The sequence below is a fragment of the Flavobacterium swingsii genome (assembly GCF_900111965.1).
GTDB classification, from domain to species: Bacteria; Bacteroidota; Bacteroidia; order Flavobacteriales; family Flavobacteriaceae; genus Flavobacterium; species Flavobacterium swingsii.
In genome coordinates this window covers 57,672-115,342 of the sequence record NZ_FOJT01000002.1, presented here as the reverse complement: position 1 = coordinate 115,342, position 57,671 = coordinate 57,672, and the positions used below count along the sequence as shown (strand labels likewise).

59 protein-coding genes and 1 tRNA gene (1 of these 60 only partly in view) are annotated in these 57,671 nt (G+C 32.1%); 22 read left to right on the top strand and 38 right to left on the bottom strand.

Going from position 1 to position 57,671, the window contains the following annotated elements; translation table 11 throughout:
* Nucleotides 1–406 carry the beginning of a 2-succinyl-5-enolpyruvyl-6-hydroxy-3-cyclohexene-1-carboxylic-acid synthase gene (gene menD / locus BM053_RS03290; RefSeq protein WP_091473992.1) on the bottom strand. 1,247 nt of this gene lie to the left of the window's left edge, so the window shows 406 of its 1,653 coding nt (coding positions 1–406); the start codon lies at nt 404–406; the stop codon falls past the left edge of the window.
* A 39-nt stretch (nt 407–445) separates the two neighbouring features.
* Nucleotides 446–1,120, bottom strand: coding sequence for a hypothetical protein (locus BM053_RS03285; protein ID WP_091473991.1), 675 nt, complete (start codon nt 1,118–1,120; stop codon nt 446–448).
* Nucleotides 1,121–1,195: 75 nt separating this feature from the next.
* Here BM053_RS03285 and BM053_RS03280 point away from each other — a divergent pair, with 75 nt between their 5' ends.
* The 4 genes from BM053_RS03280 to BM053_RS03265 all read left to right on the top strand — a co-directional run bounded on the left by BM053_RS03280 (nt 1,196) and on the right by BM053_RS03265 (nt 5,300).
* Nucleotides 1,196–1,693, top strand: coding sequence for a GNAT family N-acetyltransferase (locus BM053_RS03280; RefSeq protein ID WP_091473989.1), 498 nt, complete (start codon nt 1,196–1,198; stop codon nt 1,691–1,693).
* Between the two features lie 123 nt (nt 1,694–1,816).
* Nucleotides 1,817–3,979 carry a choice-of-anchor I family protein gene (locus BM053_RS03275; RefSeq protein ID WP_091473988.1) on the top strand — a complete coding sequence of 721 codons (2,163 nt, stop codon included), beginning with the start codon at nt 1,817–1,819 and terminating at the stop codon, nt 3,977–3,979.
* 130 nt (nt 3,980–4,109) lie between these two features.
* Nucleotides 4,110–4,943, top strand: a complete 834-nt coding sequence (gene prmA, locus BM053_RS03270; protein WP_091473986.1) for a 50S ribosomal protein L11 methyltransferase — start codon at nt 4,110–4,112, stop codon at nt 4,941–4,943.
* An 81-nt stretch (nt 4,944–5,024) separates the two neighbouring features.
* Nucleotides 5,025–5,300, top strand: coding sequence for an ATP-dependent Clp protease adaptor ClpS (locus BM053_RS03265; RefSeq protein ID WP_091473985.1), 276 nt, complete (start codon nt 5,025–5,027; stop codon nt 5,298–5,300).
* A gap of 84 nt (nt 5,301–5,384) precedes the next feature.
* Here BM053_RS03265 and BM053_RS03260 read toward each other — a convergent pair whose 3' ends face one another.
* On the bottom strand, nt 5,385–6,026 hold the full coding sequence (locus tag BM053_RS03260; RefSeq protein ID WP_143076459.1) for a lipocalin family protein: 642 nt from the start codon (nt 6,024–6,026) through the stop codon (nt 5,385–5,387).
* 213 nt (nt 6,027–6,239) lie between these two features.
* Between BM053_RS03260 and BM053_RS03255 the strand changes: the two genes are divergently transcribed.
* Nucleotides 6,240–7,511: a sterol desaturase family protein gene (locus tag BM053_RS03255; protein ID WP_091473979.1), complete on the top strand. Its 1,272-nt coding sequence runs from the start codon at nt 6,240–6,242 to the stop codon at nt 7,509–7,511.
* A gap of 2 nt (nt 7,512–7,513) precedes the next feature.
* On the top strand, nt 7,514–8,179 hold the full coding sequence (locus BM053_RS03250) for a lysoplasmalogenase (RefSeq protein WP_091473977.1): 666 nt from the start codon (nt 7,514–7,516) through the stop codon (nt 8,177–8,179).
* On the opposite strand, the gene BM053_RS03245 is transcribed toward BM053_RS03250, so the two are convergent.
* Both BM053_RS03245 and BM053_RS03240 read right to left on the bottom strand, forming a co-directional pair.
* Nucleotides 8,176–8,589: a DUF6691 family protein gene (locus BM053_RS03245; protein WP_091473975.1), complete on the bottom strand. Its 414-nt coding sequence runs from the start codon at nt 8,587–8,589 to the stop codon at nt 8,176–8,178. The genes BM053_RS03250 and BM053_RS03245 overlap by 4 nt on opposite strands.
* Nucleotides 8,590–8,593: 4 nt before the next feature.
* On the bottom strand, nt 8,594–9,151 hold the full coding sequence (locus BM053_RS03240; RefSeq protein ID WP_091473973.1) for a YeeE/YedE family protein: 558 nt from the start codon (nt 9,149–9,151) through the stop codon (nt 8,594–8,596).
* A gap of 69 nt (nt 9,152–9,220) precedes the next feature.
* Between BM053_RS03240 and BM053_RS03235 the strand changes: the two genes are divergently transcribed.
* Together BM053_RS03235 and BM053_RS03230 are read left to right on the top strand one after the other, a co-directional pair.
* Nucleotides 9,221–9,673 carry a 2-dehydro-3-deoxyphosphooctonate aldolase gene (locus BM053_RS03235; RefSeq protein ID WP_091473971.1) on the top strand — a complete coding sequence of 151 codons (453 nt, stop codon included), beginning with the start codon at nt 9,221–9,223 and terminating at the stop codon, nt 9,671–9,673.
* Nucleotides 9,674–9,698: 25 nt separating this feature from the next.
* Entirely contained in the window at nt 9,699–10,676 is a 978-nt protein-coding gene (locus tag BM053_RS03230) for a YitT family protein (protein WP_091474736.1), read from the top strand.
* Between the two features lie 80 nt (nt 10,677–10,756).
* On the opposite strand, the gene BM053_RS03225 is transcribed toward BM053_RS03230, so the two are convergent.
* Nucleotides 10,757–11,044 carry a c-type cytochrome gene (locus BM053_RS03225; protein WP_091473969.1) on the bottom strand — a complete coding sequence of 96 codons (288 nt, stop codon included), beginning with the start codon at nt 11,042–11,044 and terminating at the stop codon, nt 10,757–10,759.
* A gap of 54 nt (nt 11,045–11,098) precedes the next feature.
* On the bottom strand, nt 11,099–12,289 hold the full coding sequence (locus BM053_RS03220) for a pyridoxal phosphate-dependent aminotransferase (RefSeq protein WP_091473968.1): 1,191 nt from the start codon (nt 12,287–12,289) through the stop codon (nt 11,099–11,101).
* Between the two features lie 127 nt (nt 12,290–12,416).
* Between BM053_RS03220 and BM053_RS03215 the strand changes: the two genes are divergently transcribed.
* The gene (locus BM053_RS03215) at nt 12,417–13,733 is read left to right on the top strand and encodes a retropepsin-like aspartic protease (protein WP_091473966.1); all 1,317 of its coding nucleotides are present in this window, start codon (nt 12,417–12,419) and stop codon (nt 13,731–13,733) included.
* A 30-nt stretch (nt 13,734–13,763) separates the two neighbouring features.
* Here the strand turns inward: BM053_RS03215 and BM053_RS03210 are convergent, their stop codons facing one another.
* A complete protein-coding gene (locus tag BM053_RS03210; RefSeq protein WP_091473964.1) occupies nt 13,764–14,198 on the bottom strand; it encodes a DUF1573 domain-containing protein in 435 nt (144 codons plus the stop codon).
* Between the two features lie 304 nt (nt 14,199–14,502).
* On the opposite strand from BM053_RS03210, the gene BM053_RS03205 reads away from it, so the two are divergent.
* Nucleotides 14,503–17,136: a valine--tRNA ligase gene (locus BM053_RS03205; RefSeq protein WP_167357280.1), complete on the top strand. Its 2,634-nt coding sequence runs from the start codon at nt 14,503–14,505 to the stop codon at nt 17,134–17,136.
* Between the two features lie 61 nt (nt 17,137–17,197).
* Here the strand turns inward: BM053_RS03205 and BM053_RS03200 are convergent, their stop codons facing one another.
* The 10 genes from BM053_RS03200 to BM053_RS03155 all read right to left on the bottom strand — a co-directional run bounded on the left by BM053_RS03200 (nt 17,198) and on the right by BM053_RS03155 (nt 26,830).
* Nucleotides 17,198–17,470, bottom strand: a complete 273-nt coding sequence (locus tag BM053_RS03200; RefSeq protein ID WP_091473961.1) for a DUF4242 domain-containing protein — start codon at nt 17,468–17,470, stop codon at nt 17,198–17,200.
* A gap of 94 nt (nt 17,471–17,564) precedes the next feature.
* A complete protein-coding gene (gene ygiD / locus BM053_RS03195) occupies nt 17,565–18,392 on the bottom strand; it encodes a 4,5-DOPA-extradiol-dioxygenase (protein WP_091473959.1) in 828 nt (275 codons plus the stop codon).
* Between the two features lie 4 nt (nt 18,393–18,396).
* Nucleotides 18,397–18,969, bottom strand: coding sequence for a pentapeptide repeat-containing protein (locus BM053_RS03190; protein ID WP_091473957.1), 573 nt, complete (start codon nt 18,967–18,969; stop codon nt 18,397–18,399).
* A gap of 27 nt (nt 18,970–18,996) precedes the next feature.
* On the bottom strand, nt 18,997–19,380 hold the full coding sequence (locus BM053_RS03185) for a response regulator (protein WP_091473955.1): 384 nt from the start codon (nt 19,378–19,380) through the stop codon (nt 18,997–18,999).
* The gene (locus BM053_RS03180) at nt 19,352–21,733 is read right to left on the bottom strand and encodes a sensor histidine kinase (RefSeq protein WP_091473952.1); all 2,382 of its coding nucleotides are present in this window, start codon (nt 21,731–21,733) and stop codon (nt 19,352–19,354) included. The genes BM053_RS03185 and BM053_RS03180 overlap by 29 nt, the downstream gene beginning before the upstream one ends.
* 103 nt (nt 21,734–21,836) lie before the next feature.
* A tRNA-Arg gene (locus BM053_RS03175) sits at nt 21,837–21,910 on the bottom strand.
* A 115-nt stretch (nt 21,911–22,025) separates the two neighbouring features.
* Nucleotides 22,026–22,169: an SsrA-binding protein gene (locus BM053_RS03170; RefSeq protein ID WP_091473949.1), complete on the bottom strand. Its 144-nt coding sequence runs from the start codon at nt 22,167–22,169 to the stop codon at nt 22,026–22,028.
* Between the two features lie 90 nt (nt 22,170–22,259).
* Nucleotides 22,260–23,087 (bottom strand): DUF4249 family protein, encoded by an 828-nt coding sequence (locus tag BM053_RS03165; protein ID WP_091473947.1) that lies wholly within the window; start codon nt 23,085–23,087, stop codon nt 22,260–22,262.
* 4 nt (nt 23,088–23,091) lie between these two features.
* Entirely contained in the window at nt 23,092–25,464 is a 2,373-nt protein-coding gene (locus BM053_RS03160) for a TonB-dependent receptor (RefSeq protein ID WP_091473945.1), read from the bottom strand.
* 139 nt (nt 25,465–25,603) lie between these two features.
* A complete protein-coding gene (locus tag BM053_RS03155; RefSeq protein ID WP_091473942.1) occupies nt 25,604–26,830 on the bottom strand; it encodes an isocitrate dehydrogenase (NADP(+)) in 1,227 nt (408 codons plus the stop codon).
* A 135-nt stretch (nt 26,831–26,965) separates the two neighbouring features.
* On the opposite strand from BM053_RS03155, the gene BM053_RS03150 reads away from it, so the two are divergent.
* Nucleotides 26,966–27,457, top strand: coding sequence for a carboxypeptidase-like regulatory domain-containing protein (locus BM053_RS03150; protein WP_091473940.1), 492 nt, complete (start codon nt 26,966–26,968; stop codon nt 27,455–27,457).
* Nucleotides 27,458–27,539: 82 nt separating this feature from the next.
* Here the strand turns inward: BM053_RS03150 and rplS are convergent, their stop codons facing one another.
* The 7 genes from rplS to BM053_RS03115 form a co-directional block, all read right to left on the bottom strand.
* A complete protein-coding gene (gene rplS / locus BM053_RS03145; RefSeq protein ID WP_091473938.1) occupies nt 27,540–27,890 on the bottom strand; it encodes a 50S ribosomal protein L19 in 351 nt (116 codons plus the stop codon).
* A 170-nt stretch (nt 27,891–28,060) separates the two neighbouring features.
* Nucleotides 28,061–29,479 carry an agmatine deiminase family protein gene (locus tag BM053_RS03140; RefSeq protein WP_167357279.1) on the bottom strand — a complete coding sequence of 473 codons (1,419 nt, stop codon included), beginning with the start codon at nt 29,477–29,479 and terminating at the stop codon, nt 28,061–28,063.
* Between the two features lie 75 nt (nt 29,480–29,554).
* On the bottom strand, nt 29,555–30,379 hold the full coding sequence (locus BM053_RS03135) for an AraC family transcriptional regulator (protein ID WP_091473936.1): 825 nt from the start codon (nt 30,377–30,379) through the stop codon (nt 29,555–29,557).
* Nucleotides 30,380–30,399: 20 nt separating this feature from the next.
* The gene (gene trmD / locus BM053_RS03130; protein WP_091473934.1) at nt 30,400–31,077 is read right to left on the bottom strand and encodes a tRNA (guanosine(37)-N1)-methyltransferase TrmD; all 678 of its coding nucleotides are present in this window, start codon (nt 31,075–31,077) and stop codon (nt 30,400–30,402) included.
* Nucleotides 31,078–31,224: 147 nt separating this feature from the next.
* Nucleotides 31,225–31,674: a DUF1569 domain-containing protein gene (locus tag BM053_RS03125; protein WP_143076458.1), complete on the bottom strand. Its 450-nt coding sequence runs from the start codon at nt 31,672–31,674 to the stop codon at nt 31,225–31,227.
* Nucleotides 31,675–31,678: 4 nt separating this feature from the next.
* Nucleotides 31,679–32,479, bottom strand: a complete 801-nt coding sequence (locus BM053_RS03120; protein WP_091473930.1) for a class I SAM-dependent methyltransferase — start codon at nt 32,477–32,479, stop codon at nt 31,679–31,681.
* Between the two features lie 3 nt (nt 32,480–32,482).
* On the bottom strand, nt 32,483–32,941 hold the full coding sequence (locus BM053_RS03115; protein WP_091473927.1) for a GNAT family N-acetyltransferase: 459 nt from the start codon (nt 32,939–32,941) through the stop codon (nt 32,483–32,485).
* A gap of 61 nt (nt 32,942–33,002) precedes the next feature.
* Here BM053_RS03115 and BM053_RS03110 point away from each other — a divergent pair, with 61 nt between their 5' ends.
* On the top strand, nt 33,003–33,935 hold the full coding sequence (locus tag BM053_RS03110; protein WP_091473925.1) for a peptidylprolyl isomerase: 933 nt from the start codon (nt 33,003–33,005) through the stop codon (nt 33,933–33,935).
* A 157-nt stretch (nt 33,936–34,092) separates the two neighbouring features.
* Here BM053_RS03110 and BM053_RS03105 read toward each other — a convergent pair whose 3' ends face one another.
* The gene (locus BM053_RS03105; protein ID WP_091473923.1) at nt 34,093–38,964 is read right to left on the bottom strand and encodes an Ig-like domain-containing protein; all 4,872 of its coding nucleotides are present in this window, start codon (nt 38,962–38,964) and stop codon (nt 34,093–34,095) included.
* A gap of 1 nt (nt 38,965) precedes the next feature.
* The gene (locus BM053_RS03100; protein WP_091473920.1) at nt 38,966–39,406 is read right to left on the bottom strand and encodes a hypothetical protein; all 441 of its coding nucleotides are present in this window, start codon (nt 39,404–39,406) and stop codon (nt 38,966–38,968) included.
* 162 nt (nt 39,407–39,568) lie between these two features.
* Between BM053_RS03100 and folE the strand changes: the two genes are divergently transcribed.
* The 4 genes from folE to lgt all read left to right on the top strand — a co-directional run bounded on the left by folE (nt 39,569) and on the right by lgt (nt 43,150).
* Nucleotides 39,569–40,240 carry a GTP cyclohydrolase I FolE gene (folE, locus tag BM053_RS03095; RefSeq protein WP_091473918.1) on the top strand — a complete coding sequence of 224 codons (672 nt, stop codon included), beginning with the start codon at nt 39,569–39,571 and terminating at the stop codon, nt 40,238–40,240.
* Nucleotides 40,241–40,390: 150 nt separating this feature from the next.
* Complete coding sequence (gene cysS, locus BM053_RS03090) at nt 40,391–41,878, top strand: cysteine--tRNA ligase (protein WP_091474732.1); 1,488 nt, start codon at nt 40,391–40,393, stop codon at nt 41,876–41,878.
* A 4-nt stretch (nt 41,879–41,882) separates the two neighbouring features.
* Nucleotides 41,883–42,110: a membrane protein insertion efficiency factor YidD gene (gene yidD, locus BM053_RS03085; RefSeq protein WP_091473915.1), complete on the top strand. Its 228-nt coding sequence runs from the start codon at nt 41,883–41,885 to the stop codon at nt 42,108–42,110.
* Nucleotides 42,111–42,184: 74 nt separating this feature from the next.
* A complete protein-coding gene (lgt, locus tag BM053_RS03080) occupies nt 42,185–43,150 on the top strand; it encodes a prolipoprotein diacylglyceryl transferase (RefSeq protein ID WP_091473913.1) in 966 nt (321 codons plus the stop codon).
* A 117-nt stretch (nt 43,151–43,267) separates the two neighbouring features.
* Here the strand turns inward: lgt and BM053_RS03075 are convergent, their stop codons facing one another.
* From BM053_RS03075 to rsfS, 8 genes are all read right to left on the bottom strand, one after another.
* Complete coding sequence (locus tag BM053_RS03075) at nt 43,268–43,753, bottom strand: hypothetical protein (RefSeq protein ID WP_091473911.1); 486 nt, start codon at nt 43,751–43,753, stop codon at nt 43,268–43,270.
* Between the two features lie 136 nt (nt 43,754–43,889).
* Nucleotides 43,890–44,750 carry a superoxide dismutase gene (locus BM053_RS03070; RefSeq protein WP_091473907.1) on the bottom strand — a complete coding sequence of 287 codons (861 nt, stop codon included), beginning with the start codon at nt 44,748–44,750 and terminating at the stop codon, nt 43,890–43,892.
* Nucleotides 44,747–45,022: an acyl-CoA-binding protein gene (locus BM053_RS03065; RefSeq protein WP_091473904.1), complete on the bottom strand. Its 276-nt coding sequence runs from the start codon at nt 45,020–45,022 to the stop codon at nt 44,747–44,749. The genes BM053_RS03070 and BM053_RS03065 overlap by 4 nt, the downstream gene beginning before the upstream one ends.
* Nucleotides 45,023–45,673, bottom strand: coding sequence for a phosphatidylserine decarboxylase family protein (locus BM053_RS03060; protein ID WP_091473902.1), 651 nt, complete (start codon nt 45,671–45,673; stop codon nt 45,023–45,025).
* Entirely contained in the window at nt 45,663–46,469 is an 807-nt protein-coding gene (locus BM053_RS03055; protein ID WP_091473900.1) for a phosphatidate cytidylyltransferase, read from the bottom strand. Before BM053_RS03055 ends, BM053_RS03060 begins: the two co-directional genes overlap by 11 nt.
* Nucleotide 46,470: 1 nt before the next feature.
* Nucleotides 46,471–47,076: an LUD domain-containing protein gene (locus tag BM053_RS03050; protein WP_091473898.1), complete on the bottom strand. Its 606-nt coding sequence runs from the start codon at nt 47,074–47,076 to the stop codon at nt 46,471–46,473.
* Between the two features lie 110 nt (nt 47,077–47,186).
* Nucleotides 47,187–49,121: an ATP-dependent zinc metalloprotease FtsH gene (ftsH, locus tag BM053_RS03045; protein ID WP_091473896.1), complete on the bottom strand. Its 1,935-nt coding sequence runs from the start codon at nt 49,119–49,121 to the stop codon at nt 47,187–47,189.
* An 11-nt stretch (nt 49,122–49,132) separates the two neighbouring features.
* Nucleotides 49,133–49,504, bottom strand: a complete 372-nt coding sequence (gene rsfS, locus BM053_RS03040; protein WP_091473894.1) for a ribosome silencing factor — start codon at nt 49,502–49,504, stop codon at nt 49,133–49,135.
* Between the two features lie 94 nt (nt 49,505–49,598).
* Here rsfS and BM053_RS03035 point away from each other — a divergent pair, with 94 nt between their 5' ends.
* Nucleotides 49,599–50,330 carry a biotin--[acetyl-CoA-carboxylase] ligase gene (locus BM053_RS03035; RefSeq protein WP_091474730.1) on the top strand — a complete coding sequence of 244 codons (732 nt, stop codon included), beginning with the start codon at nt 49,599–49,601 and terminating at the stop codon, nt 50,328–50,330.
* Nucleotides 50,331–50,414: 84 nt separating this feature from the next.
* On the opposite strand, the gene BM053_RS03030 is transcribed toward BM053_RS03035, so the two are convergent.
* A complete protein-coding gene (locus BM053_RS03030) occupies nt 50,415–50,807 on the bottom strand; it encodes an orotate phosphoribosyltransferase (protein WP_091473892.1) in 393 nt (130 codons plus the stop codon).
* Between the two features lie 85 nt (nt 50,808–50,892).
* On the bottom strand, nt 50,893–51,540 hold the full coding sequence (gene pyrE, locus BM053_RS03025) for an orotate phosphoribosyltransferase (RefSeq protein WP_091473890.1): 648 nt from the start codon (nt 51,538–51,540) through the stop codon (nt 50,893–50,895).
* Between the two features lie 7 nt (nt 51,541–51,547).
* Between pyrE and BM053_RS03020 the strand changes: the two genes are divergently transcribed.
* The 3 genes from BM053_RS03020 to BM053_RS03010 all read left to right on the top strand — a co-directional run bounded on the left by BM053_RS03020 (nt 51,548) and on the right by BM053_RS03010 (nt 54,282).
* Nucleotides 51,548–52,147, top strand: coding sequence for an NUDIX hydrolase (locus tag BM053_RS03020; protein WP_167357278.1), 600 nt, complete (start codon nt 51,548–51,550; stop codon nt 52,145–52,147).
* Between the two features lie 129 nt (nt 52,148–52,276).
* On the top strand, nt 52,277–53,626 hold the full coding sequence (locus BM053_RS03015) for a DEAD/DEAH box helicase (protein WP_091473888.1): 1,350 nt from the start codon (nt 52,277–52,279) through the stop codon (nt 53,624–53,626).
* 56 nt (nt 53,627–53,682) lie between these two features.
* The gene (locus BM053_RS03010; protein ID WP_091473886.1) at nt 53,683–54,282 is read left to right on the top strand and encodes a hypothetical protein; all 600 of its coding nucleotides are present in this window, start codon (nt 53,683–53,685) and stop codon (nt 54,280–54,282) included.
* Between the two features lie 45 nt (nt 54,283–54,327).
* Here BM053_RS03010 and BM053_RS03005 read toward each other — a convergent pair whose 3' ends face one another.
* Nucleotides 54,328–55,860, bottom strand: coding sequence for a hypothetical protein (locus tag BM053_RS03005; RefSeq protein WP_091473884.1), 1,533 nt, complete (start codon nt 55,858–55,860; stop codon nt 54,328–54,330).
* Nucleotides 55,861–56,170: 310 nt separating this feature from the next.
* On the opposite strand from BM053_RS03005, the gene BM053_RS03000 reads away from it, so the two are divergent.
* Nucleotides 56,171–56,599, top strand: a complete 429-nt coding sequence (locus BM053_RS03000) for a PaaI family thioesterase (RefSeq protein ID WP_091473882.1) — start codon at nt 56,171–56,173, stop codon at nt 56,597–56,599.
* A gap of 7 nt (nt 56,600–56,606) precedes the next feature.
* Complete coding sequence (locus BM053_RS02995) at nt 56,607–57,668, top strand: chorismate-binding protein (RefSeq protein WP_091473879.1); 1,062 nt, start codon at nt 56,607–56,609, stop codon at nt 57,666–57,668.
* Nucleotides 57,669–57,671 lie beyond the last annotated feature (3 nt).

The following is a 57,671-nucleotide window of genomic DNA, read 5'->3' as shown; positions in this document are numbered from 1 at the left end:
CGACTAAATTAGCATTGTACAAACTGTGATTGGCAAACACATTCTCTTGGCGAATCGTTTGTCCGTCGCCAATATCTATCTTATTTTGTGGTCTGTCGGCAGAAATTACTACTAGCGGAATCTGACTATAAAAAGCTTCTGCAACTGCAGGATAATAATTAAGCAATGCAGATCCTGAGGTACAAACTACAGCCACTGGTTTTTGTAATTGTTGTGCCATTCCTAGTGCAAAAAATGCTGCACAACGCTCATCAGCAATGCTATAACAAGTAAATTTCGTATTGTTTGTAAAACCAATAGTGAGCGGCGCATTGCGTGAACCTGGAGAAATTACAATATGGTGTAGTCCTTTAGCTTTACAAATTTCGATAATACTTTGTGCTAAAGGTATTTTTGGGTAAATCATTTTTTTAGTTTCAAAGTACCAAAGTTACAAATATGAAACCTAATTAACATATTTTTCTTCCTCTTTTAAAATTAAGAATTTATAAAAAGTGAAATGTGAAATTGCATATGATAATATCACAATTTGGTATATTGATTCGGTTTTAAGATAAAATTTATTGATAAAAAAGGCTCCTATTTGAATTACAAACAAAATGCCACTTATAAGAAGCCAAAAGCTTTTTTTGTCTGAATTATTAATATAATTAATGATTCCAACGCCTCCTATAAATGAGGTTAAAAATGCATTTATAATCCATACAAAATAAAACTCTCCTAATGATGAAATTACAATTTCGATGATATATAAATAAAAAACAAAAAAAGGAATCGAAGCAATCGCAAAAGCGAATCTGTTGTTTTTGGTTACCAAATCTAGAATTAAGATGACTAAACAAATTTTGAAAGAAGCAGAACAAAATGTTCCAAAAATGAAGCCTGATGGTGTATCAAAATAAAAATAAACCGAAGCTAATTGATATAATAACAAGGCGGCAATATAAAGTATTTGTCTCTTTTTTGAAGTTACCAAATATAAAACAACTAAAATAGGAATTCTTATGGCCCAAGAAAATATCTTTACTTCCTCTATTCCTATTAAAGAAGAAATACTATACAAAAAAAGATTTATAAAGTATAAAATTATTAATATTTTAGGTAGGTTGGTTAATTTCATAACCCTAAATTTACTGTTTTTATTTTCAATAAAAAATAAAAACAGTAAATTTTAAACACACAACAGTACAAAAAGATGTCAGTAACAATCCGCATTGCAACTATCGAAGATATGTCTTCAGTATTAGAAATTGTAAATCATGAAATTTTACATTCAACTTCCATTTGGGATTATGATACTAGAACATTAGAACAACAAATTACTATTTTAAAAGAGAAAAACGAACATCATTTTCCTTTTATTGTGGCCGAAAAAGAAAACAAAATTGTTGGTTTTGCAACTTATGGTGCTTTCCGATTTAAAGTTGGTTACCGATTTACGGTCGAACATTCGGTATATGTGCATAAAGATTTTCATGGAAATGGTATAGGCAAATTGTTATTACTAGAATTAATTTCTTTGGCAAAAGCTCAAAAACTACACACAATAATTGGCGTGATTGATTCCGAAAACCAAAGCAGTATTACTTTTCATGAAAAATTTGGTTTCAAAACCGTTGGAATAATTAAAGAAACAGGTTTCAAATTTAACCGATGGTTAGATTCGGTTTTTATGCAATTGATTTTAGAATAAATCAACCTAAAATTTACGCTGTTAACTTAAAGATAAACTTTTGCTAATTGTAAAATGTTTTTAAATTAAAGATAACTTAATTCTCAGTTTTGACATTTGTGGGAAATATAAACAACCACAATTATGTCAGAAATTTACAAAACCACAAAAAAATTCTTAACACTACTTTTTTTAATTGCAACAACTTATTCTTGGAGTCAAACTGTTACATTTACTTCCAATTTTATTGTGACTAATGAAAATCAAGGTATTTTAAACGTTAATTTAACTTTAACAAGTCCAACCACTTCTTCAGTAAATTTGGTTGTCAAAACGGCACCTTTTAGTACAGCTGACACAAACGATTTTACTTTAACAACTCAAACTTTAAACTTCACTTCAGGTAGCTCAACAACACAAACAATTGCTATTCCAATTATTGATGATTCTGCTAATGAACAACATTCTGAATATTTTGTATTGAGTTTAGAAAATCCTTCAAATCTTTCTGTTTCTGGAAATGCATTAACTACTATATATATAAAGGATAATGATTTATTGACTCCAACTCCAAACCTAGATATTCAACTAGATTATGTGGGAAGTTTTGATCCTTCAGGAGCTAGCACAAGCACCTGCGAAATTGTAGTTCACGATCCTGTTTCACAAAGATTATTCACAATAAGTGCAGTGGCTAAAAAATTAGATATTATTAATTTTTCAAACCCTACAAGTTTAAGTGTAGTAAGTTCTATTGATATGACTCCTTACGGCGGAATTACTAGCGTTGCTGTTAAAAACGGAATTGTTGCTGTGGCTTCTCCAAATATTAATGAACAATTGAACGGAAGTGTTGTATTTTTTAATACCAATGGAACATTCTTAAAACAAGTTACTGTGGGAGCTTTACCTGATATGATTGTGTTTACGCCCGACGGAAATAAAGTGATGACTGCTAATGAGGGACAACCTAATGATTCCTATTCAAATGATCCGGAAGGCTCGGTTTCTGTCATAGACATTGCAGGCGGAATTGCAGGTTTATCACAATCTAATGTTACAACTTTATTGTTTACGGGTTATAATTCGCAAGAAACTACTTTATTGGCTTCTGGAATTCGTAAAACGAAAGCGTCAAGCACTTTATCTCAGGATTTCGAACCAGAATACATTACAATTAGCGAAAATTCGCAAAAAGCTTGGGTTACTATTCAAGAAAGCAATGCCATTGCAGAAATTAATCTGACAACCAATTCTTATACCGATATTTGGGCTTTAGGCACAAAAGATGTTAGTTTACCCGGAAACGGAATGGATATTTCTGATAATAACAGTCAGGTTTTAATTGCAAACTGGCCTATCAAATCCTATTATATTCCTGATGGAGTTGCTAATTATAGTGTAGCTGGAACAACATATTTAGTAACTGCAAATGAAGGAGACGAAAAAGAATATACAGGTTTGAATGAAAGAACAACTATTGGTGCTGGTGGATATGCTCTAGATGCCACTAATTACCCTCAAAGTGCTGTTTTAAAAAACAGTAATAACGCCGGAAGAATGAGAGTAACCAATCTTAATGGAAATACCGATGCCGATGCCGCATTCGAACAAATATATTCATTAGGAAGTCGTTCGTTTTCTATTTTTAATGCCGATACAAAATCAATTGTGTATGATAGTGGTGATGATTTTGAAAAATATACTGCTTTAACTCCTTCAATCAGTACCATTTTTAATTCAGATCATAGTGATAATGTCAAAAAAGGAAGAAGTCGCGCTAAAGGTCCTGAACCAGAAGGAGTTACTCTAGCTGAATTAAACGGACAAACTTTCGCATTTATTACTTTAGAAAGAGTTGGCGGCATTATGGTTTACGATGTTACAAATCCTAATAATGTGAAATTTGTAGATTATAAAAACAGTCGTAATGTTTCTGCTTACACAGGCGACAATGGTCCTGAAGGCGTAACATTTATCAAAGCTGAAAACACTACAACAGGTAAAAATTATGCGGCTGTAGCTAATGAAATAAGTGGAACCATTTCATTATTTGAAGTCAATACAACTAATTTATCAACAGAAGGATTTTCTCTTGAACCAAAAACATTTGTGATTTTTCCAAATCCATCGGAAAACGGAATTGTATATTTTAATCGTATTGCCGATTTTGAATTATATGATTTTAGCGGAAAATTAATTCAACAAGAAAAAAATGCATTAACAATAAACACATCTCACCTTTCTGCTGGAATTTATTTGGTAAAAACTTCTGAAGGAATTGTAAAGAAATTAGTAATCAAATAACTTATTATCTTCAATTAAAAAAAGCCAGATTGGAGTTTCCTTTCTGGCTTTTTTACTTTTAATCTCATTTATCAAAAAAATTATAACGAATAGTTTAAGATATATTACCTTTGCAAAAATAAAAATTACCATGTCAAATATATATTTAGGTTATCACTTCTCGGTCGAGCCAAAAGAATTAGGTTCAGAAATACTTATCGCCGAATTAGGCGAAAAAGCTTTTGAAAGTTTTATAGAAACCGAAACTGGTTTTTCGGCTTTTGTACAAAAATCACTTTGGACGGAAGATATCCTGGAAGATATTTATATTTTAGACAATCCAGAATTCAAGATTTCTTACACTTTTGAAGAAATAGAGCAAGTAAATTGGAACGAAGAATGGGAAAAAAACTTTGAAGCGATAGATGTAGACGGAAATTGTCACGTTCGTGCTCCTTTTCACCCAAAAACCAATGCCGAATTTGATATTGTTATCGAACCAAAAATGAGTTTCGGAACTGGTCATCACGAAACGACACACATGATGATTCAGCATTTATTAGAGATCGATGTTACTGGAATGAAAACTTTAGACATGGGTTGCGGTACAGCAATTCTTGCCATTCTTGCCGAAATGAAAGGCGCTCAGCCAATAGATGCTATAGATATTGACAATTGGTGTTACCTGAATTCTATCGAAAATGCAGAACGCAATAATTGCAAACATATTACAGTTTACGAAGGTGATGCTGCTTTGCTAAAAGACAAGAAATATGATTTAATAATTGCCAACATTAACCGCAATATTTTATTAAATGATATGCAAGCCTATGTAGATTGTCTGAACCCAAAAGGAACCATTCTTTTTAGCGGTTTTTACACCGAAGATATCCCGTTTATAGATGCTTCTTGTACCGAAAAAGGTTTAACTTTTGTTAAAAAACTGGAACGAAACAATTGGGTATCATTAAAATATGTAAATTAGTATTAGAAAGCCACATGGCAAAAGGCAATAGCCAAAAGTCTAAGAAATCTAAAATCTAAGAAGTTTAAAAATCTAAAGTAAATGGCAACAATAGAAAAAATACAAGTAGAAACTGATGTTCTAGAATCAGTTGGTATTAATAACGAAATTGTATTATTCAATGACGATGTGAATACTTTCGATCATGTTATTGACACATTAATTAGAGTTTGCAATCACGACGAATTACAAGCCGAACAATGTGCATTACTGGTACATTACAAAGGTAAATGTGTTGTAAAAACTGGAACTTTTGATGAGCTAAAACCACAATGTTCTTCCTTATTAGAAGCTGGTTTGAGCGCAGAGATAATATAAATAAAATCAATGCTTAAAAAAGTGATTAAAACCTTATACTATCATCTTGATAACTTAGAGTTTTAATCACTTTTATTATTAATTCTATCGAACAATTCTATCAAAATAATAATAGGCTTGCATTGGTCCATAAAGTGAACCGTCAAAATCCCAGTCATATTTTAAAACTAATTCTGTTTGAGTTACTTTAACAATATATATATTGTCATAAACATAAATTTTAAGTCTGTCATTTTCAAGAAACTCAAAATCATCTTTTTCGGAATGAATGCTGCAAATCCCATTGTTATTATAATATGAATTCTCGAAAACTGTTCCATTGTTATTGAATTGCAAAATGTTTTTCCCGCATACACGATGATTATAATCCGCATAATTATAATACATTATATTTCCATCATTGTTTTCATCTATTCCTAATTTTGTAATTTCCCATCTTCCTATTATTAAATTTGAAGGAGAACTTTCTATAGGCATATCAATAAAAAAATCATAATTTCCATCACCATCTAAAAATCCAAAATATGGATTTGTAATAATACTTGGACTTCCAGTATTGCTACCACCACCCGTGCTCCCAGTACCTCCTACACCTATATACCCCATACTCGCAGTGTTTTCACTATAATTTGCTGGAACCTGAGAATCTGCTGAAGAATCCGTTGTACATGAAACCAATACCATTAAATACAATATACATATTGGTAACGTAATTATTTTTTTCATGACTTAAAATTTTAATTAAAAATTAGTGTAACAATATGAATTAAAGATAGTTAATATAAATACAAATGAATTATAAAATAAAATTTTCTGCTTATTTTTACTCCAAAATACCCTAATTAAGTTAGAATGTGCTAAAGAAATTTCTGATATAGAAAGCTAAAAAATTGAATTATTTGTTTTGATTTTCATACTTTAGTAAAAAATTATTAAATCATGGAACAATACGGAAAAATACTAATTATTGCTATGCCCATTTTTTTACTATTGATAGTAATAGAAAAAATATATGGCTACTACAAAGGCATTGATCATGCTCCTTTGATGGATAGTGTTTCGAGTATAAGTTCTGGTATTACAAATTCTGTAAAAGATGTCTTGGGACTCAGTATTTCGTTATTAAGTTACGAATGGTTAGTTTCTAAACTAGCAATTTTTAGTTTAGAAGCGAATATCCTAACTTATATTATTGGTTTTTTTATTATCGATTTTTATGGTTATTGGACACATCGTTGGGCGCACCAGATTAACTTTTTTTGGAACAAACACGCCATTCACCACAGTTCGGAAGAATTTAATTTGGCTTGTGCATTACGACAAACCGTTTCGAGTTTTGTAAATTTATTTACCTTTTTACTTATTCCTGCTGCAATTTTAGGTGTTCCTGCTCAAGTTATTGCCATCACGCTTCCTATTCAGTTGTTTTTGCAATTTTGGTATCATACAAGATATATTGGTAAAATGGGATTCCTAGAAAAAATATTGGTCACACCATCTCACCACAGAGTTCATCACGCTATTAATCCTGAATATATGGATAAAAATCATTCACAAATATTTATTTTTTGGGACAAATGGTTTGGTACTTTCCAAGAAGAATTACCTGAAGTTCCAGCTGTTTTTGGAATTACGCGTCCTGCAGAAACTTGGAATCCTTTTAAAATAAATTTTCAACATTTATGGATTTTAATTAAAGATGCTTGGTATGCCGAGAATTGGAAAGACAAATTTAGAATTTGGTTTATGCCAACAGGTTGGAGACCTGAAGGTTTTGATGAAAAATACCCAATTCATAAAATAAATGATGTATTTAATTTTGATAAGTATGGCACTGAAAACTCAAACAAACTAATTTATTGGTCGGTGGCACAAATGTTAATCACGCTACTTTTTGTAAGTTACTTGTTTGATAATATTGCAAAAATTGGATTAACTAATATTTTTGTTTATGGTGCTTTTATATTCATCACAATATATAGTTATACTGATTTGATGGACAAAAATAAATATTCAGTTATTTGGGAAAGTATCCGATTCATTTTCGCTTTAGGAATTATTCGTTATTATGGCGATTGGTTTGGGTTAAACTCGGTAATAGCAATAGGAAATTACTTGGTTTTGGGTTATTTATCTGTTTCATTATTAATAAATATTTACTTTATAACCATCGATTTCAAATTAGAAACCAAAGCAATTTTAAATACCTAAAAATGAGTAAATTATTAAATTATTTTCTAGTAGTAAGTGCTTTTTATCTATTATTAATCATTTTTGGCCAGGATAATATTGCTTGGTATTTCAAACCATTTTTATTGCCTTTTTTAATTTTGGCAGCTTATAAATCCGAAGTTTTTTCTACAAAAAAATGGTTACTACTTGCCTTAATCTTTTCTTGGATTGGTGATGTAATATTAATGTTTGCAGACAAAGGAGAATTGTATTTTATTTTCGGATTGGTTTCGTTTTTAGTTGCTCATATTTTGTTTATCGTGCTTTTTATCAAACAAAAATCGGAAGGGAATTATGCTAAAAACTGGCAGTTTTGGTTTGGTTTTGTAGCCGTTTTAGTTTATTTAGGAAGTATGTTGTCTTTACTATTTCCAAAACTAGGAGATTTAAAAATTCCTGTTTCGGTTTATGCATTTACCATTTCGTTGATGCTTGTTATGGCTATAAAAGGTTATTTTTCTTGGCAAAAACCCATGAATATATTAATCTTAATTGGCGCCTTATTTTTTGTGATTTCAGATAGTTTTCTGGCTATTAATAAATTTTATAATCCTATTTTAAGTGCCAATTTCATTATTATGTTTACTTATATTGTAGCACAATACTGCATTGTATCGGGGATTTTGAAACTGAATCAGAAAAATTAATGAGGTAATTTATCTTTTATAACGCCATAAAGGAAAGTTCCTAGAAGCGCGCCAACTAATATGATGCCAACACTCATAAATCCTGCACCAATAAGTATAAAAATAGGCCCTGGACAGGAGCCCACTAATGCCCAACCCAATCCAAAGAGTAAACCACCAATCCAATAACGGAACGAACCTTTTTCTTTGTCAATAATTTCGATGGTAAGTCCATCAATATCTTTGAGTTTATTTCTTTTAATAATTTGAATCCCGATAATTCCTGTAGTTATGGCAACCCCAATAATTCCGTACATGTGAAACGATTGAAACATAAACATTTCGTATATTCTGTACCAAGAAACCGCTTCAGATTTGGTTAAAACCAATCCAAAAATAAAACCAACTGCTAAGTATTTAAGTAAATTCATTGTCTTAAAATAAAAGTGGAAAAATAAAATGAGCCATAACCAAGCCGCCTATAAAAAACCCAATAACCGCTTTTAACGATGGTAATTGCAAATTACTAAGTCCCGAAATTGCGTGACCAGAAGTACAACCACCAGCATAACGAGAACCAAAACCTATTAGAATTCCACCTATTAATAAAATAAAAATCATTTTTGGAGATTGAAAAACTTCAAGTCCAAACATAGTATTGGGTGCGATTTTTCCATTTGGCGCTTCGATACCAAATTTAGATAACTGAGCAATCGTTTCAGGATTTATAGCCACATTTGAAGCATCTGACAAAAAATGAACCGCTACAAAACCACCAATCATAGCTCCAAGAACCACGATTAGATTCCAACGTTGTGATTTCCAATCCCAATCGAAAAACGAAACGTGTTTTCCTACTCCAGTCATAGAACATAAACTTCTAAGATTAGACGACATTCCGAAATGTTTACCAAAATAAATTAACAAAAGCATTATAATTCCGATTAAAAAACCGGAAATTGACCAATGCCAGGTATGTGTGATATATTCCATCGAATCTTTTTTTTACAAAAATAGTAGAATCTTCCTATATTTGTTACAATTACACAAAGATTTAAGAAAATGAAAAAAATTGTTATTAGTTCTTTTATAGCGTTATTAATGTCGTCTTGCATTAGTACAAAACTAACTATACAAAACATAGACGATTCAGTTATTGGACCGGGATTAAATGAAGGTTTTGGCAGTTTTATCATTACGAAAAATGCAACTTCAAAAAAATATGGTTATAATCAAGATTATCCTGTAAATGTAAATTTCACTTCGGTAGAAGACGGAATGAATAATCAAATCCGATTTCTAAATGCTTTGGCTGGACCAAAAGGAGAAAGAATTAAATATGTGCAAAAAGAGGCTTGTTGCCCATTTCCAACGAAAAGAGCCGATACTGGAGCAGGAACAATAGATACTTTCGAAATAACTTGGAAAGGACAAACCAAGCCTGTTTTACTTTACATTAACAAATTTGAAAAAGGAGAATTATTAATTCCTATTGGTTTATCAGCTAGGAAATAATTTTAATAAAACCAAAATAAGAAATATGAATTCATTTTGGAAACAAATTATTATTCAAACTATTCTTAAATATAAGAATAAAAAATCTGTAGACAATAACGAGTATTCAAACTTTGTGCTTGCTAAAGGTTATAGAGAATTTTTAATTAATATTAGGCGTCTTTTCAAAGACTTTATTCTAATTACTATTGGAATTTTCTCGGCCTCATTTGGATTTAAAGGCTTTTTGCTCACCAATCACTTTATCGATGGTGGTGCAACAGGGATTTCCTTGCTTATTTCGGCATTAACAAAAACACCCCTTTATATACTTATTATTTGTGTGAATATTCCTTTTATTCTGCTTGCTTACAACATCTTAGGAAAAGTATTTGCCATCAAAACTGCTATCGCTATAACAGGACTATCAATAGTGTTAGCAACTGTTACTTTTCCTAATGTTACAAACGACAATTTATTAGTAGCTATTTTTGGTGGTTTTTTCCTTGGAGCCGGCATTGGTTTTGCCATTCGTGGCGGTGCAGTTATTGATGGAACCGAAGTATTGGCTATTTACTTAAGTCGTAAATTTGGTACAACAATTGGTGACATCATAATAGTTATTAATGTATTTATTTTTGCAGCAGCAGCCTATTTTTTAGGTGTAGAAATTGCTCTATATTCGATGATAACCTATTTAGCGGCTTCTAAAACATTAGATTTTATCGTAGAAGGTATCGAAGAATATATTGGCGTTACCATTGTTTCGTCACATAGTGAAGATATCCGACAAATGATTATACACAAAATGGGGCGTGGCGTAACTGTTTACAGCGGAAAAAAAGGTTACGGAAAACGTGGAGAAACCAAAGATGTAGAAATTATATATACTGTTATTACCAGACTCGAACTTAATAAACTAAATACCGAGATCGAGAAAATTGAACCAACAGCTTTTGTAGTGATGAATAGCGTAAAAGACACTAAAGGTGGTATGATTAAAAAACGTCCATTAGAACACTAACATTCAAATGAAATTAAAAAAAAATCGCAAATTAAAATATATTTAATTTACGATTTTTTGTTTTTATAAATCAGCGGATATTACAACTGAGAGAATATATAATTAGAAATTTCGGCCATTTGTGCATCATCAAGCTTTGCTTTCTTTTGCATACGAACCAAAACTGGTTTCCAATCTTCTTTTGTATGTTTAGTTACTTCAAATAATTTATGACATTTTGCACAATTGTTTTCATAAAGTGTTCTTCCAGCAGCTAATTCTGGTGTAAGTTCTACTTTTGGAGCTTCAGTAACTGGTGCAACAACTTTTGGCGAACAAGAATATATGAATATTCCTAAAATGGCCACTGCAATAATTCTTGTTTTCATAGTTTTTATTTTTTTGAATTGTAAATATATAAAAAAATAACAGTTTTAAATCAACTAGTTTTTATACACTTTCAAAGCTTCACCAAGAATTTGAACCGACTTAATTAAATCTTCTTTTTTGAGTACATAAGCGATTCTAACTTCATTTTTTCCAACATTTGGTGAGGAATAAAATCCTGCAGCTGGAGCAACCATAACAGTTTCTTTGTTATAATCGTAACTTTCTAGAAGCCATTGCGCAAAATGATCGGCATCGGTTACAGGAAGCTGTGCGATACAATAAAATGCTCCTTTTGGTGTAGCTACTTTTACACCTGGAATTTTATTTAGTTCGGCAATAAGTGTATCGCGGCGTTCTTTGTATTCGGTAATTACTTCGTCAAAATAACTTTGTGGTGTATCTAGAGCGGCTTCGCTGGCAATTTGTTCGTATGTTGGCGGACTTAAACGTGCTTGCGCAAATTTCATCGCGGTTGACATAACTTCAGTATTTTTAGAAACAATACAACCAATACGAGCACCACACATGCTGTAACGTTTTGATACAGAATCGATCATAATGGCATTTTCTTCGATTCCTGCAATATCCATGATAGAATAATGCTTATATCCGTCGTAAGTAAACTCACGGTAAACTTCGTCGGCAATCAAAAATAAATCATGCTTTTTAACTAAAGCAGCTAATTGCTGAATTTCTTCTTCAGAATATAAGTAACCTGTAGGATTTCCAGGATTACATATAAGAATGGCTTTAGTTTTCGGTGTAATTAATTTTTCAAAATCAGAAATTGGAGGTAATGCAAAACCCGTGTCTATCGTCGAAATTACAGGGACCACTTTTACACCTGATGCAGTTGCAAATCCGTTGTAATTTGCATAAAAAGGTTCTGGAATAATAATTTCTTCACCAGCATCAATAGTGCTTCCCATAGCAAATAATAACGCTTCAGACCCACCAGTTGTAATGATAATATCTTCTTTATTTATTGGTAATCCAATTTTTTGATAGCTTAAGGCTAATTTTGTTCTGTAACTATCAAAACCCGCAGAATGACTGTATTCTAATATTTTAATATCTGCATTTTTTACTGCATTTAGAGCTACCTCTGGAGTTTTAATATCAGGTTGACCTATATTTAAATGATATACTTTATTGCCGTTTTTCTTAGCAATTTCCGAATAAGGAACCAGTTTTCTTATTGGAGATTCTGGCATTTGATGTCCTTTGTTTGATATTTTTGGCATGATGATATATTTTGAGATGCAAATTTGCGATTTTTTATTAAATATTTCCCTCAAAAGTGTTTCAAAATTGTTAATTCTGTTTTTTCTTACAAAATTATTAGTAACTTTATAGAAACATCAATCCCCAATGAAGAAATTATATTTGCTTTTATTTATATTTTTTACGGTATTATCTTTTTCTCAGGAAGGATTTCAATTTACAACCAACAAAAAAAAGATAAAAGTTCCGTTTCAATTAATTAATAATTTAATCATTATTCCGGTACAAGTAAATGGAGTAAATCTCAATTTTTTATTAGATACAGGTGTCGAAAACACAATTCTTTTTAGTTTAGACGACGCAGATTCACTACAATTTAATCATATCGAAAAAATAAAAATTCGTGGTTTGGGTAGCGGAACTACCATTGATGCCTTGCATTCTAAAAAAAATAAAATTTCACTAAACGATTTTGAAGATAATAATCATGAAATATATATAGTTTTAGATCAGGAAATTAATTTTTCTTCGCAATTAGGAATTCCAGTGCATGGTATTATTGGCTATGAATTTTTTAAAAATCATTTTATAGAAATAAACTACAGTAGAAAAAGATTAAACATTTATAAAAATAATCAAGATTTTTCTATCAATAAATTAAAACAATACGATGAAATTTCCATTTCTTTAGAACTGCAAAAACCATATATAGAAACCTTTACAAGCTTAAATGATAAAGAAGTAAAAACGAAATTACTTGTAGACTCTGGCGGAAGTGATGCCATGTGGTTATTTGAAAACAAAAAAAACATTCAATCTCCACAAATTTATTTCAATGATTTTTTAGGTCACGGCTTTAGCGGAAGTATATATGGCAAACGGTCACGAATTGAAAAACTTCAAATTGGTAAACAGGAAATCCTTTATCCTACAATTTCTTTTCCAGATTCATTATCGATACAAAATGCAAACATGGTCGAAGGTAGAAATGGTTCTATTGGAGGCGAAATACTAAAAAGATTTGATGTACTTTTTGATTACCAAAACAAAAAAATGTATCTCAAAAAAAATTCAAATTTTGATGAAGCATTCAATTATAATATGAGCGGAATCGAAATTCAGCACAACGGATTGCAATGGATAAAAGAAGAATTAGAACTAAAAACTAAATTTGTAAACTCCGAAATGTCGGTAATAGATCAGCAAGAAAAAAGCGTTAAATATAATTTTTTACTAAAACCAATCTATGAAGTTACAAATGTTCGTGAAGATTCTCCAGGAGCAATAGCCGGAATTAGAAAAGGAGATATTATTGGAAAAATAAACGGAAATTGGGCTTTCAAATACAAACTAAAAGACATAACAGAACTACTACAATCCGAGGAAGGAAGAATCATTACTATGGAAGTAGAAAGAAAAGGAGTAATTCTAAAACTCAAATTTCAACTCAAAAAAATACTATAAAAAAAGCCTCGAATTATCGAGGCTTTTTTTTTAATTACTAGGTAACGATTTTTTCTTTTCCATCATATTTACTTCTTCTGGAACAATTACCGTTCCTTTTATTTTCAGCGGAACCATACCCCCTTCATAGTTTATCGCGTTCGATTCTACAGTAATAGTTTTTCTAATAGGACCAGGATTCATGTTATATTTTACATCAATTTTTCCTGTTTTTCCTGGCAAAATTGGCTCAGTAGGTTTTGTAGGAACCGTACAGCCACAAGACGATTTCACATCTTTAATAATTAGTGGCTCGTTACCAGTATTTGTAAACTCAAAAGTTCTAAGCCCACTATCACTATTTTTAGACACAGTACCATAATCAATAGTATTATCCTTGGCCGAAAACTCAATTTTAGCACCGCTTTGTGCCTGAGATGCAAAACCAAAAGCAGCAATTGCTATAAGAGTAAAAAATTTTTTCATTTCAATTTCAATTTATTAGTAAAAATAGATTTGTTTCGGTAAACATACAAATGTTTTAACACTCTTTTTATATTTAATCAGTTTACCTACTTTTGCATATAATTACAAAAAGTGTACCAAAGTTCTTTTTCTTTTTTCAGGAGCAGAACATTCACTTTTTTAACCAACATTATTCCTGCTGTACGTTGCAATCTTGTCTCGTTAAAAAACGAAACAAGGATTTCCTCTTCCATCAGGGCTAAACACAAGTTAGTCGTTCTAAACAACCGATTAACCAGATAAACGAATAACCGAATCAACAAGTATGACAATTCCAGCACAATTCAACGCCAAAGAAACCGAACAAAAATGGTACGACTATTGGATGAAAAATAATTATTTTCATTCTAAACCAGACCATCGTACGCCATATACCATAGTAATTCCTCCACCAAACGTGACAGGAGTTCTCCATATGGGACACATGCTAAACAATACGTTACAAGATGTACTCATTCGTCGTGCCAGACTAAAAGGATTCAATGCTTGTTGGGTTCCTGGAACAGACCATGCTTCTATCGCTACAGAAGCAAAAGTTGTGGCTAAACTAAAAGCGGAAGGAATCAACAAAAACGATTTAACTCGTGAAGAATTCCTAAAACACGCATGGGAATGGACCGACAAATATGGAGGAACAATCCTTGAACAACTCAAACAACTAGGTTGCTCATGTGATTGGGACAGAACCAAGTTTACTATGGATCCTGACATGTCAGCTTCTGTAATTCGTTCCTTTGTAGATTTATATAACAAAGGACAAATATATCGTGGTAACCGTATGGTAAACTGGGATCCTGAAGCAAAAACAACACTATCTGACGAAGAAGTAATTTTCGAAGAACGTCAAGGGAAATTATACTATATTAAATACAGAATCGAAGGAAGTGAAGATTACTTAACCGTTGCTACAACACGTCCTGAAACGATTTTTGGAGATACTGCCATTTGTATTAATCCAAACGACGAACGTCATACAAATCTAAAAGGTAAAAGCGCTATTATTCCAATTTCTGGAAGAATAATTCCTATTATTGAAGACGAATATGTCGATTTAGAATTCGGAACTGGTTGCCTAAAAGTGACGCCAGCTCACGATATGAATGACAAAACATTAGGAGAAAAACATAACTTAGAAATTATTGATATTTTCAACGAAGATGCTTCTTTAAATAGTTTTGGATTACATTATCAAGGAAAAGATCGTTTTGTAGTTCGTGAAGAAATATCGAAAGAATTAGAAACTTTAGGAGCAATTTCTAAAATAGAAACACACATCAATAACGTAGGAACATCTGAAAGAACAAAAGCGGTTATCGAACCTCGTTTGTCTGACCAATGGTTTTTACGTATGGAAGATTTAGTAAAACCAGCCATCAAAGCCGTTTTAGAAACTGAAGAAGTAAAATTATATCCTTCCCGTTTTAACAATACTTATCGCCATTGGTTAGAAAATATTCGCGATTGGAATATTTCTCGTCAATTATGGTGGGGACAACAAATTCCTGCTTATTTCTACGGTGACGGAAAAGAAGATTTCGTAGTTGCCGAAAATATAGATGACGCTGTTAAATTGGCACAACAAAGAACTTCAAACTCAAATCTTCAAGCTTCTGACTTACGTCAAGATGCTGACGCTTTAGATACTTGGTTTTCTTCATGGTTATGGCCAATGGCTGTTTTTGGAGGAATTATGGATCCTGAAAACGAAGATTTCAAATATTATTATCCAACGAATGATTTAGTTACCGGTCCAGATATTTTATTTTTCTGGGTTGCCAGAATGATTATTGCAGGTTACGAATATACAGGCGAAAAACCGTTTACTAATGTGTATTTTACAGGATTGGTTCGTGACAGTCAACGTCGTAAGATGTCTAAATCACTAGGAAACTCACCAGAACCGTTAGAATTAATCAAAAAATTTGGTGCCGATGGAGTTCGTGTAGGATTGCTTTTGAGTGCTTCGGCAGGAAACGATATCATGTTCGATGAGGAATTGTGCAATCAAGGAAAAGGATTTACAAACAAAATCTGGAATGCTTTCAAACTAATAAAAGGCTGGGAAGTTTCTGAAACTATTCCACAACCAGAATCAAGTAAAGTGGCGATAGAATGGTATGAAGCTAAATTGCAACAAACTTTATTGGCTATTGAAGATGATTTCGAAAAATACAGAATTTCCGATGCATTAATGGCGATTTACAAATTGGTTTGGGACGATTTTTGTTCTTGGTTTCTAGAAATGATAAAACCAGCATACCAACAACCTATTGACAGCGTAACTTTCGCAAAAGCGATTGAAATGCTAGAAAATAATTTGAAATTATTGCATCCGTTTATGCCATTCTTAACAGAAGAAATTTGGCAAACCATTGCAGAAAGAACACCAGAAGAAGCATTAATAGTTTCGACTTGGCCAGAAATGAAATCTTTTAACGAAAGTTTAATTTCTGATTTTGATAATACAATCGAAGTAATTTCTGGTATTAGAACCATCAGAAAAGACAAAAATATTCCGTTTAAAGATACGATTGAACTTAGAATTGTAAACAATGATAAAGCTTCTACTTATTTTGATTCGGTGGTAACTAAATTAGGGAATATCACTTCATTAGAATATGTTTCTGAAAAGGTCGATGGTGCTTTATCGTACCGAGTAAAATCGAACGAATATTTTATTCCAATTACAGGAAATATCGATTTAGAAGCTGAAATATTAAAATTAACGGAAGAGTTAAATTATACGAAAGGTTTCTTAAAATCGGTACAAGGAAAACTATCTAACGAGAAATTCGTTGCTGGTGCTCCAGAAAAAGTATTAGAAATGGAACGCAAAAAAGAAGCCGATGCTTTGTCAAAAATTGCTACAATTGAGCAAAGTTTGGCCGGATTGAAGTAAAATGAATTCACAATAAAAAAAATCCCATTCTTAATTGAATGGGATTTTTTTTATTTTAAAATTATTCTGCCGTAGCTGGATTAATAATATTGAAGACTTCATTCACAGAATTAGCTGGAAATCCGCCTTTTTGGGCATGCTCTCGCACCATTTCTTCGTTAGTAGCATTGTACACACAATAAATTTTATTGCCCGTAACATAACTGTGTTCCCACTGAATTTCTGGCCCCATACTATTCAAAACATTACAAGAGGTTTGTGCAATCCCTTTTAATTGTTCGCTGTTTAAATCACCCGCACCGGGAATTTCTCTTTCAATAACATATTTTGGCATGATACTATTTTTTAATTAATATTGTAAAGCGTTGGTAATCAACTATAAATTTACAAAAACTATTTAAAATGGTATCAAAAAAATAATACTTTATTTATTCAATTTTTACTGATGTCATACTCAATGATCCAGCTAATAAATTGTCATTAAACAACGTAAGGTTATCGGTTTTATCTTGTAATCCTAATGAATAAATTAAAGGCAAGTAATGGTCTGGAGTTGGGATTGCGAGTTGAATCGCTTTGCTTTGTTTATCGTAATCAATGATAGGTTGGTAATTGCCATCGAGAAGCCAATTGTTGATACTTTCATGTGCTTCAATAGCCCAATCGAAGCCATAATCAACTTTATTAAAATTATTAAAATCGACCAATCGCAAATTGTGAATAATATTTCCGCTACCAATAATCAGAATTCCTCTGTGACGTAACGACTGCAATTTCTGAGCCAATTCAAAATGATAATTCGTGGGTTTTGTATAATCGATGCTTAACTGAATAACAGGAATATTAGCTTCTGGATATAAATGCTTAATAACACTCCACGCACCATGATCTAAACCCCATTTCTCGTCTAATTCGACAAGAGTTGGACTTAGTAATTGTTGGGTTTCTTTTGCTAATTCTGGACTTCCTTTTGCAGGATATTGCACAGCGAATAATTCCTCTGGAAAACCACCAAAATCATGAATGGTTTGTGGAAATTCCATCGCAGTAACTTTTGTACCATTAGTAAACCAATGTGCCGAAACACACAAAATAGCGTTGGGTTTGGGTAATGTTTTGGCAATGTTTCTAAAACCACTAACAAACTGATTTTCTTCGATAGCATTCATAGGATTCCCATGGCCTAAAAATAAAACTGGCATTTTTTCGGTTAATGAAAACTGACTAGAAACAGTATGTAAATCGTTTAAATTCATAAATTTATTTAATCACAATCTCATATTTATCTAACAAACCTTTTATGTTTTCTTGTGAAAAAACGGCTTTTTTTAATTTCGTTTTTTCAGGATCGATAGAAAAGAAATAACTGGAATAAAAATCGGTTTTATTGGCAATTGCATCGCTAAAAACGGCTAAATGTAAGTTACAATTATCGAATAACGCTTCGGTAAGATCCGATTGCATAAAATCGACAGCGACCATACTACAATCTGTAAATGACATTCCTCGTAGTTTCAAATCATAAAACTGAACATAATCTAATTTGCAATTTTTGAAATTGAATTCGTAAATAATTTGTTCTGTCATCGCAAAATTTACCGATGTAAAATCACAATCGTTAAACATAACATTTCGCAAACCTACATGTCCAATTTTTGCTGCTGCAAAATTACAAAAATTGAAAGTACAATCTACAAAATGTACTCCTGTAAAGTTACAAGCTGTTAAGTCACAATGATTAAAAATACAATTCTCGTATTCTTTTTGTGCGATTTCGTATTGAGAAAATATAATCTTGTTGTATTCTTTGTCGTAAATATAATCGGTACTCATTGTTTTTAATTTGAAGGCAAATATCGTTTAATTTTGTTCAGCTATTTTTTGCAATTTGTCTAAATTGATTGGTTTGCTCAAAAACTCTTTAACACATTTGTATTCTTTGGCTTTCAATTTATCTTCGATTGCAATAGAAGAACTGGCGATATAAACTGTACTTTCTTTATTAATTCTTTTCTCTAATTTACAAAATTCATCAAGAAATTCCCAACCATCCATTTCGGGCATTTCTATGTCAAGAAGGAGAATATCAGGTAAATCGGAAGTGGCTTCAAAATAAATTATGGCCTCATTTCCGTTATTGAATTCTATGGTTTCACTATAAAGTTTGGTTTTTTGAATCAACTTTTTAGTAATTAATTTGTATATCGGATCATCATCAATGATGCAAATTCTCTTTTGGAGCATTATTAAAATATGTTTTAAAAGTTGTACCTATGTTTATTTTACTTTCTACTTCTATTTTGCCTTTCAAAGTGTCAATTTGATTTTTTGTAATAAAAAGCCCAATTCCTCTTGATTCTGGGTTATTAGTAAATGTTTTATATAAACCAAATAATTTTTTCCCGTTTTTCTTTAAATCTATTCCTATACCATTGTCTTTGATTTCAAGTATTTGATAATTGTCTTCTGTATATGTTTTAAGCTCAATTTCGGGCTTTCGATCAGGATGTTTATATCGAATAGCATTTGATATAAAATTGAGTAAAACACTTTCTAGATAAGCTGGGTTAAAGCTTACTGTTACGTCATTTGGAATTGTATTTATTATAACTACTTCGTTTTTAATAATTTGATTTCGTAAAACTTCTATTGTTTTATTAACGTATTTATTTAGATTTAATTTTTCAATAATAGGATTTATATCCGTTTGTATAGAAACAACTTCGTTTAGGTTGTTCATGGTTTGGTTTAATGTTTCGGAAACCGATTTTAATAAAACTAATAATTCATTTTGTTCTTCTTGGTCTTCACTCATTTCGATTAGACTAATCAAGGATTGAATGTTGCTGGTGTGAGCTCGTAAATTATGCGAAACAATATGCGAAAAATTTAATAATCTTTTGTTTTGTTCAGTGACTAATTTCAGTGAATTATTCAAATCTATTTCAAATTGCTTGGACTTTGTGATGTCAATTAAAATTCCTCTAAATTTAATTATATTTTCACTTTCATGATAAATACTTACAATATCACGAACCCAAACAATACTACCATTTTTAGCAATCATGCGATATTCGTGATCAAATGGTTTTTTTTCATGTGCATGTTTAGTACTGTGTTCAATAACCCAATCCCTATCTTCGGGATGAATTATTTTTCTCCAAAAATAGTCATCTGCAATCCATTCTTCAGGAGTATATCCTAAAATTTCCTCCGATTTTTTACTAATATAAGTAATTCCTGGTTCTTTCGAATTCCCTTCCCAAACTATACCATCAATACTATCAACTAAATCTTTAATTTTTTGTTGTGACTCTAATATTTGCCTTTCAGATTCTTTTCTGCCTGAAATATCTTCAATAATGGCAATATGATTGTTTGGTCTTTCATCTTTTTCCCATAATGAAGAAATCGTTATGTTTATCCAAATTGTTTTTCCGTTTTTGTGAAAATATCTTTTTTCCATAGAGTACTGGCTAATTTCGCCACTTCTCAGTTTTTGCATATTCATTAAATCTTCATCTAAATCCTCGGGATGTGTAATCATCATGAAATTCATTTTCTTTATTTCCTCTTGGCTATAACCAATAAGCTCGCAGAATTTATCATTTGCATCGATAAAAGTACCATCGATAGAATTGGTATGTACAATTCCTAAACCAGCATGTTCAAAAATGGATTTGAATAAAAATTCACTTTGAATTATTTTTTTTGTTTGCAGATTAACTAATTGTTGTAACTCCGAAGGTTTTTTAAGCAAGGTTGTAGCAAAAAATCCACAAAGCAAACTCAATAAAAAAGCAATTATAATAACCGGAAAAAAAACTAATAAATAATTTTGTTCTTTAGAAATGATATAGAGAACCCAATCTCCCTCTGGAATTTCTACTTTTTTAAACGTTTTGTGGGATATTGGAGATTTGTTTTCAAGAAAAAACTCTTCAGTATTTGTTATTGGGTTTATTTTTGAAAGTTGGAAATAGTATTTATTACTTTTAAAAGACTCGATTCCAGTTGATTTTATAAGGGTTTTAAATTTAACTATTACGGCAGAAAACCCCCAAAATTCACCTTTTTTAAATATAGGCAAACGACCAACAACGCCTAAACCTCCTTGTTTTAGCTCTACAGGACCTGAAAAATAAATTGATTTTGTTTTAATAGCTCTTAAAGCAGCTTGCCGATGTAAAGGACTGTGAAGTATATCAAAATTTGTTGCTGATTCATTACCCTTTAATGGATATGTATATTTTATAACCCCGTTGGGAACTAATTGTACAGCATCTATATAATTGTTACTGCTAATAATTTGTTTGGCAACTTGTTCAAAATCTTTAGGATTCCCGTTATCGTCAATAGATAACGCTAAAGTAATGGTTGCTGCATAATTGCTTTTTAAGTTTTGCTCAATATTTTTTTTAACAACAGCTAAAATACTTTCCATTTCGTGTTGCTCATTTTGTTTTAAAGCTTGGTATTTAAAAAAGAAAATGATGCTAAAGAAAGAAAAAAGGCATATAAAAACAATAAGACCTGAAGTCTTAGGACGTGATAAGAACCAACTGATTAGAGCCGCTATTTTCTTTTCGATACTCACAAAAATGTTTTTAGTCTACAAATATAGCTAAAAATCAGACAACTAGAGAGTTGGTTTAAAAAGAGATTAAAATAAAAAAGCCCACCAATTGGTGGGCTTTTTGTGACCTCGACTGGATTCAAACCAGTAACCTCTTGAGCCGTAATCAAGTGCGCTATTCAGTTGCGCCACGAGGCCTTTTGTTTTACAAAACACAAGAATTATCTTGCTTAATGCGGGTGCAAATATAGCTATATTTGATTAAAATGCAAATAAGAAATTAAAAATAAACAATTAAATTTTTAACTACAAATTAATTACCTAGCGCTTTGGTAGTTACGTAATATCTCCAACCAATGATTGCCATTTGCCATTTTTTAGCTTTGGCTAAATCTAATCGTTGTTTGGTAAAACTCGGTAAGAGAATTTTGTTTATTTGAGCTATTATTTTATACATGTTTTTTTTTCAAAGATAAAAAAGACTGCTGTTGTATTTTAATAATAAGAAAAATATTTTTTTTCGGTTTTTAAAATAAAAACTAAATTACTACTGTACAATATAAATATCAGTATCAATCTCTCCTAAACTAAAATACCCCAATGGGAAATTTTCTTCATTTGTTTGGTTTATAATATTTCCTCTTAAGCTTGCTGGTGGTGTTGCAAACGGGTTTCCACCATCGGTAGCAGCAATATTAAGTAGTTTTTCCATGTAATTATTATAACGTTCGGATATACCTTGTAGATAAATATCTAGTTGATCTCCTGTTTTTAATTTATCATCTGTATAGAAACCAAACATTTGATTTCCTTGAAAAAAACGGTCTCTGATGACACCAAATTCCGTAAATGCTTTCGTATTGTTTTTGAAACCTATTAAATAAAAATTATTTTCTAGCCCATTATCTTGATAGAAAAATTTCACTTGAATTAAGTCCGTTCCTCCAACGCCTGGAACCGATATTTGGCTAATATTATCAATATCAGGTGTTGCTAATAATTTATCGGTTGCTTTATATGTTTGCCCATTATTTATTACTGTTAATGTGTAATTTTCATTTATAACAGGGATGAAACTCATACAAACGTACTCACCAGTATTTGGAGTTTCTATAAAATTGAAAACTGTATTTGTGCTGTTTGTAATATAAACTGTTGCACCAGAAACTACTGGAATTGTATTAGTATAATAATCAGTTGTTGTAGTAAGCTTTATTTTTTGTTCGTTTCCTAAAGTTCCTTTTTGCCATTTTATAACTGCATCTATAACAAGTTTAGGCTGTGCTGTGTCTAGAGCAATATCTACATTATCTTCGCAACTTGTTAAGAAAAGTAGTATTGTTATTAGGGTTAAATTTTTGATTAGATTTTTCATTTTTCTAGAATTTAAAATTATAAGAAACCGATGGAACAATTCCGAAGATTGATAGCTTAATAGCTTCGTTATTTCCATTATCAGCATTTTGACGAAAACTTATGGAAGCTGCATTTTTTCGACCATACAAGTTGTAAACACTAAAAACCCATTCGCCTTGTCTTCCTTTCTTTTTGTCAGGTTTGGGAACATAAGTCGCCGAGATATCTAAATGATGGTAAGTTGGTAAGCTGTTTTTGTTTCTTAATCCGTAACTAGGAATAGTTATTCCTTGAAACACATATTGTCCGTTAGGATAAGTTACTGGCTGACCAGTTTGTAGCGTAAAATTGGCTCCAAAAGTCCATTTTTTATTCAAATTATAAGTGCTTGTAACTGCAAGATTATGTAGTTTGTCATAAGCAGAACGATACCAATCACCATTATTTACACCAACCTCAGTTGGAGTCCTTCCCGGAGTTTGTTGTTGTGATTTTGAAATTGTATAAGCAATCCAACCATTTAGTTTTCCTGTGTTTTTTCGAATCAGAAATTCTAAACCATAGGAACGCATTCTACCATTTAGAATTACTTGTTCGATGGCTTCATTTGCAATTAAATCCGCACCATCTATATAATCCATTCTGTTTTGTATTTTTTTGTAAAAACTTTCAATTTCAACAGAATATTTATCATCACTAAAATTATTAAAATAACCAACTGCAACTTGGTCTGCAATTTGAGGTTTTATATAATTGTCACTAGGTGTCCAAACATCTAGAGGAGTTGGTGAAGCTGTATTCGAAATGAGCTGTAAATATTGTACCATTCGATTGTAACTTGCTTTTACGGATTGATTATTATTTAATTCATAAGCTATAGAAAAACGAGGTTCGAGATTATTAAAACTAGAAATGGTTTTGTTTTTTCCAAAATATTCAGTCCCAATAGGTTTTGCTTTTTCATAAATTTTTAAATCTGAATCATAAAAAACGGGTTGGTTATTTTCATAAAGATTAACTGTTGAATTTCCCAGACGATAAAACATACTATAACGCAAACCATAATTTACCGCTAACTTATCTGTGATTTTTTGTTCGGCATCTATATACAATGCTGGCTCGAAAGCATACTTTTTTTCTAATTGTTTGTAGTTTATACCTGATTCGGAATTTATCGGTTCGATGGTTCCAGGATTGAAGTTGTAATAAATACCATTAGCACCATAATTTAATTTTATTTTATCGGACAAATAATATTTAAAATCATATTTAAGATTATAATTTTTAATTCCTGAATTCCAATTAAATCCTACAAAATCTAATGTTAGTCCATAATAATAATCACTATAAATCAGCGATAAATTTGAAAATAATTTATCCGAATATAAATGATTCCAGCGTAAGTTTAAAGTCGAATTTCCGTAAGTATTTGTAAAAGTTTTATTTAACGAAAAGACATCACGTCCAAAATAACCCGAAACATATAAACTGTTATTCTTATTTAGTTTGTAATTTAATTTTGCATTTAAATCATAAAAGTAAGCGACATTTTTATTATCTGTTAATTTCAGAAATAAATGCGCATACGAAGCACGACCACCTACAAGAAAAGAACCTTTATCTTTTACAATTGGACCTTCAGCAAGAAGGCGACTAGAAATTAATCCAATTCCGCCATTTACATGAAAATTTTTACTGTTTCCATCTTTCTGATAAATATCTAAAACCGATGAGGCACGACCACCAAAACGTGCTGGTATTCCGCCTTTGTATAATTTTAAATCTTTTATTGCATCAGGATTAAAAACTGAAAAAAAGCCAAAAACATGAGAAGAATTAAAAATGGTTGCTTCGTCTAATAGAATTAAATTTTGATCTGCACCACCACCACGAACATTAAAACCTGATTGTCCTTCGCCAGCATTTGTAACTCCGGGAAGAAATAAAATAGCTTTTAGAACATCAACTTCTCCTAAAACAACAGGCATTTGTTTAATGGTTGCAATAGATAATTTATTGACACTCATTTCTGGTTTGCGAATGTTAGATTTTATTTTTTCGGTAATAACAACTTCTTCTAATTGTTGCCCAGAATCTGATAAACTGTAATTTCGTTTTGTGTTTTCGGTAAGCGAAATTGTTTCTTCAATAGTTTGAAAACCTACATAACTAATGGTGATTTCATAATCTCCTTTTGGTAAAGTGAGAGAATAAAAGCCGTATTCGTTTGTGACTGCAAAAGCTTTTGTGTTTTTTGAAGAAATGTTTACACCAATAAGGGTTTCATTATTTTTTGCATCAGAAATTATTCCTGAAACTGTAAATTTATCTTGTGCAAAACTTGTTGTAAAAACGAATATAAAAACGAATAGAGTGGCTATTTTTTTTGTAATCATAACTTTTATTTTTTCAATTTCAAGAGTTACAAATTTGACGAATTAATACGATTTTTGTTACATATCAATTGTTAATCTATGGTTAAAAAAAAAGACAATCACTTCTGATTGTCTTTTTGGAGATTATTTATAAAAGAGATTAAGCTAATTTCTTATCTAAATTTTCTTTGATTGCTGCTAAGAAATCTTCGGTAGTTAGATAATCAGCATCAGTTAAACCTTCTGGCTTCACTAATGTTGCTAAATCTTTAGTCATTTTTCCGCTTTCTACAGTTTCTACACAAACTTGCTCTAATTTTAAACAGAAATCGATTAAGGGTTGATTATTGTCTAATTTCCCTCTGTGCTCTAATCCTCTTGTCCAAGCAAAAATAGAAGCGATTGGGTTGGTAGACGTTGCTTTTCCTTGTTGGTGCATACGGTAATGACGTGTTACTGTTCCGTGCGCTGCTTCTGCTTCGACAGTTTTTCCGTCAGGAGTTACTAATACAGAAGTCATTAATCCTAATGAACCAAATCCTTGTGCTACAGTATCCGACTGAACGTCTCCATCGTAGTTTTTACAAGCCCAAACAAATCCTCCACTCCATTTCATTGCTGAAGCAACCATGTCATCGATTAATCTGTGTTCGTAAGTGATTTTTAGTGCTTCAAATTTAGATTTATAATCACTTTGGTACACTTCTTCAAAAATGTCTTTAAAACGCCCGTCGTAAGCTTTTAATATTGTGTTTTTTGTAGATAAATATAATGGCCATTTTTTTGTTAATGCCATTTGGAATGATGAATGTGCAAATCCGTAAATACTTTCGTCCGTATTATACATAGACATAGCAACTCCGTCTCCTTCAAAATTATATACTTCCCAGTTTTGAGTTTCTCCTCCGTTTTCTGGAACAAAAGTCATGGTTAGTTTTCCTTTTCCTTTAATAACTGTATCTGTTGCTTTGTATTGGTCTCCAAAAGCGTGACGACCAATTACGATTGGTTTTGTCCAGCCTTGTACATAACGAGGAACATTGCTCATAATAATTGGCTCACGAAAAACGGTTCCGCCAACAATATTACGAATAGTTCCGTTTGGAGATTTCCACATTTTAGAAAGGTTAAATTCTTTAACTCTCTCTTCATCTGGCGTAATGGTGGCACATTTGATACCGACATTGTATTTTTTGATGGCTTCGGCCGAATCGATGGTGATTTGATCCTTTGTAGCTTCACGGCTTTCTATTCCTAAATCGTAATATTTTATATCTAATTCAAGATAAGGAAGTATTAATTTGTCTTTGATAAATGCCCAAATAATTCTTGTCATTTCATCGCCATCCAATTCTACAACTGGATTGGCTACTTTAATTTTTGCCATTATAATGTATGTTAGTTTATTGTATTTAAAAATCCGATAGCAAATATAAGAAATAAAAATTAACAAAATAATTTAAGCTTATACCGAAATTTTATAGAAAAAATTAACTAACTTTACTACTCATTCAAATGAAATATGAAACGTAAACTCCTCATAGTGTTTTTCTTATTTCTAATTCAGACTGTTTTCTCACAAACTGGAAGGCTCGTTTATGGTAAAGTTGTAAATAATGAAAAGCCCATAAATGGTATTGAAGTCATTAACTTAAGTACTAAGAACAGTACAATTACTAACAAAGAAGGGCGTTTTAGCATTACAGGAAATCCAAAAGATGTACTTGTTTTTATTTCTAAAAATTATGAACCTAAAAAAGTGTTTTTAGATCAAAAAAATATTGGAAATATCGGTTTTACCATATCATTAGTACAAAAAATCGAGCAGTTAGAAGAAGTTGTCATTACTATGGATACAAAACCACAATTTAACTCTCAAAAAATTGTTGATGGTAAATATTTTGATGACGCGCAATCTTCACCAAAAAACAGATATGTTTACGATGGAAGTATTGAAAACGGGATAGATTTTGTAAGGCTTTACAAGGAAGTATCAAAAAAAATTAAAGAATAATAAAGATATAAATTTCGTAAATTGTTTAATAAAAAAAGCTCCAAATTTCTTTGGAGCTTTTATAATATAAAAAGATATTTGACTATCTTCTTTTATCTCTAATTTTTGCTTTCTTACCAGTAAGTTCTCTGAAGTAGAAAATTCTAGCTCTACGAACTGCACCTTTTTTGTTGATTTCAACTTTTTGTAAAGCTGGCAAGTTTACTGGGAAGATACGCTCTACTCCAACTGCACCTGACATTTTACGGATTGTAAAAGTTTCAGTATTACCTGAACCTCTTCTTTGAATAACAACTCCTTTAAAAAACTGAGTTCTTGTTTTTTCACCCTCTTTAATTTCGTAGTAAACTGTGATTGTGTCTCCAGCTCCGAATACAGGGAAATCTTTTCTTGTTACAAATTCGTCTTGAACGAATTTCATTAAATCTGCCATGATAATTTTTTTAATTATGGTTTTAAATCAGAGCAACATTCACGGATTTCGCCAGAGGTTGGTCTAAGTGGGTGCAAAATTAATAAATAATTATGAATTATGAATTATGAATTATGATTTTTTTCTAGAACTATATTCTTTTTTCATAATTGCTTTATTAATGTTTGATTTTATTTAGAAATAACTAATTTTTGACTAGCTATTTGCTTTCCTTCGGAAGTAATTTTACAGATATAAATACCGTTGCTTAAGCTATTTAAATTTAAAGGAATTGTACTCTCTCCAAAGTTATAATTTGATTCTTTAATGTCGATAACTTTTGTACCAATGATATTATAAATTTCAACTTTTATAGATTTAGTTTCTGTTAATGAAAAACGAATAGAAGCATTTCCATTAGTCGGATTTGGATATATTCCTAAATCGATTGAATTTTCTAATGTATGATTTACAGTACCTAATGTCGTAGTTGGTTGTTGTTGTGTAACACAATGTACCATTCCGCCGCTTTTATATAAGTTCCTACAGTCGATACCTACAACGGTTCTTCCTGGATATAATCCTGCAATAATAGCATTAGCCACAGCATCATTCGGGTCGTTATAATTTGGAACTAAAACACGGTTGTTTGCCACGTAGTAATTAGCGTAACTTCCTTTATAAGTTAGTGCTGCACCACTTGTCGGTTGTACATTATTTGCAGTAAGCGGAATAATAACTTTCGTATAAACCACATTATTTACGTTTGAAGCGGCATATAATTTATCTATATCAGATTGTGGTGCTCCCCAATATAACAAATCGGCTTGGCTCATAGTAACCAGTTTATTTCCTGGAGCAAATTTTGCAAATCCATCAATATGAGCATCGGTAATGTCATCTTGACTAAACCAACCATCTAACCAGATAAATTTTGTGGCTCCTATGTATTGAGTAAGTATTGCTTCTACTTGTGCTTGTGTTTTTCCTACATTTCTAAGGGCTTTAATTCCCGTAGGTGTTGTAGGATTAGTTTGTGCTGTAATTGCCGATTTTGTAGCTAAAAAAGTTCCTGCACCATCTAACTCCCATGAACCACCTTCAATAGTTAATATACTATTTAAGTTTAATGGTGTAAGTCCTGTCGCTGTTCCCATGGCAGTAGGAACGGTATTGTCTTTGTCGAAAGAATAATCGCCTCCCCAACCATTAAAACCCCAATCTTGCATAACTAATACACCAGCCGAGTTACGCACAAAAACAGCTCCTGTATCTCTCATCCAAACATCGTTTGTGGTTTTTATAATAAAGTTTACGTTTGTTAATGGTACACTTGCTGCGGTTAGTAGGTTTGTTATTCTAGTTCTCTCTGTGGTGTTATAAGCAATAATATGCACTTTTTCATTGGCTTGCAATGCGTTTGTCATAGCAACCCAAGTAGCATCATTCTCGTTCCGATAAGCATTTCCGTATTCGAAACTATGTGGCCAAGCCAACCAAGTTCCTTCGTGTGGTTCGGATTCGTCTGGAAAAGTATAGGTTTGAGCGTTACTATTATTCATAGAAAAAAGGAATATTACCAATAGGATTTTTGTAAAAGTAAATTTCATTGTTTTGTTTTTATGTAGTTAGACAAGACAAAACTATATTTTTATAAAATTGGTAAGTTGTCCAAAACGGACAATTTATAAAATAGGAATTAATATTTCGGTTATAAAATCTGATTCAGAACTTGTATTAGAATCGTGTTTTATATAATTTTCTATAATTGGTAAATGAGAAAATTCTAACTGATTATCTAATATCCAGCCACCATAAATTTGAGCGTAGGTTTTTTCGATACTATCGTAACTGCCATGATGAATAAATTTAGCATATTTACCACCAAAAATTTCCTTTATGGGCAATTTTGTATTTAAAGTTTTAGTAAAAATACAAGCGTCATAATTGCATTTTGCTTTGTTTGTAATAATCACATCGTCGGAAATCACACCAAAATATTGTGAGTTTGTAGTATCAAAATTATTTTTAAGAAAATTACCCCAAAGCGATTCTATTTCAGGGTTTATATAATTCGTTCTACAACTTGAGTAATTAACTAGTTTTTTGGGTATAAAAACAATTTCTGGATCAAGGTTATAAACAATAGATTGAATGAAATTATTATCTCTAAAAAGCAATTCTTTGTTATTTCTAGCCAAAGACGGGGAAATGCCAAAATATTTTTTGAATGTTTTAGAAAAAGATTGTAAATCCGAAAAACCAACTTCAATAGCAATATCTGAGATTTGTTTTTTCGAATAGAGTAATATTTTATAGCCGTTTTCGACTTTCAATCGAGTTTGATAACTCCCAATTGTTTCGTTAAATAGTGAAAAGAAAATGCGTTGCAAGTTTCTATAAGAATAACAAGAAATAGCTTCAAGTTCGCTTACAGCAATTAACTTGTTATAATTTTTCTCAATATAATTTTGAGTGTCGTAAATACGTTTCAAATAAAACTCACTCATTTTTTTTAGATTTCAGAATATTACTCTTCCAACAAATCGGGTCTTCTATTTTTAGTATGTTCATATGCCATATCTTCACGCCATTTGTCAATTTTCGCAAAATGTCCGCTAGTTAAAACTTCGGGAACTTTCCAACCTTTATAATCCGCTGGGCGTGTATAAATGGGTGGAGAGAGTAAATTATCCTGAAAACTATCTGTCAAAGCTGAAGTTTCATCACTTAAAACACCTGGAATTAATCGGATTAAAGCGTCACATAAAACCAAAGCACCTAACTCGCCACCTGATAAAACATAATCTCCTACCGAAATTTCTCTAGTAATAAAATGATCACGAACACGCTGATCGACACCTTTATAATGACCACACAAAATAATAATATTACCTAATAACGACATCGTATTGGCCATTTTTTGGTTCAAAGTTTCCCCATCAGGCGTCATATAAATTACTTCGTCGTAAGTTCTTTCGGATTTCAAATGTGAGATACAATCATCAATAGGTTGTACATTCATCACCATTCCTGCGCCGCCGCCAAACGGATAATCATCAACTGATTTTTGTTTGTTTGTCGTATAATCTCGTAAATTATGAAAATGAACTTCTACCAAACCTTTATCGATAGCGCGTTTCATAATCGAGGCTTCAAAAGGACTTCGCAATAATTCTGGCAAAACGGTAATAATATCTATTCGCATATTCTTAAAAAAGGTTCTGAGGTTCTAAACGGCAAAGGTACAAAGGTTTTTAGGAATAACTTATATGTTTTTAGGAGCTATTCCTGCTGTCCGCTATATCTTTTCCTTGCTAAAGAAGCAAGAAAAAGGATGCCGCTTCCATCAGGGCTAAACCCCAAATTGATACAAATGGTGATTTAAGTGTTTCCATTGTAAATTATCCCATTCTTCGGTAGTCATATTTCCGAAAAAAGGATGTTTGTGCACTTTGATGGAATTTGTTCCTTCAGCAGCAAAAGTTTTTACTTTTTTAATTAAATCAGCTTTGGTTTGTTCAAAATCATAGTGTCCCGTTCTGATAAAATCCTTAGCCGTTGGACTGTTTTTTCCAAAATATTTGGCTTTTAGCATTTTACCTTTAATCATTTTGCCTAAAAGCAAAAAAAGAAAATTAGATTTGAGTTTCAAATCTCCAAAAGCAACATCAATAGGAGCTTGACAATGCGACAACATTTGGTCGACACTCATTTTCCCCCAATTTGGTTGTGCATCTGCGGTTAGTTTTTCGATTCTTTCAATTAAGTTTTGATTGTCGAATGTGTTGTAAATACTTGGCATAAATTTATTTTTTGGTTGCAACCAATGAAAAAACCATTGGAATTTTATTTTCTAAATGTTTGATTCTGAATTTACCTTTTTCGAATTCTTCGGTTTCATTAAAGCAATTATAAGGAGAATAATCGTATTCATCGAAAGAATTGATTTCTAATCCTGATTTAATTAAGGAATTCAACACTTCACTAGTAGAATGATTCCAGCAAACAGAGCTGGTTTTAACATCAGCATCTCTGTTTGCATATGTTCCTTCTTCATATTCAATGATAGGCTTAATATTAAAATAACTATAAAAAACATTCTTGAAATTATCGTCATACATCCAAACTACGGGATGAAATTCGGCAAAAATAAATTGGCCGCCAGGTTTTAAGAAATTAGATACTACTTTAGCCCATTTGTCTAAATCTGGCAACCAACCAATTGTCCCGTAACTGGTAAAAACAATATCAAATTTTTCATCAAGATGATTTTCTAAATCATAAACATTACAACAGATAAATTCGGCATCAAGACCAATTTTTTGATTCAGTTCCTTTCCTTTATTGATGGCATTATCAGATAAATCGACACCTGTTACTTTTGCTCCTAAACGGGCTAAGGATAATGTATCTTGTCCGAAATGGCATTGTAAATGCAATATCTTCTTCCCTGAAATATCTCCCAAAAGATTCAATTCGATATCCATTAATGAAGATTTTCCGCTTAAGAACGCTTCATTATTATAAAAATCGGAAGCAATATGGATATCCGTTTTGTTGTTCCAAGTTTGTTTATTGGTTTCTATGTAGTTTTCAGGGATTTTCATCTTTTATAAATATAATTCCATTTGAATATCAGCACGACTATAATCAGTTTCACTTAACGGAACTTCAACAAAATGATACTTTCGATACAAATTCAAAGCAGTATCTAATTTGGTACTTGACATGAGCATAATTGTGGTCGCTTTTTTTTCTTTTGCGAAATCAATACAAGCATCCATCAACAAATTGCTTAATTTTTGTCCTTGAAATTTTTTATCAACTGCTAATTTAGCCAATTCATATTTAGTATCGTTTACTTTTTGCATTGCGACAGTTCCCGCAACTTCATCATTAATCAAACAAAAGAAAATTTCGCCACCAGGTTTCAAAATAACTTCTTCTATGTTTTCAAAAACATCAATGTCGTGTTTTTCAACAAAAAAATATTCTTCGAGCCAAGCTTTGTTTAAATCGATAAAATAGGATTTGTATTTAGGATTGTAAGAGATAATTTTAATATCCATTTCGGCGGGACTTTCTATTTAATATTTGTAATTTTGCAGTTCAAATTTAAATAAATAAACCATGCAAGACGGAATTTACGCAAAATTTAATACTACTAAAGGCTCGATTTTAGTAAAACTTACACATGATTTAACTCCAGGAACGGTTGGTAACTTTGTTGCACTTGCTGAAGGAAATCTTGAAAATAAAGTAAAACCACAAGGAACACCTTATTATGACGGACTAACTTTTCACCGTGTTATACCAGATTTTATGATACAAGGTGGTTGCCCACAAGGAACAGGAACTGGAGCGCCAGGTTATAAATTTGACGATGAGTTTCACCCAAGTTTGAAACATGACAAACCAGGAGTTTTGGCTATGGCAAATTCTGGACCAGGAACAAATGGTTCTCAATTTTATATCACACACGTACCAACTACTTGGTTAGATGGTAAGCATACTGTTTTTGGTCATGTTGTAGAAGGTCAAGATGTTGTTGATGCAGTGGAAGGAAATGATATTCTAAAAACTTTAGAAATAGTTAGAGTTGGTGAAGAAGCTGAAAAATGGAATGCGGTAGAAGCTTTTAGAACTTTTGAAGGTTCTCGTGCAAAACGTGAAGCGGCAGAAAAAGCAGAAGGAGAAGCAAAAATGGAACAATTGGCTGCTGGTTTTGATAAAACAGAAAGCGGTTTACGTTACAAAATGATTCAGAAAGGTTCTGGTAAAAAAGCAGAAAATGGCAAAACCGTTTCGGTTCATTACGAAGGTTCATTAGAGTCTGGAAAAGTTTTTGATTCTTCTTATCCTCGCAAAAAACCAATTGATTTTAGATTGGGTCAAGGGCAAGTGATTGAAGGTTGGGACGAAGGAATTGCTTTGCTTCAAGTTGGGGACAAAGCACGTTTTGTTATTCCATCACACTTGGCTTACGGTTCTCGTGGTGCTGGTGGTGCTATTCCTCCAAACGCTACTCTTATTTTTGATGTAGAATTGATGGATGTGAAATAATATTATCATTAAAATAAATTTAAAAATCCCAACACGAAACTGTTGGGATTTTTTTATTAAGAAAAACTGCTTTTACAATATTTTTTTACTGATAGATGATAAAACAAAAAAGGCTCCTCAAATTGAGAAGCCTTTTTTATAAACAAATAGTTAATAATTATCGTTTCATCGAAAAATGTGCTTTATGTTCTTTTGTAATTCCTTTTTCTTCGTAAGTAACAATAAACCAGTAATCAGTCGATGGTAATTCTTTTCCATTAAAAGTTCCATTCCAACCACTTCCAGAAGGTCTAATTTCTTTTATTAATTTTCCAAATCTATCAAAAATTAAAACTTTAGAATTTGCTTGACCTTTCAGTTCAGGAATATTCCAAGTATCATGATAACCATCACTATTTGGTGTAAAATATCTTGGATAATCAACAATATAAGCCGTTGCCGGTAATGAATCACATTCATTTCTTACTATTATGTCATGTGGGCCAGCACCTACATTTGTAAATACATTACTGCTTTGAAAAACACCATTATCTATTTGATATTCATATATTCCTGTTGGAGTAACAGTAACAGTTATGGTATGCAAATCTGCAAAAAATTCTGATGGTGTTGCAACAACAGTTGCTGGCGGCTCAGAAATATTAACTGTTATTACTGCTCTTGGACTCTCACAAGTACCTACAGTTTGACTTACATAATAATTTGCACTTCCAACCGCAGTTGTCAAAGGTGTTGGTGCAGTAGCTGAACCTGTACCTCCAGTTGCTGTTGTGTACCATAACAAATTAGTTCCAATTGCACTAAGCGGATTTGCCTGATCATTTATACAATATGCTATTGGCGTTGTAACTGTTGGTGCTGATGGGTTATTTACAGTTACCGTTGCTGTAGCAGTACAACCATTACTATCTGTTGTATAAGTAATAACTGCAGTTCCTCCTGAAACTCCTGTTACCAATCCTGTATTACTTACAGTGGCTACTAAAGTATTTGAAGAAATCCATGGAGTTGTTGCATTTGGAATTCCAGAACCTGTAAGTTGTGTTGTTAATCCAATACAAGCATTTAAAGTTCCCGAAATTGTTGGTGATCCATTAACTGTTACTGTTGCAGTAATCACACAACCATTACTATTGGTATAAGTAATAATTGCTGTTCCTGCTGAAACTCCTGTTACTAATCCTGTATTACTTACTGTAGCTACTGCTGTATTTGAAGAAACCCAAGGTGTCGTTGCATTAGCTGTAGCAGAACCTGTAAGTTGTGTGGTCAATCCAACACAAGCCGATAAGGTTCCAGTAATTGTTGGTAATGCATTGATAGTTACTGTTGCCGTAATAACACAGCCATTACTGTTTTTATAAGTAATAATCGTGGTTCCTGCTGAAACTCCTGTGACTAATCCTGTATTACTTACTGTAGCTACTCCAGTATTTGAAGAAACCCAAGGCGCCGTTACATTGGCTGTAGCAGAACCTGTAAGTTGCGTTGTTAATCCAATACAAGCATTTAAAGTACCACTAATTGCTGGTAATGCATTAATCGTTACGGTTGCCGTAATCACACAACCATTATTATTGGTATAAGTAATAATTGTAGTTCCTGATGCAACTCCTGTTACCAATCCTGCATTACTTACCGTAGCTACTCCTGTATTTGAAGAAATCCAAGGTGTCGTTGCATTGGCTGTACCAGAACCCGTAAGTTGGGTTGTTGCTCCAATACAAGCATTTAAAGTTCCAATAATTGTTGGTAATGCATTAACCGTTACCGTTGCGGTAATCACACAACCATTACTATTGGTATAAGTAATAATCGCTGTTCCTAACGAAACTCCTGTTACCAATCCTGCATTACTTACAGTGGCTACTCCTGTATTTGAAGAAACCCAAGGTGTCGTTGCATTAGCTGTTGCAGAACCTGTAAGTTGTGTTGTTAATCCAATACAAACATTTAAAGTTCCACTAATTGTTGGTAATGCATTAATCGTTACCGTTGCTGTAATCACACAGCCATTGCTGTTGGTATAAGTAATAATCGTAGTTCCTGCCGCAACTCCCGTTACCAATCCTGTATTACTCACAGTGGCTACTCCAGTATTTGAAGAAGCCCAAGGCGTCGTTGCATTTGCCGTAGCGGAACCTGTAAGTTGTGTGGTTAATCCAACACATGCATTTAAAGTTCCAGTAATTGTTGGTAATGCATTAATAGTTACCGTTGCGGTAATTACACAACCATTATCGTTTGTATAAGTAATAATGGTACTTCCTGCTGTAACTCCTGTGACTAATCCTGTATTACTCACAGTGGCTACTCCTGTATTTGAAGAAATCCATGGATTAGTTGCATTTGCAGTTCCAGAACCTGTAAGTTGTGTCGTTGACCCAATACAAGTATTTAAAGTTCCCGAAATTGTTGGTAAAGCGTTGATGGTTACCGTTGCGGTAATTACACAACCATTACTATTTGTATAAGTAATAATTGTAGTCCCTGTGGCAACTCCCGTTATCAATCCTGTATTACTCACCGTAGCTACTCCAGTATTTGAAGAAATCCAAGGTGTTGTTACATTTGCCGTAGCAGAACCTGTAAGTTGTGTGGTCAATCCAATACAAGCATTTAAAGTTCCACTAATTGTTGGTAATGCATTAATAGTTACCGTTGCGGTAATTACACAACTGTTACTATTCGTATAAGTAATAATCGTAGTTCCTGCCGCAACTCCTGTTACCAATCCTGTATTACTTACCGTGGCTACTCCAGTATTTGAAGAAATCCAAGGTGTTGTTGCATTGGCAGTTCCAGAACCTGTAAGTTGTGTTGTTAATCCAACACATGCTACTAGAGTTCCTGAAATTGTTGGTAATGCATTAACCGTTACCGTTGCGGTAATCACACAACCATTACTATTGGTATAAGTAATAATCGCTGTTCCTAACGAAACTCCTGTTACCAATCCTGTATTGCTTACAGTGGCTACTCCAGTATTTGAAGAAACCCAAGGTGTCGTTGCATTGGCTGTGCCAGAACCTGTAAGTTGTGTGGTCAATCCAATACAAGCATTTAAAGTTCCTGAAATTGTTGGTAATGCATTAATCGTTACTAATGTTGTAGCTGTTACAGGTGAACAACCCGGAGGAGTTGTTGTAACTGAATAGGTTACTGTATAAACTGTTGCAGGACTTCCGTTTGGAGTAATTTCTCCTGTAATTGGATTAATAATTAGAGTATTTGGACTTGCAGCATAAGTACCTGGCGTAAAAAGCCCAGTTCCCGATATGTAAACTAATTTGGGTACTGTATCTGATTCACAAAATGATGTGTTAGGTGCACTAGGTGAACTATAAGATATAGCGACAGTAGGTGGTGTACAATTATTTGCTATACAACTTTGAGTATTTGGTGAAAAACAACTACCTGCTGGTCCGGTTGGTGTTAATGTAATTACAACAGTATCTCCTGGACTTAAACTTGATACTGAATAAGTTAATACGTTACCAATTGCTCCAACATTTACTATTGGATTAGCATTTATTTGATAAGACACATTATAACCTGTTGCTCCTGTAACTGCAGCCCAATCAAATATTACCGAAGTAGTTGTAGATGTACCACAATTTATTGTTGGAGTTAGTACTTGGTTAATTGTAACTGTTGTACTGGTATTAAATGCTGGACAAGAAGCCGTTGCTGCAATATCGTAATTTACTGTATAAGGTCCTGGTGTACTTGTACTAGGGATAATTTCACCAGTAGTTGAATTTATTGTTAATCCAGTTAATGGATTTGTTGTAAAGCTTCCGCTAGGAGTTAAACCTGCAGGTACTATAGATTGTGGTGTTGTAACACTTGTACAATATGATGGGCTAGCATAAGAAAATGTACCAGCTGGTGCGGCAGCTACAATTAAATCGAAAAATCTTGTTGCATAACAGCCTGTTGAGTTATCTTCAACTCTAACATAAATTCTAGTTGGTGAAGTTGAGATAGAATAATTAGTCAAACTTGCAAAAGGAATACTTGGTGCACCGTTATCTGCAGCTAATTGGGTTGTATGATATGTAATAGTATAATCTGAAGCCGAAAGAGTTCCTAAAATTTGAGCATTTTTATTTATTGAAGGAAATATATAAGGTGCAGCCGAACTTGTGCAAAGAATAATATCCGTAGGTTGTGTTACTGGTATTGGAGCATAATATGATAGCACCATACTATCTGTAACTTGATAACATCCGCCAGGTCTAGTGGTTTTTACTGACCAAATTCCTGGTGTATTTACAGATATCGTTTGCATATTATCGTAAGCAGGTTGCGGAACACCTCCTAGCAACCACTGAAAAGGTGCTGTGCCGGTAGAAAACGGAGAAGAAAAAGATGTTGTAATATTTATAGAAGTCCCAGCACACTCATTACGATCTGGGCCTAGAGAAACACCACATACTAAATCACAATCGGTAGAACCATAAGTTGGTAAAATAGGAGCTCTTTGTTCTAGTTTTATAAATCCGGGTTGTCCACTAAAATTAGTAACCACAGCAAGATAATATTGTCCCGCAGCAGCGCCTGCAATTGTAAGATGCTCTACTGGAGAGCCATCATAACTACAATCTACTAAATTCCCTGGAGCTGGCCTAGGGTAGCTTCCTGGTGAGGTTGTATTATTAGGACAAGGACAGTTATTAACCATACTTCCACAGTTGCCGGTTGCCGAAGCAAAGGGTCCCCAAACTGCAAAATCAACATCAAGAGCAGTTCCTGTAGGAAAACCACCAGCATTGAAAGCAGTATTTTGAATAATATCAAAAATTAAAGTCCCAGATTGATCTACTTTAAAATAAAACCATTTAGGATTAGGTGTAGATCCCAAACAAGCATTTGATCCACCTGACCCACCTACTGAATTTGGATATATCAAGGACGGAATTGTAGGGTCTGAACCGCAAAAAGCCTCTGCCGTTGCGCAAGTAGCTTGTGAATAAAGATTTATAGTAATTAAACTAAAAACTAAAAATAGTATTATTTTTTTCATCTTAATTTTTTATAATTTTTTTATAATCTGTCACAGGAATAAAATAATAGTATTGCCAATCGGAGATTTTTTCGCAATTTGTTTTGGTAACCATTACTCTCCATTTGAAACATTTACTCATCATTTCAATATGAATTAATTTTTTCGAACCAATAATTCCGTTTTCAGCATTACCAATGTTTAACAAAATGGTATCTTTATAAGCAACAGCTTTGTCTTTATTGAAACAATCTAAAATTGGAACTATTTCAATTTTAATTGTAGCATCTTTCACTTCTGAAAAATCCCAATTTACAATAGCGTATTTTTCAGCATTTATAGTTTCTTTTGGGCATTCTATAATCTCAGCCTTATAATTCGCATTACAATCTATGTTTTCTTGCGAATAAATAAATTGTGAAATCATAAAAACAAAGATAATCTTAAGGGTAATAAATTTCATCTCTTAGTTGGTTTAGTTAAATTCGTTCGAAATTTAAGAAATATTTAAATAATAATTAATATTTGGTTGTACTTTTTAATAGTTAAAATCAATTAATAAATTTGAATATATTACATATATTTGCAATTAATAAACTTTTTAATTGTTTAAACCTTATATTTAATGGCTCATAACGACGATTTTCAAGACGAAATTGGAAACAATCATATTGCTACAAGCGCAAAAAATCCTGTAAGAAAAGATGCATTTGTTCTGACCGATGATCAGAAAATAGAATCTATAAAAAAAGACGTAGAAAATATTTTGCAAACCCTTGGTATGGATCTTACTGACGATAGCCTCTCAGGAACACCCAATCGTGTGGCAAAAATGTTTGTAAAAGAAATTTTTGGTGGACTAAATCCTAACAAAAAACCAAAACCTTCTACTTTTGATAATAATTACAAATACGGCGAAATGCTTGTCGAGAAAAACATTGTCGTTTACTCTACTTGCGAACATCACTTGTTGCCAATTATAGGTCGTGCACATGTGGCGTATATATCGAACGGAACTGTGATTGGTTTATCTAAAATGAATCGAATTGTCGAATATTATTCGAAAAGACCACAAGTTCAGGAAAGACTAACGATGCAAATTGTACAAGAATTACAAATTGCTTTAGGTACTGATGATGTGGCTTGTGTTATTGATGCCAAACATCTTTGCGTAAACTCACGCGGAATAAAAGACATAGAAAGCAGCACTGTTACTTCTGAGTTTGGTGGGAAATTTAAAAATTTAGAAACAAGAAGAGAGTTTTTAGATTATATTAAATTAGATACTAAATTCTAAAATAAAGTTCATTAATAACGAAATGTCCTAGCCCTGATTGCAGTGGAAATCCTGTAATTGCGAATTTTAATCCCGAATGAGATTGCTTCGTTCCTCGCAATGACAGATTGCAACGTAAAGCAGGAAATAGCTCCTAAAAAAATAAACAAAATGCCATTATATAAATCGCAACCCATAAAAATATACAATTCGCTATCGGGCGAAAAAGAAAACTTTACTCCTATTAATGAAGGAAATATAGGTATGTATGTTTGTGGACCTACGGTTTACAGCAATGTTCATTTAGGAAATGTGCGTACTTTTATGTCCTTTGATGTGATATATAGGTATTTTTTGCATTTGGGTTATAAGGTTAGATACATACGAAATATTACCGATGTAGGACATATTGTTGATGATGTAGATGATGGTGAAGACAAAATTGCCAAAAAAGCAAAACTCGAACAACTAGAACCTATGGAAATTGTGCAGCGTTATACTGTCGATTTTCATAATGTTTTGAAAGCTTATAACTTCCTACCGCCAAGTATCGAGCCCACAGCTACTGGACATATTATAGAACAAATTGAAATTGTTAAAGCCATTATAGATAAAGGAATTGGTTACGAATCTAACGGTTCTGTTTATTTTGATGTAGTTAAGTTTAACGAAACTAACAATTACGGAAAATTAAGCGGTAGAAATATCGAAGATATGCTTGCCAATACTCGAGATACCGACGGACAAAGTGATAAGAGAAACCATCAGGATTTTGCGCTTTGGAAAAAAGCCGAGGCAGAACATATTATGCGTTGGCCTTCTCCTTGGAGCGATGGTTTTCCGGGCTGGCATTTAGAATGTACTGCAATGAGTACCAAATATTTAGGTAATCATTTTGATATTCACGGTGGCGGAATGGATTTAAAATTCCCTCATCACGAATGTGAAATTGCACAAAATGAAGCTTGTACTGGTCAAGAACCCGTAAATTATTGGATGCATGCTAATATGTTGACTTTAAACGGAAAAAAAATGTCGAAATCGACTGGAAATAATATTTTGCCAAGCGAAATATATTCTGGTGGAAGTCCTTTTTTAACCAAAGCTTTTTCAGCATCAGTAGCTCGATTCTTTATGTTGCAAGCACATTACCGTAGCAATCTCGATTTTACTAACGATGCTATTCTTGCTGCCGAAAAAGGTTTTTATCGATTGATAGACGCTGTTAGTAGTTTGAATAATTTAGATAATTTTTACTTCGGAACTGAATCAACGTTTGATTTAAAAGGCTGGAAAGAAAATTGTTATAATGCTATGAATGATGATTTCAATACACCAATTCTTATTGCTCATTTATTCTCGGGTGTAAATTTGATAAATTTATTGAAAGACAAGTCTGCTTTTTTAACCAAAGAAGATTTTACAGATTTTTCAAGCACAATAAAAGCTTTTGTTTTTGATGTTCTAGGATTGGAAGACGAAAAATCATCGACAAACAATAATGATAAATTAGAAGGCGTTGTAGAAATGCTAATCCAAATGCGCAAACAAGCCAGAGATAATAAGGATTTTGCAATGTCTGACCAAATTAGAGATCAGTTATTGGCTTTAGGAATTCAGTTGAAAGACGGAAAAGAAGGAACAACATTTTCAATATAATATTTTGAGTTTAAAAAAAATTCTGATATTCCCATTTCTATTTGTGGTTCGGTTTTACCAAATCGTAATTTCGCCACTAACCCCTGCAACCTGTAGGTTCACTCCTACCTGCTCTCATTATACAGCCGAAGCTTTGCAAAAACATGGCTTATTTAAAGGAGGATATCTTGGTGCCAAAAGAATTTTGAGTTGTCATCCTTGGGGACGAAGCGGTTACGATCCTGTTCCATAGAATTGAATTAAAAAATAATTAATTAAAATTAAAAGAGTATTTTTGAATAAAACCAAATACCAGAAAACAAAAACATGACACACTTTTTACAGATCGTTTGGAATCCTTCAGAAGGAATAAACATAGGCTCGTTTACACTTCATTTTTACAGTTTAATGTTCGTTGTAGCCTTTATTTTGGGTTGGTTTATTATGAAACCAATTTTTAAAAGAGAAAACGAACCTATCGAAAAATTAGATAGTTTACTTATATATATGGTACTTGCCATCTTAATTGGCGCACGATTGGGAGATGTTATATTTTACAATTGGAGTAGTTATTATCCAGACCATTTACTTGAAATTTTTCTGCCAATACGAGAAAACCCAAACGCTACTTTATTTTATTTTATAAAAGGTTGGGAATTTACTGGATTTAGAGGATTAGCAAGTCATGGTGCAGCTATTGCGGTTATTATTACGATGTATTTTTATACTACCAAAGTGCTTAAAAGATCTATTTTATGGATTCTCGACAGAGTGGTAATTCCTGTTGCTAGTGGAGCGATATTTGTACGATTGGGTAACTTTTTCAATTCTGAAATTTATGGTCCAATTGTTTCTGGGAAACCTTTTTATGGTGTTAAATTTATTCGTGAAGATGAGTTTTGGATGGATAAAAACATACGTCAAATTACACAAACAAACGATTTAAGCAAAGCTTATAAACTTATAGAAACTGATTCTGCTTTTGCACAAACGCTAAACGCTATTCCGTTTAGACATCCTTCGCAATTATATGAAGCTTTTGGTTATGTATTTGTTTTTGCCATTTTATTCTTTTTATATTGGAAAACTGATGCGCGCCAAAAACAAGGTTTCCTTTTCGGAATGTTCTTAATCACGCTATTTTCAGTAAGAATTCTAGTTGAATTTGTAAAAGAAAGTCAAGGTGGTTTCGAATCTGTTTTAGGATTATTATCTACAGGACAATGGCTAAGTATTCCTTTTGTATTAGCTGGTTTGTTTTTTGTTTTTAGAGCGAAAAAGGAAGTGATTTAAGAATTTATTTTTACAGATTAAAACATATTTTTTACCGCAGATTCACAGATTATTAAAAAAATCTGTGAATCTGCGGTATTTTTTTAGAAGTAGAAAGCTAAATACAACAAGTCATTGTTACCTCCTGGTTTTGTCTTTGCTTTTTTCAGTTTTCATTTTTCTAGTATTTTTCATTTCTTGATATGAAAAATACACTAAAATTAATGTTGCTATTATTATGAAGTAATTATAATAACTTACACTCTTTATGCTATAAACTATTTTGTTTTCGATTTCAATTTGTGATGGAGATTCATCAGTTTCACTTGAAACATACAAAGTGTATTTTTTGCCAATATTTTTACTGTCTTTTAATTCATCAAAATATTTTGAAAATACTTTACTAACACTCCATTTCGTTCCATCAGACATTTTTAGAATTAATGTTCTATCGTAACTTGTTCTAAATAATCTATTTCTAACTAAAGTATCAATTTCAAAACTGTTATAAATTTTTGTCTTTTTATCGTAATCAGATAAGTTGCTTTTTAAATATGGGATTGAAACAAAAACAGAAAAACAGATTGCAAAAAAAGTAATAAAATATAATCTATAGTTTTTCATTTTCGTTAATTCAGTTTTCTGTTTTTCAATTTTATTTTATGCGGAATTTTAAGGAAAACTTGCAGGTAACTTACAAATTAAACTAATTTATAAACAATATAACTCCATGAGAAAAAAGGAATTATTATCCTAAAAACTATTTAAACTCATCAGGAACTGCTGTTGGTGTTTCGGCAGGAATGGTAGTTTCGGTTGTTGTACTAGTTGGTACAATTGAAACTGCAACTTTAGGGAAAGCATCGTATTTTTTAAGAACTTCTGCCCAGTTTATAACACTAAAAAAAGTATTTACGTATTCTCTCTTTTTATTCTGAAATTTCAAATAATAAGCATGTTCCCACATATCTAAATTTAAAAGAGGAATTCCTGAAAAACCTAGATTTTTCATCAACGGATTGTCATTATTTGGAGTCGTTACGATTCGTAATTTTCCTGTTTTATCAGAAACCAACCAAGTCCAACCTGATCCAAATACTTTAAGTGAAGCTTCTGTAAATTGTGATCTAAAACCATCAAAAGAGCCAAAATCTCTAATGATAGCTTCCATTAAATCTCCTTCTGGTTCGCCTCCAGCATTGGCTGCCATATTTCCCCAAAAAAAGTTATGATTGTAAAAACCGCCTGCGTTATTTCGAATTTCGGTATCGGATAAATTCAGGTTTTTAAATATATCGTTTAAGGCAAGTGTTTCGTATTTTGTCCCAATTACCGCTTTATTCAGATTATTAACATAACCCAAATGGTGTTTTGAATAATGAATTTCGGTAGTTGTAGCATCAAAATTGGGTTCGAGTGCTTTGTAATTATAAGGTAATTGATACATTTCAAAAGCGCCTTCAGTAGCTTTTACATCAGTTGCATTACTACTTCCACCTTTTACTTTTACAACTTCAATAGGTGTTGCGGGTACATCTACTTGCTCGACCAATGTGTCTTTTTTACATGAAACTACAGTTGTTAATGCCAATGTAATAACGAATAACTGATGGGTTTTCATAGCTTATTGTTTGAAATTTGATTGATAATATCAATATAACATTCTTTTGCTTCTTCGGCAGAAATATGACTTATTTGCAGCCAAGCATTATTCTTGAAAGCATCTCTAACATCTAGATTTGAGTAATTTACACTTCCTAAAGAACCAAAAGTTGCTTGCTTATAATAGGCATAACATCTTAACTGAACATCTTGTGGCAACGAAGCTTGAGGAATCGTTAGCGCAAGTTGTATGGCTTCTTGAAATCGTGTATCTAAATCTTTTTCAGACATTTAACCTAAAGCTATAATCGTTTTGTTTCCTATTGCCACTTCGTTTAGCTTCACATTTACTTTTGTTCCTAATGGCAAAAATAAATCTACTCGTGAGCCAAATTTTATAAATCCAGCATCCGTTCCCTGAACTACTTGTGTACCTTCTTCGGCATAATTTACAATTCTTTTGGCAAGTGCTCCAGCAATTTGACGGTACAATATTTCGCCAAAAACTTTGCTTTCAATAACTACTGTGGTACGTTCATTTTCGGTACTGGCTTTTGGATGCCAAGCCACAAGGAATTTCCCTGGATGGTATTTGCTATATTTTATCAATCCAGAAATGGCATAACGTGTAACATGCACATTTATAGGTGACATAAATATAGAAACCTGTAAACGTTTGTCTTTGAAATATTCTGGTTCGAAAACCTCTTCTATAACGACTACTTTTCCGTCTACTGGCGCTACAATCTGATTGTCATTAGCAACAATACTTCGGTTTGGATTTCTAAAAAATTGCAAAATTATGATATAGAAAACCAAAGCAACAAGCTGAATTCCCATTCTAAGCCAAGTTAAACCGATAAATTCTCCTGCTAAAACAATTGTTACAACAAACAATAATGTTGCAACTAAAATAATTTTTGAACCTTCTTTATGAAACATATACTATAATTTTATAAAATAAAAATAAAAATGGAGCTACAAATATAATACTATCTAATCGATCTAGCATACCGCCGTGTCCTGGCATTATATTTCCGCTGTCTTTTACGTTGGCTATTCGTTTGAATTTAGATTCGACCAAATCACCAATTGTACCAAAAAAACTAATTATTAATGCAGTTATTATCCAAACATAAACTGGCATTTGCAAATAATATTTAGAAATTATAATACTCGCAATTATTGCAAAAACTACACCTCCTACAAATCCTTCTATCGTTTTTTTAGGAGAAATAGATTCGAATAATTTATTTTTTCCAATAGATTTTCCCACAATATAAGCAAAAGTATCATTTGTCCAAATAAGTATAAAGATAGCAATTATTAGTTTTGGTTGAAAGGTTCCCTCTAAATTTGAAATTTTCGCAATAAAGATAAAAGGCAAAATAATATATCCAATTAAATTTACCCATTTTCCTTGAACATCAATAGCAGATTTTTTTTCTTTAAATAGCCAAAACAGTAATCTGATAGAAACAAATAAGGAAGCAGCAATTAATCCAAAATCGGTTAATTTATTTTCTGGCAAGAAACACCCAAAGATAAAATATAACAATCCTGCAACTAATAATGCTGGCGTTTTTGGTAAAAATATCAAATTACAAAATTCACGTACAGTTTGCAACATAAACAACCCAAAAAGCACCAAAAAAGACTCTCTAGAAAAAAGTGTTGCGAAGACTAGCACTAGTATATATACCAATCCTGACAATGAACGTGTTACGTTTTCATTCATTTTACAAATCTTCTAAAAGCAATAAATATAAATGTTTTGGAGAACTTCCGTAATGTAAGAAGTCTTCTTCTTTTACTTTTTCAAAATATTTAAAAGTGGTAATATTCGTAGGATAATCGGTAGTGTAACGTTTTTTTATTTCTCTCAAACCGTCACTTTTATTTAATATAATTTGGCTTGTAGTTGCCACTAAAATAATATTATCTGGCAAATCATTTGGTTTGTTTTGTTTAATTTGATTTGATGAAAATAATATCGAACCTTCATCGGCAATTAGATTCTCGCAACTGGCCAAGAAAAACTTAGGGTTTTGTGGCTTATTGAAAGAAATTTTATTGTCCTCAAGCATTTTAAACAATCTTGGCTCTAAACACATCGCTTCAGATTCGAACCAATCATTTTCTTCCAGAATATTTTCAAATTGTTCATTTAATTCGGCTGTGTTTTCGCAATACAAAAACTTACCTCCATTTTTTTTGAAATTATGAGTAAATTGTTCGTCGACAGGAAGTTGAGAATGAATATCCTGAAACGGATTAAAATCATTTTCGTTAGTATCGTTTGATGTTTCGCTACTAGAACCAAATATTTTTCTAAAAATACTCATATATACTTGAAATACGTGGGAATTATTGCTTAATTGCTACCAAAGATAAAAAAATCTCAATCCAATTAAGCAATTAGATTGAGATTTTTAAGTATGTTATTAACTAAGTTTTAAACAATTTCAGGAGCAACTTCGGAATGAACCTCTTTGTCGAATGGTCTTTTTCCGAAAATAGTTTCTAAATCGTCTTTAAAAATAACTTCTTTTTCGATAAGAATATCAGCCAATTGATTCAGTTTGTCTTTGTGTAATTCAAGAAGCGCAATGGCTCTTTGGTACTGTTCTTCAATCATTAACGATATTTCTTTATCGATAGTTATCGCTGTTTCTTCAGAATATGGCTTAGAAAAATTATAATCTGATTGTCCTGACGAATCGTAATAAGTGATGTTTCCTAGTTTTTCATTTAGTCCGTAAATCGTAACCATTGCTCTGGCTTGTTTAGTAACTTTTTCTAAATCGCTTAATGCTCCTGTCGAAATATTATTAAAAATAACTTTCTCGGCAGCTCTTCCACCCATAGTTGCACACATTTCGTCTAACATTTGGTTAGGACGCACAATTTGTCTTTCTTCAGGCAAATACCATGCGGCACCTAAACTTTGTCCACGAGGCACAATAGTTACTTTAATAAGCGGCGCTGCGTGTTCTAGCATCCAACTTACAGTGGCGTGACCAGCTTCGTGAATTGCAATTGCTTTCTTTTCTTCTGGTGTTATAATTTTATTTTTCTTTTCTAATCCTCCTACAATCCTATCAACAGCATCAAGGAAATCTTGTTTGTCTACTGCTGTTTTGTTGTAACGTGCTGCAATAAGTGCTGCTTCATTACAAACATTTGCAATATCAGCTCCCGAGAAACCTGGAGTTTGTTTGGCTAGAAAATCTAAATCAAGACCTTCTACTTTTTTAAGTGGTGCAAGATGTACCTCAAAAATTTCGGCACGTTCACGAACATCTGGTAAATCAACATAAATCTGACGATCAAAACGACCAGCACGCATTAAGGCTTTATCTAAAACATCGGCTCTATTTGTTGCTGCGATTACAATTACATTTGTATTTGTTCCGAAACCATCCATTTCTGTTAATAATTGGTTTAGCGTATTTTCACGTTCATCATTTCCACCAGACATATTTCCTTTTCCACGAGCACGACCAACTGCATCAATCTCATCTATAAAAATAATTGCTGGCGATTTTTCTTTGGCTTGTTTGAACAAATCACGAACACGTGAAGCTCCTACTCCAACAAACATTTCGACAAAATCGGATCCTGATAATGAGAAAAACGGAACTTGAGCTTCTCCTGCAACCGCTTTAGCTAATAATGTTTTTCCTGTTCCCGGAGGCCCTACAAGTAAAGCTCCTTTTGGAATTTTACCTCCTAAATCGGTATATTTTGTTGGGTTTTTAAGAAACTCTACAATTTCTTGTATCTCTTCTTTTGCACCTTCTAATCCAGCTACGTCTTTGAAAGTTGTTTTAATATCTGTTTTCTCATCAAAAAGTTTTGCTTTAGATTTTCCGATACTAAAAATTTGTGTTCCACCGCCACCAGAACCACCGCCCGACATACGTCGCATCATGTAAATCCAGAAACCAATAAGTAGAATAATAGGCAGAAACCCTACTAAATCCGTCCATTCGCTTGATGTTTTAAATTCAAATGAGTTTAACTTATGTGCTTTTTGAGCTTCGTCTAATTTTGCTTGAAAATTTTCAGAATTATTAGCGATTTGAAAAGTATAATGTGGTCCAAGATTTGGTTTTTGCAACAAATCTAATTTAGGAATTTTAACATGTGCTTTTGCAGCTAAAGCATCTTTTTTCAGATAAACTTCGACTGTTTTGTCGTTTATAATTTCTACTTTTTCTACTTGATTTGCATTCAAATACTCATAGAATTTAGAAACTGAAGTCTTCGTAGGTTCAACCCAACGAGATTGACCAGAAAACCACATTGTTATAAAAATAGCTGTAATAACGGCATAAATCCACCACGGATTAAACTTGAAACTATTCTTTTTTACCTCTTTAGACATAAATACTTTATTTAATATTTGTTTTCAATAGTTGTGATTTTTGCATCACCCCAAAGACTTTCAATGTTATAATATTCACGGATATGTTTTTGGAAAACGTGTACTACAATGTGTACATAATCCATCAAAATCCAATCCGCAACATCAGCTCCTTCTACATGCCAAGGTTTGTCTTTTAGTTCTTTCGAAACTACTTTCTGAATAGAATTTACAATTGCGTTTACTTGTGTATTCGAATTTCCGTTACAAATCACAAAATAATCACAAACTGTATTTTCTAATGCTCTTAAATCAAGAATTGTTATGTCGTTACCTTTTACTTCTTCTATTCCCTTGATAATGTTTGCTAACAAAACATCATTATTAATTTCTTTTTTAGCCATCTAATTTTTAAAATATTTTTGCAAAGTTATTCATTTTTGTGCTTATTTTGGTGGTAAATAAATGTTAATTGTAAATACTTACAAAAACCCACCCATGAAGTTAATCAAACTCGATGCCATAGATTCTACTAATGATTTCCTAAAAGGGTTATCACAAAAAGAAAATTTAGAAAATTATACGGTTGTGACCACAAAATCTCAAACAAAAGGCAAAGGACAAATGGGTTCTAATTGGGCTTCAGAAGATAATAAAAACCTAATAACCAGTATTTTAATAAAAAATACTATTATTAACATTAATGAAATTTTTAATTTAAATATTGTTGTTGCTGTAAGTATCGTTCAGGTATTAAATGACCTGAAAATTACTAATTTAAATATAAAATGGCCAAACGACATTATGGCAGAAAATAAAAAAATAGCTGGCATACTTATAGAAAATAGCATTAAAGAAAACGGAAAAATAGAATCTATCGTAGGAATTGGATTGAATGTAAACCAAACCAACTTCGATAATTTACCCAAAGCGTCTTCATTAAAGAATGTAATGCATCAAGATTTTGATATTGATACACTTCTAGAAAATATTGTTATTAAAATTGAAAACAACATCGAAAAACTAAAAAATAATGAAATTGATTCTTTTTGGAATGAATACGAAAATTATTTATTTAAAAAAGGAAAACCAACTCTTTTTGAAGATGCAAACCAGCAACGGTTTATGGGTATTATAAACGGTGTAAACCGCAACGGACAACTGGAAGTTTTGTTAGAAGATGATAGCGTTAATTTTTTTGAGGTAAAAGAAATTATGATGATTTATTAGTTTTTACCGCAAAAGACACAAAAGAAAAAAATTACGATTTTCTTTTGTGCCTTTTGTGGTTATAAAGTTTGTGGTTATAAAGAACTACAACTTTATCATATTCTCACTCAAAGTTTCAATAAACTTGCTTATTGGTCCTTTTATCATCATGGCCATCATAGCATTAAAATCGCCATCAAAAAGCAATTGTATTTCAGTCGATTCTGAAGAAACTTCATTAATATTTGCGGTCAATGTAAACGGTAATTTATCACTTGCAGCTCCTAAAATAACTTGAGAATTAGCATTTTTCTCTTTCATTTTAAGTTTTATTTCCGGCATACCTTTTAATCCAAAAATAAAAGCATTTTCATCTAATACTTCAAATTTTGCGATATTGTCTGGCATTAATTTTTCGAAATTTTTAACTTGGCTTAATTCATTAAAAATATATTCCGCATTTTTTTGAACAGTAACTTTTTGACTTTCTAAATTCATTATTAGGTTATTAGGTTAATCGTTTATTCGGTTATTTGTTGATTTGCTGATTTCGAATAACCGAATAAACGAATCAACAAAAAGTTTAAACTTCAATATTCCATTCAGACGGGCTTTTTCGCCATTCTTGCAGTAAATATTGTTCATTTTTTGTAATATATTCTTTAGCAACAGCCAGTTCTAATAAACTTTCGTAATTACTTAAAGTGTATAAATCGACTTTTGCATTGGCAAAATTATCGTTCGCCACTTGAAATCCGTAAGAAAAAACGGCCGCCATTCCTTTTACATTGGCACCTTCGTTACGCAAAGCTTCTACGGCAAGTAAACTACTATTTCCTGTACTAATTAAGTCTTCGACCACAATTACATTCTGACCTTTTTGCAAAAAACCTTCTACTTGGTTTAATCGTCCGTGTTTTTTTGCTTCGGGACGCACATATACAAAAGGCACACCCAGTTCCTGAGCAACCAAAATCCCAATACCTATTGCGCCAGTGGCAACACCTGCAATAACATCTGGTTTACCAAATTGTTTTTCGATATTTTTAGAAAATTCGTCGCGAATATAATTTCTTATCGCTGGAAACGAGAGAATTACCCTATTATCACAATAAATAGGAGATTTCCATCCTGAAGCCCATGTAAAAGGATTTTCAGAATTCAATTTAATTGCATTTATTTGTAAAAGCAATTCAGCAGTTTTGCTAGCAGTATCTTTATTAAAAATCATAGTACAAATGTATAAAGTTTTTGTGAACGACAAGCCACTTTTTCTAACAAATGAAATCAAAAAAGAAACTGATTTTAAATTTTTCTTGTTAGAAAGCGCCGATATTAATCAGATTATCATCAATTTTTTTCAGAACAAATTACAGAAAGCTTATCTGTATCATCCTGACGAAAAAGAGATTATAAAAACCTTAAAGGCAAAAATTCCCGTTAATAAAGCCGGTGGCGGATTAGTATTTAACAAAAATGGTGCCGTTCTTTTTATTTTTAGAAATGGAAAATGGGATTTACCAAAAGGCGGAATAGAAAAAGGCGAACTTATAGAAGATACCGCTATCCGTGAAGTAGAAGAAGAAACTGGTGTAACTGGTCTTACCATTACTGGAAAACTGCAAAAAACCTATCATGTCTTCAAACGTAATGGTCGTTATAAATTAAAAATCACACATTGGTTTGAAATGAAAACCGATTTTGAAGGAACGCCAACAGGTCAAATTGAAGAAGGAATCGAAAAAGTTGCTTGGCTAAATCCTGATGAAATAAAAGAAGCATTAAAAAACTCGTACGAAAACATTAAATTATTGTTTGTAGAAGAAAAAGTTATTTAGGAAATTAAAAACACGAATTATCACGAATTAATTTGTGTAAATTCGTGAAATTCGTGTTGACTTTTTTAGGTTTCAAAAAAATCGTAATTCGTAATTCGTAATTCATAATTCAAAGTCTATCTTTGCAAAATGAATAACAACCACCATTCCAATAATATATTGCTCAATTTAGGTATCGAAAACCTAAACGAAATGCAAGAAGTTGCTCAAGACACTATTTTGAACGACAACAATGTTTTATTACTTTCTCCTACAGGTTCCGGAAAAACATTAGCTTTTTTGTTGCCAATTTTCGAAATGCTGCAAGAAAATATTACTTCCGTTCAATGTTTAATTTTAGTTCCATCACGAGAATTGGGTTTGCAAATTGAACAAGTTTGGAAAAAAATGGGAACCAATTATAAAGTAAATGTTTGTTATGGAGGTCATTCTATTGACACCGAAATTAAAAATTTAAGCAATCCGCCCGCTGTTCTTATAGGAACACCAGGTAGAATCGCCGATCATATAGACAGAGGAACTTTTAGTGTAGATGCTATTCAAACTTTAATTTTAGATGAATTTGATAAATCCTTACAATTGGGTTTTCACGAGCAAATGTCATTTATAATTAATAGATTACCAAAGTTAAACAAACGTATTTTGGTTTCTGCCACTTCTGATATTGAAATCCCGAAATACACAAGAGTTATCAATCCAACTGTTTTAGATTTTATTCCTTCAGAAGAAGAAAAAACAAATCTTTCGATGAAAATGGTAGTTTCTAAAGACAAAGATAAGATTGGAAGTTTATTTAATTTAATTTGTTCTTTAAAATCGGAATCGGCAATTATTTTTTGCAACCATCGTGATGCAGCTGAAAGAATTAGTGATACATTGAACGAAAAAGGAATTTATGCCACATATTATCATGGCGGAATGGATCAAGACGAGCGCGAACGCGCATTAATCCAATTTAGAAACGGAAGTGTGAGTTATTTAATCACCACCGATTTGGCTGCTCGTGGATTAGATATTCCAGAAATGAAGCATGTAATTCATTATCATTTACCATCTAAAGAAGACGAATTTACGCATAGAAACGGACGAACTGCGAGAATGTTAGCTTCGGGAACTTCTTATATTTTGATACACGAAAGTGAGAAAAAACTAGATTATATAGATTATAAAATGGCTGTTTTGAATGTAGAAAATTCAACTTCATTACCAAAAGCCCCAGAATTTCAGACGATTTATATTTCTGGCGGAAAGAAAACAAAACTGAACAAAATAGACATTGTAGGTTTCTTTTCTCAGAAAGGAAAACTCGAAAAAGGCGATTTAGGATTGATTGAAGTAAAAGATTTTATCTCTTTTGCCGCTGTAAAATCTAAAAAAGTAAACGATTTGCTAAAAAATATTCGTGACGAAAAAATGAAAGGCAAAAAGTTTAAAATCGAAGTAGCAAGAAAAGTAATTAAGAAAGAAGAAGAGAAATAGCTTAATAAAAAAATCCCAAAGAAATATGTTATGTGCAATTTAAAAAAAAATATCAAATGAAAAAATATATCATTTTACTTTTAATAACTGTAAATTTTTGCAAAGCTCAGGAAATCTTTAAGGATCAAGAAATTGGTTTTGAAATAGAAAAACCTTCAGATTGGTTTATAGCAGAAAAAAACGAAGCATTAGATAACATAAAAGAGAAAATTAAACTTCCAGAAAATCAACTAAAAGAAATAATAAAGAATAATAAAGGTACTATTGAAGTGGTAACTTTTTATAAATATGATATTAAAAGTCGAGCAGGAATAATTCCAACAATCAAAATTAATTTAAGAAATAATCCATCAAAATCATTAGAATCGTTTAAAAATTCAATTGAAGCTAGTTATGGAAAACTCAAAGAAATATTTCCTGATTTTGTTTTCTTAACAAAGCCATCTATCATTAAAGTAAATGGTAAAGACTGTATTTTTTCAGTTTCGAAATATACAGTTAAAACACGTACTACAGAAGAGAAAGTTCGAAGTTATATTTATGCAATTCCTGTTAATGGAACTTTCTATCAAATAGCTTTTATGGATACTGAAAAAGATAATTGTAAAAATGAATTTGAGAAAGCGATTAAATCTATTAAAATAACTTCAGATTAAAAACCGCACACCTAACATTTATCCTTTATAGATTTGCTTTAAAACCTAATTCGAAGCGTGTTCGTAAGCACCTAAATCTGGTGGCGTCGTTCTAGTTACTCCATCGGCATCTTGGGCAATAATATAAGCTGGATTACCAGCTCCTTTTGCATGAGATGTGAAACCAATTCGCAAATTATTGGTAGCTGTATTTTTAAACATCGGATCATAAGGCGTTGTATTATTACTCATCAAATTATTATTTGACGGCGCAAAAACACTTATATACAAAGGATTTCCACTAAACTGATTGTTAGTATCATTAAACTTAATCAAACAATTTTTTATATTATGATTGAAATCTTCTGTATTGTTTCTGTTTAAACCCAATTCTATATTGTTTGGCCCAAAAATGATGCAATTATTAAAATTTGCCTGTACTAAATCGGCAACATAAGTATTTGTTCCATCGTAAAAAGTATTATCTAACAAAACCGTAGGCGTTTGTCTCGAACTGCCTTGCCAATAATCTGCAAAAGTGCAATGCGTAAAATCGTAAGTTCCGCCAAGAGTACAAGCTAAAGCATATTGTCCTGCGTTGTTTATAACAATATTTTCTCCGTTTATTCTGGCAGTTCTGGCTAAAATACCAACATTTGACGAATTATATATTTGCGTATTTTTTATCTGAACTGTAGTTGCGTCATTATTCTGAATAAATAATCCAACTGATGAATTTTTTATTGTCAAATGATTAAAAGAATTATTCGTACTTCCACTAGCCAATAAAATTGTTCCCCATTGTCCTGGAGTTTCAGCAAAGGCTGGTTCTAATCTATCTCCTTCAAAAATAACTTCATTATCTAAAGTATTTGCAGTAGAAACAGCTCCATTTACCTGAATACTACCTGCTACTATAATTCCCGATTGGTCATGAAAATGTACTCGAGCTCCAGGATCTATAATCAAAGTTTTTCCAACATCGACAGCTGCGTAACCGTATATTACATAAGGCTTTGCATTGGTAAAATGTAATTCGGTATCATCTAAAACAAAACCGTATATTTTATTTGCAGGATCAGTTCCTATTTGCAAGCTTTCATATATAAATCCGCCATTTCCATCTGGTGTTCTATCAGGAAACAAAAAAACAGCATCTTGTATCAGAGTAACCAAATTTACTTTCTGTTGCAAAGATCCACCATCGAACAAAATTTCGTCGGTATAAAGTAAATCCGCAGGATTAGCATCGGCAATATCGGCAGTGGTTTCTATAAAAACGTATAAACTATCATGCGCCAGAAGTTCAACATTTGGGAATATTTTCCCATTTGTTCCTGTCATACCATCAACCATCAATCGATATTTTGATGCGCTTCCTTTCCCCAAAGCAATACTAGGAATGGTAATGTCGTCGTTACTTCGGTTATAAACCTTTAACATATAAGTACTTGATCCAATATTTGTAAAAACAGTATCTAAGTAAACGGTAGTTTTAGAAAACTCTAATTTCCCCGAACTAGGAACGGTATCAAAATCCTTTCGGCATGAAGTGATAGAAATGGCTAAAGTAAGTATGAATAGGATTGAATAACGCATTGGTAATTTATTTTTTGATAAAAATAGTGAAAATGTAGTAACGAACGAAAATGTTTTTTATTTCACCGCAGATTCACAGATTATTAAAAGATTTGGCTATGGCCTAAAAACATATTAATTTTTAATTTCTCTTGCCACAGATTTAAAGGATTAAAAAGATTTGTATGTAGTTTATAAAAAATCTGTGCTAATCTGTGTAATCTGTGGCTTTTTATTATTGATATTAGTAACAAAAACAGGAAAAACTTTATGTCTTGCGACTTTTTAGAATCTTATTTTTTTGTAAATTTGAAACACAAAAAACAAATATATGACTTTCGATAAAGATAAAGTACTCGCCATGTGCAACACCATGTGTAAAAACACATTGATGGAAACCCTAAAAATTGAATTTACAGATGCTGGTGAAGATTTTCTAGTAGCTACAATGCCTGTAGATTCTGGCGTTCACCAACCTATGGGATTATTACACGGCGGTGCCAGTGTTGCACTTGCAGAAAGTGTTGGAAGTGCTGCATCGATGTTATTTGTAAATCCAGAACTAAGCGAAGTACGTGGCATCGAAATTTCTGCCAATCATCTTAAAGCAAAAAGAGAAGGAATTGTTACAGGAACAGCCCGAATTATACACAAAGGAAGAAGCATTCATCTTTGGGAAATAAGAATTACCGATGAAGAGAACAAGTTAATTTCTCTTTGCAAATTGACAAATATGGTTTTGCCAAGACGAAAAATTTAAAACCAAAATGGATATTATTTTTAATAAAGGAAAGGATTGTCTCGACAAAAAAATGCCTTTTGTAATTTATTGCAAACCAAATTCTGACAAGTTGATTGGCGTTTTTCAAAAAAATGACAATCTGTTTGAAATAGATAGTTTTGAGGAAACTGGCTTTGCTTTTGTTTCTTTTGATGGAAAAAAGAAATATTTAATCCCTAGAAATGAATCCGATGTTTATATAGAAACGATAAACGAAATTGATTATTTTATTGAAAATGAAATTGATTTAAATATCGATTTAGATGCAAAAACAACTTTCGAAAACTTAGTCGAAAAAGGAGTAAAAGCAATACAAAACAACCAATTTGACAAGGTAGTTTTGTCTAGAAAAGAAATCCTAAAAATTGATAATTTTGATTTCGGAAATATCTTTAATAAATTAATTTTTAATTACCCGAATACATTCAAGTATTGTTTTTATCACCAAAAAATCGGCTTTTGGATAGGAGCAACACCAGAGCAATTTTTGCAATCGTCCGAAAATACCATAAAAACTGTTTCTTTTGCAGGAACGCAACCTTATTCCGAAACCGAAGAATACATTTGGCAAGAAAAAGAAAAGCAAGAACAACAATTTGTAACCGATTTTATTTTAACCAATTTAAAAAAATATAGTACTGAAATTTCGTTTTCAGAGCCATATACTTTTCGAGCAGGAAGCATTGTTCATATCAAAACTGATATTGAAGCAACAATGAATACCAAAAATGATTTTAGAAATATTATCGAAAAATTGCATCCAACGCCAGCTGTTTGTGGTTTACCAAAAGAAGAAGCCATGCAATTTATTATAGCTAATGAAGATTATGACAGAACTTTTTATACTGGTTTTCTTGGCGAATTAAATATAGATTTTGCAACTTTTAATAATACTAAATCCGATTTATTCGTCAATTTAAGATGTATGAATATCGAGAATGATTTTGCAAATATCTATGTTGGTTGCGGAATCACAAAAGACAGTATTCCCGAAAAAGAATTTATAGAAACGGTAAATAAATCGAAAACGATGAAGAAAGTTTTATAAAAA

What these genes read in the sequence shown, in the direction of transcription:
- BM053_RS03155 (WP_091473942.1), bottom strand. Translation starts at nt 26,830, where the DNA reads ATGGCAAAAATTAAAGTAGCCAATCCAGTTGTAGAATTGGATGGCGAT.
- BM053_RS03060 (WP_091473902.1), bottom strand. Translation starts at nt 45,673, where the DNA reads ATGTTTCATAAAGAAGGTTCAAAAATTATTTTAGTTGCAACATTATTG.
- cysS (WP_091474732.1), top strand. Translation starts at nt 40,391, where the DNA reads ATGCCATTATATAAATCGCAACCCATAAAAATATACAATTCGCTATCG.
- trmD (WP_091473934.1), bottom strand. Translation starts at nt 31,077, where the DNA reads ATGCGAATAGATATTATTACCGTTTTGCCAGAATTATTGCGAAGTCCT.
- ftsH (WP_091473896.1), bottom strand. Translation starts at nt 49,121, where the DNA reads ATGTCTAAAGAGGTAAAAAAGAATAGTTTCAAGTTTAATCCGTGGTGG.
- BM053_RS03105 (WP_091473923.1), bottom strand. Translation starts at nt 38,964, where the DNA reads ATGAAAAAAATAATACTATTTTTAGTTTTTAGTTTAATTACTATAAAT.
- BM053_RS03165 (WP_091473947.1), bottom strand. Translation starts at nt 23,087, where the DNA reads ATGAAAAATCTAATCAAAAATTTAACCCTAATAACAATACTACTTTTC.
- BM053_RS03120 (WP_091473930.1), bottom strand. Translation starts at nt 32,479, where the DNA reads ATGAAAATCCCTGAAAACTACATAGAAACCAATAAACAAACTTGGAAC.
- BM053_RS03260 (WP_143076459.1), bottom strand. Translation starts at nt 6,026, where the DNA reads ATGAAAAAAATAATTACGTTACCAATATGTATATTGTATTTAATGGTA.
- BM053_RS03255 (WP_091473979.1), top strand. Translation starts at nt 6,240, where the DNA reads ATGGAACAATACGGAAAAATACTAATTATTGCTATGCCCATTTTTTTA.
- BM053_RS03030 (WP_091473892.1), bottom strand. Translation starts at nt 50,807, where the DNA reads ATGAATTTAGAAAGTCAAAAAGTTACTGTTCAAAAAAATGCGGAATAT.
- BM053_RS03140 (WP_167357279.1), bottom strand. Translation starts at nt 29,479, where the DNA reads ATGAAATTTACTTTTACAAAAATCCTATTGGTAATATTCCTTTTTTCT.
- BM053_RS03235 (WP_091473971.1), top strand. Translation starts at nt 9,221, where the DNA reads ATGAAAAAAATTGTTATTAGTTCTTTTATAGCGTTATTAATGTCGTCT.
- BM053_RS03050 (WP_091473898.1), bottom strand. Translation starts at nt 47,076, where the DNA reads ATGAGTATTTTTAGAAAAATATTTGGTTCTAGTAGCGAAACATCAAAC.
- BM053_RS03190 (WP_091473957.1), bottom strand. Translation starts at nt 18,969, where the DNA reads ATGAGTACCGATTATATTTACGACAAAGAATACAACAAGATTATATTT.
- BM053_RS03170 (WP_091473949.1), bottom strand. Translation starts at nt 22,169, where the DNA reads ATGTATAAAATAATAGCTCAAATAAACAAAATTCTCTTACCGAGTTTT.
- BM053_RS03265 (WP_091473985.1), top strand. Translation starts at nt 5,025, where the DNA reads ATGGCAACAATAGAAAAAATACAAGTAGAAACTGATGTTCTAGAATCA.
- BM053_RS03010 (WP_091473886.1), top strand. Translation starts at nt 53,683, where the DNA reads ATGAAAAAATATATCATTTTACTTTTAATAACTGTAAATTTTTGCAAA.
- BM053_RS03065 (WP_091473904.1), bottom strand. Translation starts at nt 45,022, where the DNA reads ATGTCTGAAAAAGATTTAGATACACGATTTCAAGAAGCCATACAACTT.
- BM053_RS03000 (WP_091473882.1), top strand. Translation starts at nt 56,171, where the DNA reads ATGACTTTCGATAAAGATAAAGTACTCGCCATGTGCAACACCATGTGT.
- BM053_RS03275 (WP_091473988.1), top strand. Translation starts at nt 1,817, where the DNA reads ATGTCAGAAATTTACAAAACCACAAAAAAATTCTTAACACTACTTTTT.
- BM053_RS03160 (WP_091473945.1), bottom strand. Translation starts at nt 25,464, where the DNA reads ATGATTACAAAAAAAATAGCCACTCTATTCGTTTTTATATTCGTTTTT.
- BM053_RS02995 (WP_091473879.1), top strand. Translation starts at nt 56,607, where the DNA reads ATGGATATTATTTTTAATAAAGGAAAGGATTGTCTCGACAAAAAAATG.
- BM053_RS03035 (WP_091474730.1), top strand. Translation starts at nt 49,599, where the DNA reads ATGAAGTTAATCAAACTCGATGCCATAGATTCTACTAATGATTTCCTA.
- BM053_RS03200 (WP_091473961.1), bottom strand. Translation starts at nt 17,470, where the DNA reads ATGCCAAAATATGTTATTGAAAGAGAAATTCCCGGTGCGGGTGATTTA.
- BM053_RS03055 (WP_091473900.1), bottom strand. Translation starts at nt 46,469, where the DNA reads ATGAATGAAAACGTAACACGTTCATTGTCAGGATTGGTATATATACTA.
- BM053_RS03250 (WP_091473977.1), top strand. Translation starts at nt 7,514, where the DNA reads ATGAGTAAATTATTAAATTATTTTCTAGTAGTAAGTGCTTTTTATCTA.
- BM053_RS03005 (WP_091473884.1), bottom strand. Translation starts at nt 55,860, where the DNA reads ATGCGTTATTCAATCCTATTCATACTTACTTTAGCCATTTCTATCACT.
- prmA (WP_091473986.1), top strand. Translation starts at nt 4,110, where the DNA reads ATGTCAAATATATATTTAGGTTATCACTTCTCGGTCGAGCCAAAAGAA.
- ygiD (WP_091473959.1), bottom strand. Translation starts at nt 18,392, where the DNA reads ATGAATTTAAACGATTTACATACTGTTTCTAGTCAGTTTTCATTAACC.
- BM053_RS03115 (WP_091473927.1), bottom strand. Translation starts at nt 32,941, where the DNA reads ATGGATATTAAAATTATCTCTTACAATCCTAAATACAAATCCTATTTT.
- BM053_RS03215 (WP_091473966.1), top strand. Translation starts at nt 12,417, where the DNA reads ATGAAGAAATTATATTTGCTTTTATTTATATTTTTTACGGTATTATCT.
- BM053_RS03070 (WP_091473907.1), bottom strand. Translation starts at nt 44,750, where the DNA reads ATGAAAACCCATCAGTTATTCGTTATTACATTGGCATTAACAACTGTA.
- BM053_RS03220 (WP_091473968.1), bottom strand. Translation starts at nt 12,289, where the DNA reads ATGCCAAAAATATCAAACAAAGGACATCAAATGCCAGAATCTCCAATA.
- BM053_RS03015 (WP_091473888.1), top strand. Translation starts at nt 52,277, where the DNA reads ATGAATAACAACCACCATTCCAATAATATATTGCTCAATTTAGGTATC.
- BM053_RS03240 (WP_091473973.1), bottom strand. Translation starts at nt 9,151, where the DNA reads ATGGAATATATCACACATACCTGGCATTGGTCAATTTCCGGTTTTTTA.
- BM053_RS03110 (WP_091473925.1), top strand. Translation starts at nt 33,003, where the DNA reads ATGCAAGACGGAATTTACGCAAAATTTAATACTACTAAAGGCTCGATT.
- folE (WP_091473918.1), top strand. Translation starts at nt 39,569, where the DNA reads ATGGCTCATAACGACGATTTTCAAGACGAAATTGGAAACAATCATATT.
- BM053_RS03225 (WP_091473969.1), bottom strand. Translation starts at nt 11,044, where the DNA reads ATGAAAACAAGAATTATTGCAGTGGCCATTTTAGGAATATTCATATAT.
- rplS (WP_091473938.1), bottom strand. Translation starts at nt 27,890, where the DNA reads ATGGCAGATTTAATGAAATTCGTTCAAGACGAATTTGTAACAAGAAAA.
- BM053_RS03210 (WP_091473964.1), bottom strand. Translation starts at nt 14,198, where the DNA reads ATGAAAAAATTTTTTACTCTTATAGCAATTGCTGCTTTTGGTTTTGCA.
- pyrE (WP_091473890.1), bottom strand. Translation starts at nt 51,540, where the DNA reads ATGATTTTTAATAAAGATACTGCTAGCAAAACTGCTGAATTGCTTTTA.
- lgt (WP_091473913.1), top strand. Translation starts at nt 42,185, where the DNA reads ATGACACACTTTTTACAGATCGTTTGGAATCCTTCAGAAGGAATAAAC.
- BM053_RS03230 (WP_091474736.1), top strand. Translation starts at nt 9,699, where the DNA reads ATGAATTCATTTTGGAAACAAATTATTATTCAAACTATTCTTAAATAT.
- BM053_RS03125 (WP_143076458.1), bottom strand. Translation starts at nt 31,674, where the DNA reads ATGCCAAGTATTTACAACACATTCGACAATCAAAACTTAATTGAAAGA.
- BM053_RS03245 (WP_091473975.1), bottom strand. Translation starts at nt 8,589, where the DNA reads ATGAATTTACTTAAATACTTAGCAGTTGGTTTTATTTTTGGATTGGTT.
- BM053_RS03075 (WP_091473911.1), bottom strand. Translation starts at nt 43,753, where the DNA reads ATGAAAAACTATAGATTATATTTTATTACTTTTTTTGCAATCTGTTTT.
- BM053_RS03205 (WP_167357280.1), top strand. Translation starts at nt 14,503, where the DNA reads ATGACAATTCCAGCACAATTCAACGCCAAAGAAACCGAACAAAAATGG.
- BM053_RS03285 (WP_091473991.1), bottom strand. Translation starts at nt 1,120, where the DNA reads ATGAAATTAACCAACCTACCTAAAATATTAATAATTTTATACTTTATA.
- BM053_RS03135 (WP_091473936.1), bottom strand. Translation starts at nt 30,379, where the DNA reads ATGAGTGAGTTTTATTTGAAACGTATTTACGACACTCAAAATTATATT.
- BM053_RS03185 (WP_091473955.1), bottom strand. Translation starts at nt 19,380, where the DNA reads ATGCTCCAAAAGAGAATTTGCATCATTGATGATGATCCGATATACAAA.
- BM053_RS03020 (WP_167357278.1), top strand. Translation starts at nt 51,548, where the DNA reads ATGTATAAAGTTTTTGTGAACGACAAGCCACTTTTTCTAACAAATGAA.
- rsfS (WP_091473894.1), bottom strand. Translation starts at nt 49,504, where the DNA reads ATGGCTAAAAAAGAAATTAATAATGATGTTTTGTTAGCAAACATTATC.
- BM053_RS03100 (WP_091473920.1), bottom strand. Translation starts at nt 39,406, where the DNA reads ATGAAATTTATTACCCTTAAGATTATCTTTGTTTTTATGATTTCACAA.
- BM053_RS03150 (WP_091473940.1), top strand. Translation starts at nt 26,966, where the DNA reads ATGAAACGTAAACTCCTCATAGTGTTTTTCTTATTTCTAATTCAGACT.
- BM053_RS03280 (WP_091473989.1), top strand. Translation starts at nt 1,196, where the DNA reads ATGTCAGTAACAATCCGCATTGCAACTATCGAAGATATGTCTTCAGTA.